Annotated in this window: 57 protein-coding genes and 1 pseudogene (1 of these 58 only partly in view); 40 read left to right on the forward strand and 18 right to left on the reverse strand. The window is 67.6% G+C overall.

Annotated elements, in window-relative coordinates; genetic code table 11:
- Positions 1-260: 260 nt before the first annotated feature.
- Complete coding sequence (locus tag KUG39_RS06460; RefSeq protein WP_216913681.1) at positions 261-1,469, reverse strand: alpha/beta hydrolase family protein; 1,209 nt, start codon at positions 1,467-1,469, stop codon at positions 261-263.
- Between the two features lie 376 nt (positions 1,470-1,845).
- On the opposite strand from KUG39_RS06460, the gene KUG39_RS06465 reads away from it, so the two are divergent.
- On the forward strand, positions 1,846-2,586 hold the full coding sequence (locus KUG39_RS06465) for a hypothetical protein (RefSeq protein ID WP_216918259.1): 741 nt from the start codon (positions 1,846-1,848) through the stop codon (positions 2,584-2,586).
- 844 nt (positions 2,587-3,430) lie between these two features.
- Positions 3,431-4,096 carry a DUF429 domain-containing protein gene (locus KUG39_RS06470; RefSeq protein ID WP_216913685.1) on the forward strand — a complete coding sequence of 222 codons (666 nt, stop codon included), beginning with the start codon at positions 3,431-3,433 and terminating at the stop codon, positions 4,094-4,096.
- Here the strand turns inward: KUG39_RS06470 and KUG39_RS06475 are convergent.
- Positions 4,090-5,559 (reverse strand): MFS transporter, encoded by a 1,470-nt coding sequence (locus tag KUG39_RS06475; protein WP_216913687.1) that lies wholly within the window; start codon positions 5,557-5,559, stop codon positions 4,090-4,092. The two genes, KUG39_RS06470 and KUG39_RS06475, sit on opposite strands and share 7 nt — an antisense overlap.
- 136 nt (positions 5,560-5,695) lie before the next feature.
- On the opposite strand from KUG39_RS06475, the gene KUG39_RS06480 reads away from it, so the two are divergent.
- The 8 genes and pseudogenes from KUG39_RS06480 to KUG39_RS06515 all read left to right on the forward strand — a co-directional run bounded on the left by KUG39_RS06480 (position 5,696) and on the right by KUG39_RS06515 (position 8,643).
- The gene (locus tag KUG39_RS06480; RefSeq protein WP_199297102.1) at positions 5,696-5,923 is read left to right on the forward strand and encodes a type II toxin-antitoxin system Phd/YefM family antitoxin; all 228 of its coding nucleotides are present in this window, start codon (positions 5,696-5,698) and stop codon (positions 5,921-5,923) included.
- Positions 5,920-6,330 carry a type II toxin-antitoxin system VapC family toxin gene (locus tag KUG39_RS06485; protein WP_190611268.1) on the forward strand — a complete coding sequence of 137 codons (411 nt, stop codon included), beginning with the start codon at positions 5,920-5,922 and terminating at the stop codon, positions 6,328-6,330. The genes KUG39_RS06480 and KUG39_RS06485 overlap by 4 nt, the downstream gene beginning before the upstream one ends.
- A gap of 118 nt (positions 6,331-6,448) precedes the next feature.
- Positions 6,449-6,676: pseudogene (locus KUG39_RS06490) on the forward strand (tautomerase family protein); the annotation flags it as partial.
- On the forward strand, positions 6,666-7,094 hold the full coding sequence (locus KUG39_RS06495) for a hypothetical protein (protein ID WP_216913690.1): 429 nt from the start codon (positions 6,666-6,668) through the stop codon (positions 7,092-7,094). The pseudogene KUG39_RS06490 and the gene KUG39_RS06495, both read left to right, overlap by 11 nt.
- A 72-nt stretch (positions 7,095-7,166) precedes the next feature.
- Entirely contained in the window at positions 7,167-7,589 is a 423-nt protein-coding gene (locus KUG39_RS06500) for a nucleotidyltransferase substrate binding protein (protein ID WP_216913692.1), read from the forward strand.
- Positions 7,586-7,942 (forward strand): nucleotidyltransferase domain-containing protein, encoded by a 357-nt coding sequence (locus tag KUG39_RS06505; protein ID WP_216913694.1) that lies wholly within the window; start codon positions 7,586-7,588, stop codon positions 7,940-7,942. The genes KUG39_RS06500 and KUG39_RS06505 overlap by 4 nt, the downstream gene beginning before the upstream one ends.
- A 54-nt stretch (positions 7,943-7,996) precedes the next feature.
- Positions 7,997-8,251, forward strand: a complete 255-nt coding sequence (locus KUG39_RS06510) for a type II toxin-antitoxin system Phd/YefM family antitoxin (RefSeq protein WP_094584476.1) — start codon at positions 7,997-7,999, stop codon at positions 8,249-8,251.
- Positions 8,251-8,643: a type II toxin-antitoxin system VapC family toxin gene (locus tag KUG39_RS06515; protein ID WP_216913696.1), complete on the forward strand. Its 393-nt coding sequence runs from the start codon at positions 8,251-8,253 to the stop codon at positions 8,641-8,643. Before KUG39_RS06510 ends, KUG39_RS06515 begins: the two co-directional genes overlap by 1 nt.
- A 25-nt stretch (positions 8,644-8,668) precedes the next feature.
- Here the strand turns inward: KUG39_RS06515 and KUG39_RS06520 are convergent, their stop codons facing one another.
- A complete protein-coding gene (locus KUG39_RS06520) occupies positions 8,669-9,334 on the reverse strand; it encodes a TetR/AcrR family transcriptional regulator (protein WP_094584441.1) in 666 nt (221 codons plus the stop codon).
- A gap of 64 nt (positions 9,335-9,398) precedes the next feature.
- Between KUG39_RS06520 and KUG39_RS06525 the strand changes: the two genes are divergently transcribed.
- The 5 genes from KUG39_RS06525 to KUG39_RS06545 all read left to right on the forward strand — a co-directional run bounded on the left by KUG39_RS06525 (position 9,399) and on the right by KUG39_RS06545 (position 13,472).
- Positions 9,399-10,454 (forward strand): HlyD family efflux transporter periplasmic adaptor subunit, encoded by a 1,056-nt coding sequence (locus KUG39_RS06525; protein ID WP_216918261.1) that lies wholly within the window; start codon positions 9,399-9,401, stop codon positions 10,452-10,454.
- Positions 10,451-11,599, forward strand: a complete 1,149-nt coding sequence (gene devC / locus KUG39_RS06530) for an ABC transporter permease DevC (protein ID WP_216913700.1) — start codon at positions 10,451-10,453, stop codon at positions 11,597-11,599. The genes KUG39_RS06525 and devC overlap by 4 nt, the downstream gene beginning before the upstream one ends.
- Positions 11,600-11,613: 14 nt before the next feature.
- Positions 11,614-12,285, forward strand: a complete 672-nt coding sequence (locus tag KUG39_RS06535) for an ATP-binding cassette domain-containing protein (RefSeq protein WP_216913702.1) — start codon at positions 11,614-11,616, stop codon at positions 12,283-12,285.
- A gap of 205 nt (positions 12,286-12,490) precedes the next feature.
- Positions 12,491-12,943: a GNAT family N-acetyltransferase gene (locus tag KUG39_RS06540; protein ID WP_216913704.1), complete on the forward strand. Its 453-nt coding sequence runs from the start codon at positions 12,491-12,493 to the stop codon at positions 12,941-12,943.
- Positions 12,936-13,472, forward strand: coding sequence for a hypothetical protein (locus KUG39_RS06545; RefSeq protein WP_216913706.1), 537 nt, complete (start codon positions 12,936-12,938; stop codon positions 13,470-13,472). The genes KUG39_RS06540 and KUG39_RS06545 overlap by 8 nt, the downstream gene beginning before the upstream one ends.
- 20 nt (positions 13,473-13,492) lie before the next feature.
- Here KUG39_RS06545 and KUG39_RS06550 read toward each other — a convergent pair whose 3' ends face one another.
- Positions 13,493-14,062, reverse strand: coding sequence for a hypothetical protein (locus KUG39_RS06550; RefSeq protein ID WP_198960057.1), 570 nt, complete (start codon positions 14,060-14,062; stop codon positions 13,493-13,495).
- Between the two features lie 120 nt (positions 14,063-14,182).
- Between KUG39_RS06550 and KUG39_RS06555 the strand changes: the two genes are divergently transcribed.
- The gene (locus tag KUG39_RS06555; protein WP_216913708.1) at positions 14,183-15,016 is read left to right on the forward strand and encodes a CPBP family intramembrane glutamic endopeptidase; all 834 of its coding nucleotides are present in this window, start codon (positions 14,183-14,185) and stop codon (positions 15,014-15,016) included.
- Here KUG39_RS06555 and KUG39_RS06560 read toward each other — a convergent pair.
- Positions 14,994-17,450 (reverse strand): glycoside hydrolase family 9 protein, encoded by a 2,457-nt coding sequence (locus KUG39_RS06560; RefSeq protein WP_216913710.1) that lies wholly within the window; start codon positions 17,448-17,450, stop codon positions 14,994-14,996. The two genes, KUG39_RS06555 and KUG39_RS06560, sit on opposite strands and share 23 nt — an antisense overlap.
- Before the next feature lie 96 nt (positions 17,451-17,546).
- Positions 17,547-18,239: a helix-turn-helix transcriptional regulator gene (locus KUG39_RS17565; RefSeq protein ID WP_216913712.1), complete on the reverse strand. Its 693-nt coding sequence runs from the start codon at positions 18,237-18,239 to the stop codon at positions 17,547-17,549.
- A 29-nt stretch (positions 18,240-18,268) separates the two neighbouring features.
- Between KUG39_RS17565 and KUG39_RS06570 the strand changes: the two genes are divergently transcribed.
- The 4 genes from KUG39_RS06570 (at position 18,269) to KUG39_RS06585 (ending at position 20,785) form a co-directional block, all read left to right on the forward strand.
- Positions 18,269-18,754 (forward strand): cupin domain-containing protein, encoded by a 486-nt coding sequence (locus tag KUG39_RS06570; RefSeq protein ID WP_216913714.1) that lies wholly within the window; start codon positions 18,269-18,271, stop codon positions 18,752-18,754.
- A 265-nt stretch (positions 18,755-19,019) separates the two neighbouring features.
- Positions 19,020-19,265, forward strand: a complete 246-nt coding sequence (locus KUG39_RS06575; protein WP_286192978.1) for a hypothetical protein — start codon at positions 19,020-19,022, stop codon at positions 19,263-19,265.
- A 278-nt stretch (positions 19,266-19,543) separates the two neighbouring features.
- Positions 19,544-20,023, forward strand: coding sequence for a VOC family protein (locus KUG39_RS06580; protein WP_216913716.1), 480 nt, complete (start codon positions 19,544-19,546; stop codon positions 20,021-20,023).
- 30 nt (positions 20,024-20,053) lie between these two features.
- Positions 20,054-20,785 carry an esterase/lipase family protein gene (locus tag KUG39_RS06585; protein WP_216913718.1) on the forward strand — a complete coding sequence of 244 codons (732 nt, stop codon included), beginning with the start codon at positions 20,054-20,056 and terminating at the stop codon, positions 20,783-20,785.
- On the opposite strand, the gene KUG39_RS06590 is transcribed toward KUG39_RS06585, so the two are convergent.
- Positions 20,733-21,776 (reverse strand): transporter substrate-binding domain-containing protein, encoded by a 1,044-nt coding sequence (locus KUG39_RS06590; protein WP_353617340.1) that lies wholly within the window; start codon positions 21,774-21,776, stop codon positions 20,733-20,735. The genes KUG39_RS06585 and KUG39_RS06590 overlap by 53 nt on opposite strands.
- A 420-nt stretch (positions 21,777-22,196) precedes the next feature.
- Here KUG39_RS06590 and KUG39_RS06595 point away from each other — a divergent pair, with 420 nt between their 5' ends.
- The 4 genes from KUG39_RS06595 to KUG39_RS06610 all read left to right on the forward strand — a co-directional run bounded on the left by KUG39_RS06595 (position 22,197) and on the right by KUG39_RS06610 (position 27,730).
- Positions 22,197-23,921 (forward strand): patatin-like phospholipase family protein, encoded by a 1,725-nt coding sequence (locus KUG39_RS06595; protein ID WP_216913720.1) that lies wholly within the window; start codon positions 22,197-22,199, stop codon positions 23,919-23,921.
- 981 nt (positions 23,922-24,902) lie between these two features.
- Positions 24,903-25,688 carry a peptidoglycan recognition protein family protein gene (locus KUG39_RS06600; protein ID WP_216913722.1) on the forward strand — a complete coding sequence of 262 codons (786 nt, stop codon included), beginning with the start codon at positions 24,903-24,905 and terminating at the stop codon, positions 25,686-25,688.
- Between the two features lie 145 nt (positions 25,689-25,833).
- The gene (locus KUG39_RS06605) at positions 25,834-26,340 is read left to right on the forward strand and encodes a hypothetical protein (protein ID WP_216913724.1); all 507 of its coding nucleotides are present in this window, start codon (positions 25,834-25,836) and stop codon (positions 26,338-26,340) included.
- A gap of 58 nt (positions 26,341-26,398) precedes the next feature.
- On the forward strand, positions 26,399-27,730 hold the full coding sequence (locus KUG39_RS06610; protein WP_216913726.1) for a caspase family protein: 1,332 nt from the start codon (positions 26,399-26,401) through the stop codon (positions 27,728-27,730).
- Positions 27,731-28,222: 492 nt separating this feature from the next.
- On the opposite strand, the gene KUG39_RS06615 is transcribed toward KUG39_RS06610, so the two are convergent.
- Positions 28,223-28,468, reverse strand: a complete 246-nt coding sequence (locus KUG39_RS06615; RefSeq protein WP_216913728.1) for a hypothetical protein — start codon at positions 28,466-28,468, stop codon at positions 28,223-28,225.
- 138 nt (positions 28,469-28,606) lie between these two features.
- Here KUG39_RS06615 and KUG39_RS17270 point away from each other — a divergent pair, with 138 nt between their 5' ends.
- The 3 genes from KUG39_RS17270 (at position 28,607) to KUG39_RS06625 (ending at position 32,907) form a co-directional block, all read left to right on the forward strand.
- Complete coding sequence (locus tag KUG39_RS17270; protein ID WP_286192980.1) at positions 28,607-28,732, forward strand: hypothetical protein; 126 nt, start codon at positions 28,607-28,609, stop codon at positions 28,730-28,732.
- A gap of 498 nt (positions 28,733-29,230) precedes the next feature.
- Positions 29,231-31,006 (forward strand): peptidoglycan-binding protein, encoded by a 1,776-nt coding sequence (locus KUG39_RS06620; protein ID WP_286192981.1) that lies wholly within the window; start codon positions 29,231-29,233, stop codon positions 31,004-31,006.
- Between the two features lie 848 nt (positions 31,007-31,854).
- The gene (locus KUG39_RS06625; protein WP_216913732.1) at positions 31,855-32,907 is read left to right on the forward strand and encodes an alpha/beta hydrolase; all 1,053 of its coding nucleotides are present in this window, start codon (positions 31,855-31,857) and stop codon (positions 32,905-32,907) included.
- A gap of 24 nt (positions 32,908-32,931) precedes the next feature.
- Here KUG39_RS06625 and thyX read toward each other — a convergent pair whose 3' ends face one another.
- Together thyX and KUG39_RS06635 are read right to left on the reverse strand one after the other, a co-directional pair.
- Complete coding sequence (gene thyX, locus KUG39_RS06630) at positions 32,932-33,657, reverse strand: FAD-dependent thymidylate synthase (protein WP_216913734.1); 726 nt, start codon at positions 33,655-33,657, stop codon at positions 32,932-32,934.
- Between the two features lie 33 nt (positions 33,658-33,690).
- The gene (locus tag KUG39_RS06635; protein WP_216913736.1) at positions 33,691-34,278 is read right to left on the reverse strand and encodes a thioredoxin domain-containing protein; all 588 of its coding nucleotides are present in this window, start codon (positions 34,276-34,278) and stop codon (positions 33,691-33,693) included.
- A 119-nt stretch (positions 34,279-34,397) separates the two neighbouring features.
- On the opposite strand from KUG39_RS06635, the gene KUG39_RS06640 reads away from it, so the two are divergent.
- The gene (locus KUG39_RS06640) at positions 34,398-34,808 is read left to right on the forward strand and encodes an NIL domain-containing protein (protein ID WP_216913738.1); all 411 of its coding nucleotides are present in this window, start codon (positions 34,398-34,400) and stop codon (positions 34,806-34,808) included.
- Complete coding sequence (locus KUG39_RS06645; protein WP_216913740.1) at positions 34,805-35,272, forward strand: hypothetical protein; 468 nt, start codon at positions 34,805-34,807, stop codon at positions 35,270-35,272. Before KUG39_RS06640 ends, KUG39_RS06645 begins: the two co-directional genes overlap by 4 nt.
- 1 nt (position 35,273) lies before the next feature.
- Here the strand turns inward: KUG39_RS06645 and KUG39_RS06650 are convergent, their stop codons facing one another.
- Positions 35,274-37,313: a transglycosylase SLT domain-containing protein gene (locus KUG39_RS06650; protein WP_216913743.1), complete on the reverse strand. Its 2,040-nt coding sequence runs from the start codon at positions 37,311-37,313 to the stop codon at positions 35,274-35,276.
- A 53-nt stretch (positions 37,314-37,366) separates the two neighbouring features.
- On the opposite strand from KUG39_RS06650, the gene KUG39_RS06655 reads away from it, so the two are divergent.
- Positions 37,367-37,591, forward strand: a complete 225-nt coding sequence (locus tag KUG39_RS06655) for a hypothetical protein (RefSeq protein WP_094587451.1) — start codon at positions 37,367-37,369, stop codon at positions 37,589-37,591.
- Between the two features lie 48 nt (positions 37,592-37,639).
- Positions 37,640-39,040: a phosphoglucosamine mutase gene (gene glmM / locus KUG39_RS06660; protein ID WP_502988637.1), complete on the forward strand. Its 1,401-nt coding sequence runs from the start codon at positions 37,640-37,642 to the stop codon at positions 39,038-39,040.
- Positions 39,041-39,058: 18 nt separating this feature from the next.
- Here the strand turns inward: glmM and KUG39_RS06665 are convergent, their stop codons facing one another.
- Both KUG39_RS06665 and KUG39_RS06670 read right to left on the reverse strand, forming a co-directional pair.
- Positions 39,059-39,919: a dienelactone hydrolase family protein gene (locus KUG39_RS06665; RefSeq protein WP_216913745.1), complete on the reverse strand. Its 861-nt coding sequence runs from the start codon at positions 39,917-39,919 to the stop codon at positions 39,059-39,061.
- Between the two features lie 54 nt (positions 39,920-39,973).
- A complete protein-coding gene (locus tag KUG39_RS06670) occupies positions 39,974-41,728 on the reverse strand; it encodes a mechanosensitive ion channel family protein (protein WP_216913747.1) in 1,755 nt (584 codons plus the stop codon).
- Positions 41,729-41,911: 183 nt separating this feature from the next.
- Between KUG39_RS06670 and KUG39_RS06675 the strand changes: the two genes are divergently transcribed.
- The 8 genes from KUG39_RS06675 (at position 41,912) to KUG39_RS06710 (ending at position 46,594) form a co-directional block, all read left to right on the forward strand.
- Positions 41,912-42,508, forward strand: a complete 597-nt coding sequence (locus KUG39_RS06675) for a hypothetical protein (RefSeq protein ID WP_216913749.1) — start codon at positions 41,912-41,914, stop codon at positions 42,506-42,508.
- An 84-nt stretch (positions 42,509-42,592) separates the two neighbouring features.
- Positions 42,593-42,979, forward strand: a complete 387-nt coding sequence (locus tag KUG39_RS06680; protein WP_216913751.1) for an NADH-quinone oxidoreductase subunit K — start codon at positions 42,593-42,595, stop codon at positions 42,977-42,979.
- Positions 42,979-44,463 (forward strand): proton-conducting transporter transmembrane domain-containing protein, encoded by a 1,485-nt coding sequence (locus KUG39_RS06685; protein WP_216913753.1) that lies wholly within the window; start codon positions 42,979-42,981, stop codon positions 44,461-44,463. Before KUG39_RS06680 ends, KUG39_RS06685 begins: the two co-directional genes overlap by 1 nt.
- Positions 44,460-44,876, forward strand: coding sequence for a Na+/H+ antiporter subunit E (locus KUG39_RS06690; RefSeq protein WP_286192983.1), 417 nt, complete (start codon positions 44,460-44,462; stop codon positions 44,874-44,876). Before KUG39_RS06685 ends, KUG39_RS06690 begins: the two co-directional genes overlap by 4 nt.
- Positions 44,873-45,121 (forward strand): hypothetical protein, encoded by a 249-nt coding sequence (locus tag KUG39_RS06695; protein WP_015109571.1) that lies wholly within the window; start codon positions 44,873-44,875, stop codon positions 45,119-45,121. The genes KUG39_RS06690 and KUG39_RS06695 overlap by 4 nt, the downstream gene beginning before the upstream one ends.
- The gene (locus KUG39_RS06700) at positions 45,118-45,417 is read left to right on the forward strand and encodes a monovalent cation/H(+) antiporter subunit G (protein ID WP_216913755.1); all 300 of its coding nucleotides are present in this window, start codon (positions 45,118-45,120) and stop codon (positions 45,415-45,417) included. The genes KUG39_RS06695 and KUG39_RS06700 overlap by 4 nt, the downstream gene beginning before the upstream one ends.
- The gene (locus KUG39_RS06705; RefSeq protein WP_216913757.1) at positions 45,414-45,938 is read left to right on the forward strand and encodes a hydrogenase subunit MbhD domain-containing protein; all 525 of its coding nucleotides are present in this window, start codon (positions 45,414-45,416) and stop codon (positions 45,936-45,938) included. The genes KUG39_RS06700 and KUG39_RS06705 overlap by 4 nt, the downstream gene beginning before the upstream one ends.
- Positions 45,935-46,594 carry a Na(+)/H(+) antiporter subunit B gene (locus KUG39_RS06710; RefSeq protein WP_216913759.1) on the forward strand — a complete coding sequence of 220 codons (660 nt, stop codon included), beginning with the start codon at positions 45,935-45,937 and terminating at the stop codon, positions 46,592-46,594. The genes KUG39_RS06705 and KUG39_RS06710 overlap by 4 nt, the downstream gene beginning before the upstream one ends.
- Before the next feature lie 10 nt (positions 46,595-46,604).
- On the opposite strand, the gene KUG39_RS17570 is transcribed toward KUG39_RS06710, so the two are convergent.
- Both KUG39_RS17570 and KUG39_RS06720 read right to left on the reverse strand, forming a co-directional pair.
- The gene (locus KUG39_RS17570) at positions 46,605-49,625 is read right to left on the reverse strand and encodes an AAA family ATPase (protein WP_216918263.1); all 3,021 of its coding nucleotides are present in this window, start codon (positions 49,623-49,625) and stop codon (positions 46,605-46,607) included.
- The gene (locus KUG39_RS06720) at positions 49,622-50,785 is read right to left on the reverse strand and encodes an exonuclease SbcCD subunit D (protein ID WP_216914033.1); all 1,164 of its coding nucleotides are present in this window, start codon (positions 50,783-50,785) and stop codon (positions 49,622-49,624) included. Before KUG39_RS06720 ends, KUG39_RS17570 begins: the two co-directional genes overlap by 4 nt.
- A gap of 47 nt (positions 50,786-50,832) precedes the next feature.
- Between KUG39_RS06720 and KUG39_RS06725 the strand changes: the two genes are divergently transcribed.
- On the forward strand, positions 50,833-51,480 hold the full coding sequence (locus KUG39_RS06725; RefSeq protein WP_216914031.1) for a methyltransferase domain-containing protein: 648 nt from the start codon (positions 50,833-50,835) through the stop codon (positions 51,478-51,480).
- On the opposite strand, the gene KUG39_RS06730 is transcribed toward KUG39_RS06725, so the two are convergent.
- The 3 genes in view from KUG39_RS06730 to pdxH are tightly spaced (at most 57 nt apart) and all read right to left on the reverse strand, a layout consistent with a single transcriptional unit that may run on beyond the window.
- Complete coding sequence (locus KUG39_RS06730) at positions 51,466-52,017, reverse strand: rhodanese-like domain-containing protein (protein WP_216914029.1); 552 nt, start codon at positions 52,015-52,017, stop codon at positions 51,466-51,468. The two genes, KUG39_RS06725 and KUG39_RS06730, sit on opposite strands and share 15 nt — an antisense overlap.
- Before the next feature lie 57 nt (positions 52,018-52,074).
- Positions 52,075-53,196, reverse strand: a complete 1,122-nt coding sequence (locus tag KUG39_RS06735; RefSeq protein ID WP_216914027.1) for an MBL fold metallo-hydrolase — start codon at positions 53,194-53,196, stop codon at positions 52,075-52,077.
- 44 nt (positions 53,197-53,240) lie between these two features.
- On the reverse strand, position 53,241 holds a 1-nt sliver of the coding sequence (gene pdxH / locus KUG39_RS06740; RefSeq protein WP_216914025.1) for a pyridoxamine 5'-phosphate oxidase. The gene runs 647 nt beyond the window's last position; just 1 of its 648 coding nucleotides falls inside the window; the start codon falls outside the window, past its right edge; the stop codon is cut by the window's right edge — 1 of its three bases falls inside, at position 53,241.

Here is a 53,241-nt window from a genome sequence, read left to right on the forward strand (position 1 = left end):
GCCCCATCGCTGTAGAGGAGCGTTGCTCTGCTGTCGAGCTGATTGAATGTTATTGTCAGATATTCAGGCGAGATTCCATAGACAGGCCCCGAGATGTATACGCATCTAGCTAGTAGTGTCTCGGGTGTAAATAAGAACTTGATAAGTGTGCCGCAAAAAGGCTCAAATCAAAGCCAAACATCCTGGAATCCCGAGAGCCATGCGCGGATTAGGCCTGAAAGCAAGACGCATGGCGGATTCGCGGCAATGGGCATGTTCGTTCACCGGGGCGCAGGGCTGGTGAACACTTCCTCCAGCCAGTCGTAAGCCCGCTGATGGAACAGTGAACGCGCCATCTCCTCGCAATGCCCGCCGGCGCCTTCGGCTGTGGTGAAGCGCACGAGGGTCCGGGGACACTGCAGCGCGGCATGCAGCTGCTCCGCGAAGCGCGCGATCGGATCGCCTTCCGCCCAGGCCACCAGCGTGGGGCAGCGGATCTGTTCCGCGCGCCCCCTGAGGCTGTAGTCGCCGGCGATCCGGAAGTAATCGGCGAGGGAATCGAGGCCATGCACCCAGAGGGCCCGCTGGAAGGTCCAGTGCAGGGATGGATTGGAGCGGATCTGGCTCTGCAGGGCGTCGAGATCGGCGGGGGCGATCTCAGGTAGGCGTTCGCGCACGGCAGGCGGGAGCGGCAGGTTCGCCCGCAACGCCTCGAGGAGATCCCACTGGCCGGGGTCGGCGATGCAGGCAGCCAGGCGGTGCTCCCCGCTGGCTGCACGGGGCGCCAGATAGCCGCCGAAACTCCAGCCGATCAGCGCCATCCGCTGCGGGTCCACCTCCGGGCGGGAGAGCGCGTAGTCGACAACCGGGCGCACCACGTTCTCCCAGTCGGGGCGGAACACCAGGCCCTGGTGGATGAGGGGTCGGCCCTGGCCGGGGCCGTCGAAGGTGAGGCAGTGGTAGCCGCGGCGCACGGCGGCCACGGCATGGGCAAAGTGCGCCTCATGCACGGTGGCGTCGTAGCCGTTAGTGGCGATCACCGTGGGGCGCGGCTGGCCCGAGTCATCGGCACGGTGGAAGTAGCCGGGCAGGCTCGTGCCCTCGTAGGGGATTTCCACGGCCTCCACGGTTGGCGTCATGCGGGCGGCTGCTCTGGCGAACGCCTTGGCCTCCCGGTCGAAGGCCTCCACCAGCCGGACGTCCACAGGCGCACCGAAGAGCGGCAGGTAGGACGTGCGGTAGTAGTTGCTGGCCCGCAGGTAGGCCTCGCGGGCGCTCAACGCGTGGCCGGCCGCAGCACAGGATTCGGCGATGTGAAACACACGGTCAGCGGTGGCGGTCCAGGCCCGATACCAGCTGTCCGGATCCGCGGGCGTGATCTGCGCAGCCGTGACGAAGCACTCGCCGAAATCAGCACCCCCATAGAGCGCGTGCGACAGGGCGCGGACGGCAAACCGCTCAAAGAGCGGGTCTGCAAAGAAGAGTCCCATCGAGACGATCTCCGGCGGTCGCGCAAAGACGACCCAACACGGTCTGCATCATCACCGAGGACTTCGGCTTTCTCACGCGCAGGGCGGGCCAGAGGGCTGAGGCGTGTGGTCTGCCATACGAAGCGGGATCCGTTCGGCTTGGCGGCGTCTTCATAGGAATAGCTAGTATGGAAATCCATGGAATGACCACATGGCCTGTATGTCCCACCCCTAGATGAATGAAATAAGTTAGACTTCCTTAACAGTGGAAAATGCCTGACGCACGGCAGTTTTTTCTTTCGCTATGAACCTCCAGTGCCGCCAATGCAATAGCAAATCGGTCGTCTACGACCGAAGTCTTGGCGGCCGGGCTGTTTGCGCAGTCTGTGGAGCGCCTATGAGTGTCTCAAAATGGAATCCGATTCGTCGCCAAACTCATTCTGCAGCAGGTGGTAGGCCAGTAACCAAGCCGGCAAGGCGGCAAAATCATTACAAGCCAGTAATTCCGAGGAGAAGGAAGCAACAGCTTCCTGCCAAGATCTTGATTGCTTGGCTACTTCCCGTTGGCCTGGTCGGATGCTATCTCTATCTGATGGCAAATCCAAGGGCCGTCTCCCACTGGCTCGCTCAGTACAGCCCCTCTACTGCAAACGCTTGGTGGATCAAGACGCCTGCTGACATAGAGCTACTCATCGATCAAGCCCGCAGAGCTGATAGGGAAGCAGTTAATCTGTCGGTTCATGGAACGGTTCGCGAGTTGGTTACACGGCTACAGCGGAAAGGAGTACGTCTTCTGATCAGCGACAAGGTGATGGAGCACGCCGCTGGTGAATGGGATCCTGGTACGGCGGAAATCAGAATCCGGCCTTCCACTGTATCGATGGGTAGCAGAGTTCTGGCTGAAGCTCTGGCTCACGAAACAGCCCATGTGGCTCAGTCTTGTCGGGCTGGTGGCCTTGGAAAGAATAGCGAGCCGATGGGAATCCAGGTCAACGCTGCAGAGGTGTTCAAGCATCAACTTGGTTCACCCTTGTACAAGGGTGAACCGTCCAGTAAGGCGATTGAGTTGGAGGCTTATTCGGTAGGTGCAAATCCTCCTTGGGCTATTCAGTTATTGGATCACTTCTGCAAAGGCTGAACTGCGATGCCCAGATGGCTCTGATGCCCAGCCTCAGTGGCCTGACGTTGACTCAGGAGCTTCGCTCAATAGGTCAGCTTCGGCTAAGCACGAGCGCTGTAGCGTCTGTTAGGCTAACAACTTATCCAGGCGTTCCAGGCGAAGCCAAGCTTCGCTTCCGAGTTGACGTATCAGCATGACATCCGAAGATCGTAATCGCCGCATGAAGTGGGGTCAGAATGTTCCCCGTTGGTGGATATCTGATTTCAACATGACTCATCGAGGTGAGTCCAAAGAGAATGATTCAATCACATCCAAGGTCGACCAGCCCAGCGAAGCCAGAGGTGATGACCTCTTCAAGGGCGACAATGTCCAGCTCTTTCGACAGCGACTGTTAAATCTTCAGAAGAACTGGTCTAACTCTCAGAGGCAGCCATCAACGTTGCTGAAGCCCAAAAGACCAAGCTCTGAGGATTATGTGCAATACCGGCTGAAGCGGAATTCGAGACGTAGAATGCTTGAAGAGCAGACCAGTCGACTCAATCGGGACATACGGCGAGTTCAAGCAGGATTCGCGATAGTGATTTGTTTGATTGGGCTTTTGTTTGGCGGGCTCCTGGGCTTTCTCGTGGGCGGGGGCTTCGGCCTGCTAATCATTTCGCTTCGTATAAGGCTATAGGATGCCTTGATCCATCAACCCTTGTCGTTGTTCAGAACACTGCAAGGCGCCTCTCTGTCTATGGCATAGAGGCGTGGCTGGGACTTTCTGCATTGACCGTCCACTCTTCAGCGTCAAGATAAAGCGGGTGGGAATCGGATTTTTGTCAATGTCGGTGAGTGCAGCCCGCCGTTGATCTTCAACCATGTGACCAGGTTCCAAGCCCCAGCTGCCCCCCACTCCTCCAATGCCCCCGGCCCCACTGTCGTGGGCATCGACGTGGGTGGTCCCCGCAAGGGCTTCCATGCCGTTGCCCTCACCGGCGGCGCCTACGCCGCCCAGATGGCCACCAGCGATGCCGAGGCCCTTGCCCACTGGTGCCGCTCCGTGGTGCAGGCGAGCGTGATCGCCATCGATGCCCCCTGCCGCTGGAGCAGCGATGGCCGCGCCCGATCCTGCGAACGGGAGCTGAGGCAGCAGGGGATCATCTGCTTCGCCTCGCCCACCCGCCAGGCCGCCACCTGCCACTCCACCGGCTACTACGACTGGATGCTGCAGGGGGAGGCGCTGTATCAGGCCCTTGAGGTGTCCCATCCCCTGGTCGCTCGCCTCCCCATCAACGGGCCGTGCTGCTTCGAAACCTTCCCCCACGCCATCACCTGGCACCTGCGCGGTGGCGAGGCCCAGGCCTCCCAGAAGCGCACCCAGCGCCGGGAGCTGCTGCAGCGAGAGGGCATCGACCTGGCAGCGCTCAACAGCATCGACTGGATCGATGCCGCCCTCTGCGCGCTAACAGCCCAGCACGCCGCGGCCGGTGGCCCGTGCATGGCCTACGGCGAACCGGGGACCGGCTGGATCGTGGTGCCTCACTGAGCCGCCGGGGCCTCGGCCCCGCGGCTAACGGAGATCAGCGCCCCCACCAGCCCGAGGGCGGCCGCCAGACGGAAGGCAAACTGCTGGGCGCCAAGAAAGGCCTCCAGCTGGGACCCGCCCAGCCGCGCTCCCACCTCCCCGGCCAGGGCGGCGTCGGCACCGGCGGCGCCGAGGCCGTGGGCGAGCAGGGAGGCCGCCAGCGCCGTCCCGATCGCCTGGCCGAAGTTGCGTGCCGTCGACAGGAAGCCGTTGGCCACGCTGAGGTGCTGCGGCGGCACCGTGTTGAGCGTGGCGCTGTTGTTGGGGGGATGGAACAGGCCGCCGCCCATGCCAAGCAGCACCAGCGGCCCGATGATGCTGGCGTCGGCAGCGTCCGTACCCAGCCACGACAGGCCCACCAGGCCCGCACTCACGCAGAGCATGCCGGCCGTGCTCAGGGTCCGCGCCCCGGCCCGGTCCCCCAGGCTGCTCACCGTCAGGCTCGTGGCGGTGAGCACCAGCGAGAGCGGCACGATCAGCAGGCCCGACATCACCGGCGTGCGGCCCAGCACCAGTTGCGCGTACAACGGCAGCAGGAAGTAGCAGGCCACCGCGGCCACGAAATAGAAGGCGGCGGCCACCGAGCCGAAGGTGAAGGCCCGCGAGCGGAACAGGCTGAGCGTCAGCAGCGGTTTCGGCAGGCGCTGCTCCACCGCCACGAACAGGGCCAGAGCCGCCGCGCCGCCCATCAGGATCGCCAGGCTGGCCGGGCTCAGACCCTCCTGGGAGAGCTGCTCGATCACCAGGAAGGGAGCGCTGGTGGCCACCACCGCCAGCACGGCCCCCGTCCAGTCCATGGCGCTGCGGTCCTGGCTGCGGGGGCGGGCCTTGAGGATCCGGAGGCTGAGGATCAGTCCGGCCAGGCTCACCGCCAGGATCACCAGAAAAAGGGAGCGCCAGCCGAACTGGCCGATCAGCAGGCCGCCGAGCACCAGCCCCGTGACCTGGGCCAGCGCCAGGATCGAGGCATTGACGGCCATGGCCTTGCGTCGCTCCTGCTTCGGGAAGACGGCGGTGATCTCGGCCATCACGTTGGCCAGCACCAGGCCGCCGCCCACGCCCTGGAGAACGCGGAAGCCGATCAGGATCTCCACCGTCGGCGCCAGCGCGCACAGCACCGACGTGACGACCAGGACGCCCATGCCGATGACGACGATGCGCCGGCGTCCCCAGATATCGGCCAGGCGTCCGGCCGGCAGCAGGGTGACCGTCACGGTGAGCAGGTAGGCGACGATCACCCACTTGAGAACCGGCAGCCCGACGCCGAACTGACGCGCCATCGCCGGCAGGGCGAGGGTGACGATGAACCCGTCCATGTAGACAACGAAGTTGCCGCATTCCACGGCGGCCAGGGTCCACCAGCGGTCGGGATTGGCCGGCGGCGCTTCCCCCGGACGCTGGACGGCGGCGTTGGCTTGTTCCATGGCCGGCGTTGCCCTGATCTCCAGATGGTCTGCAGATACTGGCAGCGGTGCTGTTCTACCGACGTGGGTTTCGGCTGTGAGCAGGCAGAAGGACCTCAATCGAAATGTCCATTAAGATGCCCTAATGGACATTTCCGTGACCGAGTTCCGTGCCCAGTGCCTGGAGTTGATCCGGCAGGTGGAGTGTGGTGGCGAGGTGGTGGAGATCACCCGCCACGGCAAGTTGGTGGCACGCCTCATGCCGCCGACCGCGCGCTCCGCTCAGGGACCCCCGCCATGGACGACCCTGCGCGGTTCCGGTGTGCTCCACGCTGAGCCAGAGGAATCCGTGCTGGAGGCCCAGGCCTTCGATGCCCTGCGGTGAAGATTCTGCTTGACACCCATGTCTGGCTGTGGTGGCTGCTGGGTTCCGAGCGCCTCGTGGCCGGGGAACGGCGTTCGCTGGATCGAATGGCTGCCGCCGGCAGCACCCACCTCTCGGCCATGAGCCTCTGGGAGGCGCAGATGCTCTCCACAAAAGGACGGCTGACGCTGGATCGGCCGTTTCAGACCTGGTTGCAGGAGGCCGCTTCCCCTGCGGTAGTTCAGATCATGCCCCTTGACGTGGAGGTGGTCATCGCCCTCCATCAGATGCCGGATGGGTTCCATGGTGATCCTGCCGACAGGCTGATCGTGGCCACGGGCTTGGCCCATGGGTTGGTGCTCGCCACCCATGACCAGGCCATCCGCAACAGCGGAGTGATCCCGATCTGGAGGGGGGCCAGGACGTAGCCCGGTTTTTCCGGCATTGGCCGCTGCCGCAGGCTTGCTGGGCTTTCGCCAGCAGATCGCTCCGGGCCGCTGGCGCCTTGAATAGGCAGCAGGCCAAAGCACCGCCCATTCCAGGAGCAAGACATTGCCCTACGTGAACGTTCAGATCACCAAAGGTGCATCGCGGCAGCAGAAGGCCGAGATCGTCAAGGACATCACCGACTCACTCGTTCGTGTGCTCGGCAAGAAGCCCGAGCACACCCATGTCGTCATCCAGGAGATCGACGACGAGAACTGGGGATTCTCCGGGATGCTCACGGACGACTGGAAGGCAGCGCAGGCGGGGACATCCAGCCATGGGCGATAGACCTGCCACCGATTGGGAGGCCAGGTTCCAGGCCAGCCGGGAGCCCCAGGTGAAGGTGCTGGAGAAAGCGTTCGCGGGCATCCCCGCCGGTGCCCGGATGCTGGTCGTCACCCCTCGGATCGTCGATGCGGAGGTGCGCGAGATCGCGCCTGGGGCCGTGATGGCAGCGGCGACCCTGCGTCAGCGACTGGCCGTGCGGCATGGGGCTGAGTATTCCTGTCCGGTCACGACCGGGATCGCCCTGCGGGTCGTGGCCGAGCGCTCCTACCTCCGCCTGCAGGCCGGTATGGACCCGGTCACGCCGTTCTGGCGCGCGCTTGACCCCGACAGCGATCTGGCGGGCAAGCTGGCCTGTGGCCGGGAGTTCCTGCGGCGGATGAGAGCCGCAGAGGCGGCGCCCCTGCGCACCGGTCGATGAAACCCAGGATCTTTGAAGGTGGCTGCCTCTGTGGTGAGGGTTATGAACGGGCCCATTCCCTACCCTAAGCCCATGGCAGATGCAGATATCCGCTGGCGCCAGCGGTTTGACAACTTCGAACGGGCCTTGCAGGTGCTGGCACGCGGTGTTGCGCTGGCGCAGCAGCGCCCGCTGAGCGAGTTGGAGCAGCAGGGGCTGATTCAGGGATTCGAGTTCACCCATGAACTCGCCTGGAATCTGCTCAAGGACTATCTGCAGTATCAGGGAATTGAGGGCATCATTGGATCACGCGATGCCACGCGCCTGGCCTTTCAAAGTGGTCTTGTCGACGATGGTGAGGGCTGGATGGCGATGATCAAGGCCCGCAACCAGTCTTCGCACACCTACAACCTCGAACAGGCCAAGGCGATCGCCCACGACGTGATCGTCCGCTTTGCGCCGTTGTTCGACGCCCTGCGTGTGCGCTTCGCAGCACTCAGCGAATCCCGGCCATGATCAGCACGGCCCCGCTGGCGTCAGGCCAAGCCATCGGCCTACCGGATTCGGCCGTGGCGGCCATCCAGAGGGTGCTCGCCGGCTACCCCGAGGTGGAGGCTGCAATCCTCTACGGCTCCAGAGCCCTTGGCCGCCACCGCCCCGCCTCCGATATCGATCTCACCCTGACGGGTCACGCCATCAGCAACGCCACCTTGGCCAGCATCGATGCCGATCTCGATGATCTGCTCCTGCCCTGGCTGATCGATCTCTCCGCACTCGCCGCCATCAGCCATCCCGCCCTTCTGGACCACATCCAACGGGCCGGCGTGCTGCTGTACCGACGCTCGGATCCGCCAGCCTTCCCTGCCTGACCGTCCGGGTGGCTACTTCTGGTCTAGTCTGGTCTGGTTGAGGTGCCCGTCGCCATGGTGTCCCGTCCCAGCCGGGTGGTGAACATGCTCGAAGCGAAGACCCACCTCTCACGCCTGGTGGAAGCGATCGAAACCGGCGCCGAGGCCGAGGTGGTGATCGCTCGCAACGGCCGGCCCGTGGCACGGCTCACCAGCCTGCAGCCGCCCGAACGACCCCGCCGGCTCGGCATCGCCCGCGGCCAGTTCGTGGTGCCCGAGTCGATCGATGCGGCCAATCCCCTGATCGCCGATCTGTTCGAGCAGGGCTGATGCGGCTGCTGCTCGACACCCACACCTTTCTCTGGGCCATCACCGATGACCCGAAGCTGGGGCCCCTCAGCCGTGAGCTGATCACCAACCGGGCCAGCGCGGTGGTTCTCAGCCATGTGTCGCTCTGGGAGATCGCCATCAAGCACACCCTGGCCCGCGGCGACATGCCCCTGTCGGCCGGCGAGGCCATCGCCTGGGCGGAGCCATCCGGCTTCGCGTTCCTCCCCATCGACCTTCCCCATCTGCTGGCACTGGAACAGCTGCCCCTGCACCACCGCGATCCGTTCGATCGCCTGCTCGTCGCCCAGGCCATCAGCGGCCCCTTCACCCTGCTCAGTGCCGACGCGGCGTTCGCCGCCTATGGCTGCCCGCTGCAGGACGCCCGCGCCTGAAGCCGCCTCCGCCAGAGCACCCGGATCAGCCCGGAGTCCCCGGCGGCGCGCTCACCAATCGCACCAGCAGCTCGGCGTAGGCCTCCCGGTCCACCGGGGCCACCTCGCGGCCGTGCAGCAGGTCCTGCATCAGGATCAGGTGCACCAGGGCGCCCATGAACAGCCGCGCCCGCAGCTCCGCCTCCGCTGCGCCGGCGATGGCCTCGAACAGCGCCGTCACCCGGCCCACGCCGGTGCGCTCCAGCTGGGCCAGGAAGGTCTTGGCCAGTTCGGGGAACCGCTCCGACTCGGCGATCACCAGGCGCAGGAAGTCCAGGAACTGGGGCTGGCTGTGGCGGCACTCCAGGCAGCGGGCCGCCAGTTCCCGCAGGGCCGCGGCGGGCTCGGCCGGCAGGGCCTGCTGGGCTGAGGCGCCGAACAGTTCGCTGAGGCGCTCGCCCACCATCGCCTCGGTGAGGGCGCGGAACAGGGCCTGCTTGTCGGCGAAGTGGCCGTACACGGTGGCCTTCGAGACGCCCGCCGCCGCGGCGACGCGGTCCATTGAGCTGGCGGCGTAGCCGTGCTGCAGAAATTCGCGCCGGGCGCCGTCGAGAACGGCCTGACGCTTGTGCTGGCTGCGCCGCTCGCGGGCGCTGGGGCCGGAGGTGTTCCTGGGGACGGCAGCGTCACCACCGGCATCGGCTGGGGGCATGGCGCGTCCTGCTCAAAAGAAAACTGAACTGAACCGTATAGTAACTGCAGATGGGAGGGGCGCGATGGTGGGGCGGCGGACGCAGCTGGGGCTGGTGGCGGCGGGCGGGGCCGTGGTGCTGGCCCTGGGCGTCGGCCTGCTGCGCCGCGCCACGCCGCCGCCGCCGCCGGTGGTCGAGCGGCCGATCCGCACCGTCACCGCCCTGGGCCGGCTGGAGCCGGTCAGCGCCCTGCGCACGATCGCGGCGCCGCTCTCGGGCGCCGGCCAGCCCACCCTGCAGGCCCTGCTGGTCGACCGCGGCGATGCGGTGCAGGCCGGCCAGCTGCTGGCCCTGCTCGACAACCAGCCCCAGCTGGAGGCTGCCGTGGCGGCGGCCCGGGCCGAGGTGAACCTGGCCCGTTCCCGGCTGGCGATCGCCCGCGCCGATGCCGGCAGCGGCGAGGACGGCCAGCAGGCCAAGGTGCGCTCCCTGGAGGCCCAGCGGCGCACGGCCGCCACCGAGGCCGCCCGTTACCAGAGCCTGTTCACCAGCGGTGCCGTCTCGGCCGAAGAGCGCGACAACCGCCGCCTCAGCCTCGACACCATCACAGCCTCGCTGCAGGAGGCCCGGGTGCTGCTGGCGCGGCAGCAGGCGCGCAGCAGCGCCGGCACCGGTGGCGTGGATCTGGATGTGGAGGCCTCCCGGCGCGTGCTGGAGCAGGCCCAGGCCAACCTGCAGCGCGCCATCGCCGCCCGCGACGACAACCTGATCCGGGCGCCGATCGCCGGCACCGTGCTGCAGGTGGTCGCCCGGGCTGGCGAGGCCCCCGGGGCGGCGGGAATCCTGCAGCTGGGCCAGACCGGCCGGATGCAGGCGGTGGCGGAGGTGTACGAGAGCGATCTGCCGCGGGTGCGGCGCGGGCAGCCGGTGCGGATCACCAGCCCGGCCCTGACCCAGCCGCTGCAGGGTCGGGTGGAGCAGATCGGCGCGATCGTGCTGCGCCAGAACCTGATCAACACCGATCCGAGCGCCAACACCGACAACCGGGTGGTGGAGGTGCGCGCCCCGCTGACGCCGGAGAGCAGCCGGCGGGCGGCGGGGTTCACCAACCTGCAGGTGCGGGTGGTGATCGGGCCATGAGAACCCCGCTCGGCTGGCTGCAGCTCCGCCACGACCGCGGCCGCTTCCTGGTGGCCCTCGCCGGCATCGCCTTCGCCGATCTGCTGATGTTCATGCAGCTGGGCTTCCAGGCGGCCCTCTACGACAGCAACACCCGCCTGGATCGCGCCTTCCGGGGCGATGTGGTGCTGATCAGCCCGAAGGCGCTGAACCTGCAGAACCTCTCCACCTTCCCGCGCCGCCGGCTGCTGCAGGCCCTGGATGTGCCCGGTGTGGTGGAGGCCCAGGGGCTCTACATCCGCACGGTGAACTGGCGCAATCCCCAGACCCTGCAGAGCGCCACGGTGCAGGTGCTGGGGTTCGATCCGGATGCCGATGTGCTGCGATTGCCGGAGGTGCGGGCCCAGGCCGATCGCCTCAAGCTGCCCGACACGGTGCTGTTCGACCGGGGCGCCCGGGGCCGCTATGGCGAGGTGATCGCCCGGCTCGATCGCGGCGAGCCGGTGACCAGTGAGATCGAGCGGCGCACCATCGCCGTGGGCGGCCTGTTCCGGCTGGGGGCCTCCTTCGGGGCCGATGCCACCCTGATGGCCAGCGACCAGACGTTCCTGCGGATGTTCCCGCGGGCGAAGGCCGGCAGCATCAGCGTCGGGCTGCTCACCCTGGCGCCGGGGGAACCGGTGGCGCCGGTGGTGCAGGAGCTGCGGCGCCACCTGCCGGATGACGTGCAGGTGCTCAGCCACGCCGACTTCGTGCGGTTCGAGGAGAACTACTGGCGGACGGCCAGTCCCGTGGGCTTCATCTTCGGGCTGGGCACGGCCATGGCCTTCGTGGTGGGGGTGGTGATCGTCTACCAGGTGCTCTCCACCGATGTGAATGCCCACCTGCAGGAGTACGCCACCTTCAAGGCGATGGGCTTCCGCCAGCGCTACCTGCTGCTGGTGGTGGTGGAGCAGGCCCTGATCCTGGCGGCCCTGGGCTTCATCCCCGGCGTGCTGATGCCGCTGTGGCTGTACGCGGTGGCGGCGAAGGCCACCAGCCTGCCCATCGCCATGACCCTGGGGCGGGCGACCACGGTGTTCGTGCTGACGCTGGTGATGTGCCTGGCATCCGGGGCGATCGCCACCCGGCGGCTGCAGGCGGCCGATCCGGCCGAGCTCTTCTGATGGGGACCGCCGCCATGGCCAGCGCGATCGTGATCGAGGGGCTCAACCACCACTTCGGCCGGGGCGCGGTGCGGCGTCAGGTGCTGTTCGATGTGGCCCTGGAGGTGGCCGCCGGCGAGATCGTGCTGCTCACCGGCCCCTCCGGCTCCGGCAAGACCACCCTGCTGACCCTGATCGGCGGCCTGCGGGCGGCCCAGGGGGGCCGGCTGCGGGTGCTGGGGCGGGAGCTGGTGGGGGCCTCGCCGCTGCAGCTCACCCTGGCCCGCCGGGAGCACGGCTACATCTTCCAGGCCCACAACCTGCACCGCAGCCTCAGCGCCGCCCAGAACGTGCGTATGGCGCTGGAGATGCGCGGCACCCTCAGCGACGCGGAGATGGACCGGCGCGCCCGGCGGATCCTCGAGAGTGTGGGGCTGGGGGATCACCTGGATGTCAAGCCGGCCCAGCTCTCGGGCGGGCAGAAGCAGCGGGTGGCAGTGGCGCGGGCCCTGGTGGGGGAGCCGCCGCTGCTGCTGGCCGATGAACCCACCGCCGCCCTCGACAGCCACTCCGGCCGCGAGGTGGTGCTGCTGATGCAGCGGCTGGCGCGGGAGCAGGGCTGCACGATCCTGCTGGTGACCCACGACAGCCGCATCCTCGACATCGCCGACCGCACCCTCTCGTTGGAGGATGGCCGGCTCTGCTGATAGGGGCCGGTATGTGAACGCCGAACTGCCGCCGGTTGGACGCGGCGTTTCACCAGGCCTCGCTTCTGGGGCTCTGTCGCGTGGCCCGAGAGGTCAGGGTGTTTCCTTTGCTGGAGTTGGGCAGGACGGTGTCACCCCATGTCTCCGGACAGGTGGAGATGCTGCGCATTCAGCGTGATGATGGCTCAGAGCCACGCGTTGTTGCTTGCCCCCCGTTGTTGTCCGTCGAGCCGGCCTCACCGATCTGGATGTGATCGTTCCGCTGTTCGACGGTTATCGCCAGTTCTATGGCCAGCCGTCCGAACTGGATCGTGTCCGCGCGTTCCTGAAGGAGCGGCTGGCCCAGGGCGACTCGGTGCTGCTGATGGCCGAAGCCGATGGGCTGGCGCTTGGTTTCACCCAGCTCTATCCGTCGTTCTCCTCGGTGTCGATGGCGCCGATCTTCATCCTCAACGACCTGTTCGTGGTGCCCGAGGCCAGGCGCTCGGGGGTGGCCCGCCTCCTTCTTGATGCCGCCGTACGCCACGGCCGCGAGGCTGGCGCCATCCGCCTCTCCCTCTCCACCGCCCTCACCAACACCGCCGCCCAGGCCCTGTATACCTCGGCTGGTTGGGAGAGTGATGCGGTGTTCTGCGTCTATCAGCGAGCCCTTGGCTGATCAGCGCCGCAGCAGATCGCCGGGGAACTGCCGTGGTAGCTGTGCAGAGTCGCTCGCAGAGGTTTTCCGCATGACATCAGGCAACACCATCCTCGCTACGGCTGCCGCGGCCGCCGCGATCGGCCTCTCCTTGCCGCTCGCCGCCCATGCGATCGATCCGGCCTATGCCAAAAAGCTTGAGAAGTCCGGCTGCACCCAGGTCACCGAACTGCAGGGCTGCGACATCAACAAGACCAAAGAGCAGAACGCCAAGGCCGGATTCGGCACGGCGGGCACAACCGTGTCCCCCTATGCCGGCCAGTGGGTCGCCAGGAATGGGGACGGCCGCACCGTCTCCTCCATCCGGATCGACGGCAAGAACAAGGTGCTGGTGAACGGCAAGCCCGTGGCCAGCAAGCTCTCCGATGGCGCCCTGGTGTTCAAGTCCGGCTTCATCACCTACACGATCCAGGGCGACCCGCGGATCACCAACGAGAGCAGCTGGTTCGATACCGACGCCAAGACCACCGGCCCGATCCGTCGTCAGTGATCCGCCCTCCGGGCAGGGCCTCAGAGGCCCTGTTCCCGGAAGAAGCGCTGCATGGCGTCCTCGGCCTGGGTCACCTGGGCCGGGGTGCAGGCGGAGGTCTTGCTGAACTGTTTCCCGGCCTTGTTGAAGTTGACCCGGCAGGCGCCCTCGAACTTCACCTGGCGGATGCCCAGCAGCAGCTGCACGATTTCCGGCGGTTTCGCCGCGGGCGCGGTGGGTGTGGTGCTGCTGGCTTCCTTGCCGTAGGGGGCGGGATCCCAGAAGACGAAGATCGACTGGTTGGCCAGTCGGTACACCTGGCCGCGGTTGGCCTCCAGGATCTCGCGCCTGGCCGGTTCCCCTTGCTGATCGAAGTAGGCGTTGGGGGTGCTCTCGTTGGGCTTGAGCTCGATCCTCTGGCCGCCCTTGAGCTCGATGCTGACGAATCCCTGCCGCTGGGAGAAGGTGCACAGCCCGGAGGAGGTGGCCTTGTCGTCCCCGGCGGGGAAGACATCGCAGCGGGCCTGCACGGTGTCGGCCAGCGCCGGCGCCGCCGCCACCACGGACGCCAGGCCCAGCAGGGAGGCGGCAAGGATCGGGAGTCGGCGCATCGGCAGGGTGGCTACTGCTCTGAACGTACTCATCGCGGCGGTCGGCGTCCGTGCAGGCCGGGTCGGGGTGACAGGGCCCCCTGGTCTCGCTAGCAGTGCCCTGAAAGGCGCCGCGCATTGATGCAGACGATCGCAACGGAGGGCGCAGCGGAGGGCGTCTGGGGCCCGCGCGTCCGTCCGACGATCCGCCTGGGGATCGCGCTCTGGCTCGCCTACAGCGCCCTGGCCGGAGTGCTGCAATTCCGCACCGGCATTCCTTACACGGACTGGTTCAAGACGGCCGGCAATGCCTTCGCCACGGCGGTGGTCCCCCTGAGCCTCGGCGGCCTGTCGCTGCTGGCCTTCAGCCGCTGGTGCCGCTGGGACCATGTCTGGCGGGATCCCGTGCGACTGCGCTGCACCGGCCTGATGAAGCTGTCGATGCTGGCCTGGATGGCGATGATCGCCTTCCGCCTGGTGGGCATCCAGTGGAGCGCGGTGCCGCCGGACCTGCTCCTGGCCATCCTCGCCGCCGGCGTCGGCGTGGGCTTCGCCGAGGAGTTGCTGTTCCGCGGCCTGTTCCTGCGCTGCCTGCGCCAGGGGGGCCGCTCGGAAGCCAGCGCCGCGATCTGGACGGGCATCTGCTTCGGGCTGTTCCACCTCCCCAACATGTTCATGGGCATGGGCTGGATCGGGGCGATCCAGGTGGTGCTGGCGGCCCTGAGCGGCATCCTCCTGTATGTCTTCCGCCGCTACACGGGCCTCATCTGGCCGGCGATGGTGGCCCATGGCCTGTGGGACATCTCGACCTTCCTGGCCGGTGGCTATGCCTACCCGTGGCTCTCGATGGCCTCCGTGGTTGCGCAGGGGGTGTTCGTGGTGCTCGGCCTGCTCGTCTACGTGGGCCTCTTCCGCAGCGACAGGGACACGGTGGTGATTCCTGCTCTTCCTCTCACACCACCGCCAGCGCCGTGAGTGAGCCGCTGTAGCCGGTGATCTCTACGAGGGCGTCGCTGCCGGCCTGGAAACCGGCGGTTCCGTCGTTGAGGGCCAGGAAGGTGCGGCTGCCGCCCGCGGCGGCCAGGGTGAAGGTGGCCCCGCCGTTGGCGGCGAAGGTGGAGGGGGTGAGCATGGCGGCCAGGGCGGTGGGGGTGAGGTCGGCCACGGCCCCCAGTTCGCGCAGGGCGGCGGCCGACACCGCCTGGGGGCCATCGATGCGGTCGCTGCCGATCACCAGATCGGTGATCTGGTCGGGGGCGCCCAGCAGGGAATCGCGCAGGCTGGCGAGGCGGAACGTGTCGGCGCCCCCCAGGCCGGTGAGCACATCGGCGCCGGGGCCGCTGCTGAGGCTATTGGCGGCGGCGTTGCCCGTGAGGAAGCGGGGGTTGGCGGCGCTGAAGGCCAGCCGGCCGGCGCCGCCGAACAGGGCCGCCGCCGTGAGGGCGCCGCTGTGGCCCAGGGCCCGGCCCTGGCTGGCGTTGAAGCCCACGGTCACGCTGCGGCCGGGCTGGATCGCGCTGGCCCAGGCGTCGCCGCTGACGGTGTGGCGGAACAGGCCGCCCGCCAGCGCCGTGCTGCTGATCCGCACCCCCCAGGGCGTGCCGCTGGGACGGTGCGGGCTCTCGAAGCTGAAGTTCCAGCCGTTCAGCGGCGCCGCCCCGGTGTTGCTGAGGGTGAGCTGCACCGTCATCCCGCCGGTCCAGATCGAGCCGCCCACCACCACCGCCAGATCCGGGCTGGAGGTGAGCGGAATGCCGTTGAGGGTCGCCGGCAGCGGGGCGCCGGGAGTGGGAATGGGCGTGGGAATCGGTGGCGGCGGTGTGGGAGTGGGGGTTGGCGTGGGCGTTGGGGTTGGTGTCGGTGTCGGGGTGGGAGTCGGTATTGGAGTTGGAGTCGGCGTCGGGGTTGGTGTCACCGGAGTTCCGCCGCTGCCCGGCCGCACCGTGATGCCCGGCAGGGCGTCGAGCTGGGCGTCGGTGAGCGGCACGCCGCCGCGGCGTTCGACGCTGCGGGCGAAGGCGCCGGTGAGGGCGGCGTTGTAGTCGAGGGCCACCTCGTTGGCGACGTAGTCGTCGCGGCGGTCCTGGTAGGCGAAGTCGTTGGCGCTGGTGGGGCCGCCCACCAGGGCGCCGTAGAGGGTGTGGGTGTTGGGTTGGCCGTTGCGGAACCCGTCCCAGCCCACTCCCGAGGCCGCCCGGTGGTGGGGCTGGCGGGGCGCGTTGGCCCCGAAGCCCACCAGGTAGCTCGACTGGCGCGGATTGGCCCCGAGGATGTAGTCCACCGTTCCCTGCGAAAGACGGCCGTAGGCGCCGCCGGGATCGCGCACGTTGTCGGCGTAGACATCGGCCAGGAACGCCGTGTTGGCCGCATAGCGCAGCGAACCCCACTGGCTGATGTGGCGCAGGCCGCCGGCGCTGATCGTCACGCCGTTGCCGCCGCTCACCCAGTTGTTCAGCCAGCCCTCCACGTCCTGCTGGATGCGGGCCGAGCCGGTGTCCTCCGCCAGGATCACCGCCGTGGCGTAGGAGGCGTCGTCCCAGTTGCCCGTCCAGCCGCGCGAGAGGCCGCCGATGCTGCCGGTGTAGATGGAGAGGGCCTTGTCCCGGTAGGCCGTGCCGTTGCCCCCCGCCGCGCCCACCGCCCGCGACAGCCAGGCGGCGCCGTAGGCCAGCTCGTCGTTGTAGCCGCTCCAGGAGTTGTAGAAGGAGCGCACCTCGGGGATCGCATCGGCGTAGCGGCCCCGGTAGCGGTCGGCGAAGTCGTAGAGGGAGCGGGCGCGGTTGAGCAGCACGTCGGCGTAGGCGGCGTCGCCGTTCTGGCGGAACAGCACCGACGCCGAGGCCAGCGCCGCCGCCGAGCCCGCCGCCACATCGGAGCCGGGTTTGCTCGGCGTCACAGCCAGCGCCGGCCGGGCGGTCGTCTGGCTTTCGGGTGCGCTCCAGAGGGCGTGGTCGGCCCCGGCATCGCCCACCTGGGCCACGAAATAGAGCGTGGTGCCGGCGGCGTCGACGCCGTGGGCCTTGAGCAGGTAGTCGGTGCCCCAGCGCACCGCATCGAGCAGCTCATCGGTCTGCCCCGTGACGGCATAGCCATCGGAGAACTCGATGCCGCCCCAGGCGAGGGTGGCGAGGGTGGAGGCCAGCGGCAGCCCGAACTTCACGTGGTCGCCGGCATCGTGGTAGCCGCCGCTGAGGTTGAGCGTCAGGCCGCTCTGCAGGTTGGCCGCCGTGCGGCCGCCGAAGTACACCCCGTCGGCCCCGTCCCGCAGACCGGAATCGCCGCGCCAGTCGATCCGCTTGCGGGCCTCGTCGAGGTCGCCGGAGCGCTGGGCCTCATAGAAGAGGAAGCTTTTCTGCAGGGCCTCGGCGTAGTTGAACCCCACCCCGGTCAGCGGATCGACGGACGCCATCGCTCAGAACAGATCACCCCCAACGGTTTACGGCGCTCCGCCTCGCGGGGGCGACCCCCTTCGGAGGGTGGTTGGCGGCGCGCCGGAGGGTGATCCTCAGCGGAGCCGGATCAGGCCCTGCCGCAGCGCCATCACCAGCGCCTGCAGCCGGTTCCGGGCGCCCATGTTCTGCAGCAGCCGCTTGGTGTACGACTTGGCGGTGCTCGGGCTGATCATCAGCCGCTCGGCGATCTCCCGGTCGGTGAGGCCGTCGGCCAGGCCCTCGAGGATTTCGTAGTCGCGCGGGCTGAGTTCGCTGATCGGTGCCGGCACCGGGAGGCCGCGCATCGAGGCGCTGCGGAAGTGGTGCCCGCCCAGCGCCGCCAGCACCGCCGCCTGCAGGGCGCCGCTGCGGAAGGTCATGTCGCGCTCCGCCACCAGCCCATCCACCCAGGCCGCCCGCACCAGCGCCGGGTCCTGCACCGGGGCGGTGCCGATCACGATCACCTTCAGCTGGGGATGGCGCTCCTTCACCGTGGCGGTGAGGCTGAGCACGTCGTCGCCCTCGAGGCTGTCGGAGCACACCAGCAGCCCGTGGGGCTGCTCCGCCAGGCGCCGCAGGCAACTCTCAGCGTCGGTGACGGCGCAGCCGATCAGGCCGTAGCCGAACAGCCCCACCGTGTAGCGCAGCAGCAGCGGCTCGTCGCCCATCGCCAACGCCACCCGCGGCGGCACATCGGTGGCGATCAGGGCCCGGCGCATCACCGCCCGCCGGACCTGGACGACGGGCAGATCGGCGGTGAAATCCACGGGGACCGGCGGGTGCTGTGGGGCAGGCTATGGGGATGGAGCAATTCGGGGCGACAGTTCGGAGCCGGCGGCGCGCCCTGGCGCCCCTGCTGCTCGCCGGAGGCCTGCTGCTGGCCGTGCGGCCGGGTCTGGCGGAAGGGGAACCGGCCGGCGTCACGGTGCGGACGCTGGTGCATTCCACGAGGTCGTGGAACGGCACCCCCCTGCCCGCCTACCCCAGCGGCCAGCCGGAAGTCACCGTGCTGCACATCACCATCCCGCCGGGGGTGGCGCTGCCCATGCACCAGCACCCGGTGATCAACGCCGGCATGCTGATCCGCGGCCAGCTGCTGGTGACCAGTGCGGCCGGCGCCAGCGTGCAGCTCCGGGCGGGCCAGGGCTTGATCGAGATGGTGAACCAGCCCCACTACGGCACCAACAACGGCACCGAACCCGCCGAGATCGTGGTGGTCTACGCGGGGGTGAAGGGCCAGCCGATCACCGTGCCGGCGCCGGCGACAGGCCCAGCCCGTTGATGGGGGCCCCTCGCCGAAGGGCCGTTGCCGAGGGGCCGCTGCGCTGAAGGGCTCTGGCGCTTGATCGGCGACCTTGATGTCTCTCTCGGAGCTCGGAGCAGACCTGTACAGGCTGTACAGCTTTGTGCACCGCCCTGTTGAGTCCCTGCCGCCCCCCGGAAGCCCCGCAAATCCAGGAAGTCCCGGAAGTCCCGGAAGGTTGTTCGCCCCAAGCCTTGGTTTTGGTGTTGGATGGGCCCCAGTTCTGCGCAGGGAGCTGGGCCACGTGGCCAGGCATCTCCGTCCCCTCCTGGCTGGCCTCCTGGGCGCCTATGTGCTGGGCTATGGCATTGCCCGGTGGTCCATCTTCCACGCCGTGGAGCATTACGGCGGCCCGGAAGGGAAGGGGCCCCCGCGGCAGGACTTCATCACCCGGCGCGACAGTCCCCCCGGGGACAGCTGGGAGTACTGGCTGTTCCTGCCGGCCATCCGGGTGGAGGAGGCCAGCCTCGCTTTCTTCCACAACCGTTAGCCGTTGGGCCCCCCTCGACCTGCTGGTTGATCTGCACCGGGATGGGGCGCGGCAGGGGCCGGGCGGAGTACCCCGAAATCGACCAGGCCTCGGCCCAGGTGGCCAGCTGGAACGGCACGGCCACAGTGAGGCCGCCCGAGCCATCGTCAGCGCCGAAGGGCACGAGATCCTTCTCGACGAATCCCACAACGCCCACGTCGGCTACGGAATGGATGGGGCCCCCAGGCGCGAAAGCCCGCTGCCCCTAGGCTCCTGAGGGCCTTGATCGGAGCGGGAGGATGGTGCCCCGGAACACGATCTGCCTCTGGTTCGACGGCACCGCCCTGGAGGCGGCCACGTTCTACGCCGAAACCTTCCCGGACAGTGCGGTGGGAGAGATCGTTCGGGCGCCGGCCGATTATCCGTCGGGCCAGGAGGGTGATGTCCTGACCGTGTTGTTCACCGTGGCCGGCCTCCCCTGCCTGGGCCTCAATGGCGGCCCGGCGTTCAAACACAGCGAAGCGTTCTCGTTCCAGATCGCCACCGACGACCAGGCCGAAACCGATCGGCTATGGAACGCGATTGTTGGCAATGGCGGCGAAGAAAGTGCCTGTGGCTGGTGCAAAGACAAATGGGGACTGTCGTGGCAGATCACCCCGCGCGCCCTCACCGCCGCCATCGCCGATCCCGACCGGGCCGCGGCCCGGCGTGCCTTCGAGGCCATGATGCAGATGACCCGGATCGACATCGCGGCGATCGAGGCGGCCCGCCGCGGGTAGGGTCCCCGGCGGCGCCGCCAGTCCTCACCCATGACCCGCCAGCCGATCGTGATCCTCGGGGGTTTCCTGATCAGCCCCGAGGCCTATGCCCCGATGGTGGCGCGGCTGGAGCAGCTCAGCGGCCAGCCGGTGCGGCTGGTGCCGGTGGGCAAGCCCGAGTGGCTGCTCACCGTGTTCGCCTTCGCCTGGGCCGGGATCCTCGATCGGGTGCAGGCCACCGCGGCTGAACTGGCCCGCCAGTCCCCCACCGGCAAGGTGACGCTGATCGGCCACAGCTCCGGCGGCATCATGCTGCGGCTGTTCCTGGATGACGCCCCGTTCCAGGGGCGCCGCTACGACGGCAAGGCTCTGGCCGACACCCTGGTGATGCTGGGCAGCCCCCACACCGCCCTCAAGGCCACGGTGCTGCGCCTGATGGTGGCGGAGCGCCTGCCCGGTTGCCCCTTCGCCGATCGGGTGCGCTACGTCTCGGTGGCCGGCGACCTGGATCTGCAGGCGGCCTCCCCCATGGCCCAGCGCCTGGCTCCCACCGCCTACCGCAACAGCACCGGTGATCCCACAGGCCGGGGCGACGGCCTGGTGCCGGTGGCATCGGCCCTCCTGGAAGGCTCCACCCCCCTGGTGCTGCCGGGGGTGGCCCATGGCGGCGCCTTCGGCCCCTCCTGGTACGGCAGCCCCGACGTGGTGGAGCGCTGGTGGAGCGCCGGCTTCAGCGCGCCCGGGGGTTCCCCCGGGTCGTCGCCTGCTGGCGCAGCTCACTGACCACGCCGCTGCGCTTGAGGGCGCTGATGGCCTGGTCGATGCGGTCGGCGGTGGCCACCGGCAGCGTCGGCGCGTAGGCGAACGCCTGGGATTCGGGCCGGATCCCCTCCAGCGCCAGGCTGGGCAGGAAGCCCTTGGCCTCCTCCTGGAGCAGCAGGTAGCTGAGCTGCAGGTTGTCACCCAGCAGGGCGTCGACCCTGCGCTCGGCCAGCAGTGCGCCCCCCTCGCTGATGCTCTTCAGCGGCACGATCGTGGCCTTGGGGCCTGGGCTGGAGGCGTTGAGCTCCTTCAGCAGCGACTCGCTGACGGTGCCACTGCGCACCCCCACCCGCAGGCCGCGCAGATCGGCCGGAGAGCGGATCGCGCCGCTGGCCGTGTCCTGGATCTCCCCGGCCACATTGACGGTGAGATAGCCCACCAGCAGCGACGCCGAGACGATCCGCACCAGGTAGGCCAGGATCACGATCCCGTTGCCGCGGGTGGTGGTCACGATCGTGTTGCTGCCCGGCCCGGTGGCCAGCACCTGGAACACCTTGCTGCAGTGGCGCAGGGAGTTTCGCCGGCCGTTCGTCGCGGGATGGTGCCGGACCTCCAGGCGCAGGGTGAGCCAGGTGAGCGCCGCGATCGCCAGCAGGTAGCCGCCCAGTAGCTGCAGCAGGGTCGGCGTCAGCAGGGCCGTCAGAAAGGAGCGCCCCAGATCCAGACGGCTCTTCACCACCATCACTGCCAGGCCGTCCTCCTGGAAGGGGAGGCTGAAGCGATAGCGCTTCAGGCGGTCGGGTGAAACGTTGATGCAGCCCACCGCCACATCCACCTTGCCCTCGCGGCTGGCCTCCAGCATCTGCCGCACCGAGGGCCACTGGGAGACGACGTAGGGGATCTCCTCGAGCGTGGCCACCCGGTTCCACAGATCGACGCCCAGCCCCCGCCACACCCCCGCCTCCCGGTAGCTGCAGGGCGGCGAGCCATCCACCAGGCCCACCCGCAGCACCGGTTCGGTCGCTGCCGACCCTGGGAGGCCAACCGCCAGGAGGAGGGCGATGGACAGGGGAAGGGCGAGGGCAAGGGTCAGACCCCATGGGAGGCGTCCAGCCCCTCTCCTGTCTTCGTTCCTACGGGCTGGGGCTGACATCGGCATGGGTGAGACCTCCGCCAGGCGATCTCCGAAACGGACGATCGGCCAGGCACGCGGCCATCGTGGGCCAGCGGAGGGACGGACTGAGCCCCTCCGGAGAGTCGACGGTGGATTCAGGGGAGTCTGCAGAGCGTCTTCGGCCCACCCCATGTCAACGGGATCGGCATGGTGTGAATACGTGATGCAGTTGACAAATCAACGTTATGTTAAGCAATCAGAGGAGAAGAATCAAATCGGAGAAAAATGATTTCCGATTTATCTTTGTGATTATTGGCCATGACCAAAAGGCTCGCGGTTGTGATCAGCGGCGCGGTGTCCTTGGGGAGCTATGAGGCAGGCGTGATGTATGAGTTGCTTGAAGCGATCGCCTTGAGTAATGAACGTCTCAAGAAACTCGCTCCGCAACGATATGAACAGGATCGCGTGGTGATTGATGTGATCACTGGTGCGTCGGCGGGAGCCATGACAGCCGGGATCCTGGCTCAACAGCTGATGTTCCATGGCCAGGAGCTACGTAAGCCCTATGCCAATCCTCTGTACGAGGCGTGGGTTAAGAAGGTCAACATTGATGAACTGCTAAGTGTTGAGCCGGAACTGCATAAGTACTCCTTGTTGTCCACAGGAGTGATTGATGATATAGCCGCAGAATACCTGCGTGAGTGCCCGGGTCCGGAATTGGATCCGCATCCAGCTTTGGATGGAACTCTCAGTGTGGGCATCGCCATGGCCAATCTCAACGGTTTTCCGTTGAACATCAAGGGTCAGTCAGAAACGTTTTCCTATTCTCGCTACAAAGATCAGTTTGTTTGTTTAATTTCTCGCGAAGCCTCCCCCGATGGGAATGAGGTAGTGCGATTGCACGAGCTGGAGCCATTTCAACAAGGAGCCGGAATTTCCTGGAGGCCGATCACCGGCCCAAGTGGCAGCAACAGGCCCAACGACGAAAATGAAGCAAGGGAAGGTTGGAATCAATTGCGGATAATGGCCCTCTCTTCTGGAGCTTTCCCCTTCGCCTTTCGTAGCAGGAGGATCAAAAGGGTCGGTGGCTCGCCTGAGGGCATCATGCATACACGGGATAGCCAGACCAAGAAGGATCGAGGTGATTCTCTTCGCAATGGCGACTATCTCTATACTGATGGGGGCGTATTCGAGAATGAGCCTGTAGGGATGGCGGCTGAGCTCAGCTCACAGATCGATGCTCAAAGAGCAGGGCAACAACGAAAGTATTTGTTCGTGGCACCTGGCAAGCGCACCTTCAATCAGGACCCCCTTCTGAATCGCGACGATGATCTTCTGGCATTGGTGACTGCACTGATGGCTGCCATCTTTGGGCAGTCTCGCTATCAGGACTGGATCACGAAGGGGCTAGAGGGAGAGCTGCTGACCGTGACGACTTCCGATGTCGCGTTGATCGGTGATGGTTTTTCCGCTTTTGGTGGATTTCTGGAGTTTGACTTCCGCGCCTATGATTACAATGTCGGCAGGCGAACTGCAAGAGAGAAACTTGTGGAAGGTCGTTTTCGTGAACTGATCGGAGATTTCGAGCCCATCAGGGCAATGATGAAACCTATTGACTGGGTAGGCATGGACGGAGGCAACGAAGGCCTTACCCAGCAAGCGGCCGCGACAAATGAATTGGGCGAGACGGAACGGTGGTTGGCGAAGTGTGTTCAGTTCAAGTCACTTGCAGAGGGCGGCAAGCCGTCGGGGAGCTCAGGGCAAAACACCCAAGGCTCCTTGCAGCAGTTGCGTCTTCTAATGGTGAATGTGTCCGTTTCTCGGCGTAAGTTGATCAGCAAGCAGATTCGAAGCAGGGTTAACTCGCTGATTGACTATGTAAATGCCGATTATCTTGACGGTGCAGACCGCAGGAGAAAAGGCGGCGGATTGCTATTGTGCATGAGGTACTGGATCGGCAAGCCAATGACAAAGATCCTAGTTTATCTCTTTGTGGTTCGTCCCTTCCTGAAGAGGAATATCCTCAATCCGAAATTGTTCTGATTCTGGGACTATTCCGTACTTTTTCTTTGGGGTGAAGTCTTAAATATTCAGGAAATGCTATGTACTCCCTTGCTTTCTTGTGGAGATACACTTTATTTACTTTCAACGCCTTCGGCCATATTCAAGGATGGTTGTTAAGCGGTCCTATGGGCGAAAATGGGGTAGCTCATTGATCCTAGGTTCATCTCTTAACATAGATACTCTTTGCAGAGTTAGGTCAATCGTAATCCCTTCTTTAGTCGGCTTGGGAGTGTCAGCCTCCCGCATCTCGTAGTCACCTGAGGGGCACTTCACTGACTACCACAAGGCCGTGGAGCTTCACCACAAGACAGTTGCCTAGAAGCTGAGATTCGATCCTTCGCCACCGTAACTTTCAGATCAGGCACGCCTCACCATTCATTCAAGTTGGGCGCACTTCCTCGCAAAAATCTTTGGCCACAGCCCCGCTCCGATCTCATCCCTTAGGTACGCCGCAACACAAGGATCAGCTGGAGTCCCTCTAGAGGGATCGTGGGACTTCAACTCTCGAGGTAAAGCCTGCAGAGAGTGGTGTTCCGCCGACCCAGCGCATGATTAGATGGCTGGCTAACCTGTCGACTTGGGTAGTTTTTGGGGATACGATCTTCGGAGTGACGAGGGAGAGGGATCGGTTTGCTCCTGCTTGGAGTGAATCCGATAGGTGCCGATGAGATTTTCTCCTAGGGTGGAAGAATATCTCATCTTCCTCATTTGGAGCTGCCACTTGTCGGCCACCCTTAAAGTAATGTGAAGGCTTGCGGCAACAGAGTTTTCAACATTGGAGGGACAGGTTATGGTAGTTGTTGGAGTTGAAGTGAAGCTGCTCATGCATCAGCATAATCCTGAAGAAGTAGAGCTTGGCACAGCAGAAGACGACGAAGTCGATGGCTGCTCTTGTGAGTTCTTTGATAAAGACGCAACCCAAGACGAAGACCTGCCTGCGGCAGTTGGAGGTATTGGGTAATGGCATTCCAACTGTCTTGGTTGGTGACGGTTCTTCGCGATGCTGGCCTCAAAGTCGCAGAAGTTGACGGATGGTTGAATCGAGGACGTGGAGACATGTCCAGCTCAGTCAAAGGAGTCATCTGTCACCACACAGTAGGTCCAGCATCAGGCAACATGCCAAGTTTAAGAGTGCTTACCGATGGCCGCTCTGATCTGCGTGGCCCCTTGTCTCAGCTTGGTTTAGGGCGAGATGGCACATATTATGTAATTGCAGCCGGTCGGGCCAACCATGCAGGGCCAGGGAGCTGGAAAGGGGAAAGTGGAAATAGCAACTTTATCGGTATCGAGGCGGAGAACACAGGCTTCCCTTCTGATCCTTGGCCAGCAGTCCAGCTTGACGCATACAAGCGTGGTGTCGCAGCGATCTTAACCAAACTAGGACGAGATTCTGGTTGGTGTTGTGGACACAAAGAGTGGACATCCGGAAAAATTGATCCCCATACAATCGATATGTCACAATTTCGCGAGGATGTTGCGAAATTCATGGCCAATCCTGGTCAAGTCCAGCGTATTCCTGTATCGGATCCGAACGATCGGCCCACTTTAAGTCGATCTAAGTCCGATAATCCTCGTTTTCTGGTCGAAGAAGTGCAGAAGAAATTAGGCTTTGACAAAATGAAAGTTGATGGTATTTTTGGTGCGATTACCGAAGCTGCCGTAAGGCAGTTCCAACGAAACAATCCTCCACTCGTGCCTGACGGGATCGTTGGGCCGGCGACTTGGAAGGTTTTGGACAATACCTAGGAGTGATGTATGCATAGTGTAGCCTCAAAGCGATTTCCGCCGGCCTCACGATCGCTAATATTGGCAGCTTCAGCTCGTATCAACGACAGAAAAGCGTTGAATTGATATTCGCAGATCATTGTGCTACAGACCTTAATTCAACATCGTGACATTCATGCTTCCTACACAATGCCTAGCTGTAAGCAGCTCCTTTCTGCTTGGTTCTATGTTGTATCCACTACCTGCTGTTTTCGCTGCACCTGCAGGCTCTGCAGATGCTCAGCCAAAGAACATTTCGGTAGAGTGGACGGCACCGCCGAGTCAGGCTGAAATTGTAATTGATTCCCTTGGCTTCAAGGGTTCGATATCAGCGGTGCAAAGTGACAACACTGACACTAAAGCCTTTCCAGTTGTCCTAGTCTTGACTGGAATAGTTGCTTTTCAAGAACTCAGCGCCACAATCCGAGAGATTGCTCGTGAGACACGGCCTGGAGCAATCATTACCAAGAAACCAGATGGTACGGTTGCTATTGTGCAGACGAAGGCTATACCTAGTGGGTGTGTAGTCCTTGACCAAGGCACCAAGTTCTCCGACTGCCTTATTACTCCTGGAAATTCTAAAGAGCAAACGGATAAGGTGCTTTCGAAGCTGCTGTTGAACTCTCCAAGGTGACATCATGAGTAATCGACCTTTCGCTATATCTATCTTTGCGTTGATTTCCGTTTTCTGGATGGCGCCTCTGTCTTGGGCCGAGGAAGATCAGCGATCAGTGACTGTCAAGGATTCACATGGGCTGCCTATTGTAACTTACAGGAACAGTAAGGCCTTGGTAGTCTACGTAGATGATTACAAGTCTTGGCCCCCACTCCGGAATACCAAGTCCGAAGCAGATAAAGTGAAATCAGCTCTCGAAGCCCAAGGCTTTGAGGTTAAGGTTGTCCCAAACCCTAGAAGCAGTAAGGAATTAGCTCCTGTGCTGCTTAACTTCATGTCAACTTATGGAACTCGCAACGATGTAGATAGAATGATTGTTTTTTTTACAGGCCATGGGCTATCTCGGAGAAATATAGGATTTCTTATTGGAGCAGACGCGCCTAGCGTAAACTTTAATAGCACAGGTGATGATCCGAGATTTTATGAACATTCCGTGCCAATGGAGGTCTTTAATGGATTTGCGATTAATTCATCGCTAAACAAACATGTCTTAATTGTTCTTGACTCCTGTAGTTCTGGCGCTGTCTTTTCGGCAAAACCTGGCTCTAGTGGGAATCTCGGGCAAGCCCTTCCCGCGGCTATAAGCAACCCCTCTCGCCAGTTTCTAACAGCAGGTTCCGCTGACGAGGAGGTTCCCGGCGTTAGCGTCTTTACACCCTTATTTATTGATGCTATTAGTGGGTCCGCGGACATCAATAATGATGGACTTGTAACAGTTTCTGAAGTTGCAAGCCATGTCACTAGTCTGATGCCTCGCAAGCAGCTGCCGAATCTAAAGCAATCTCCTCAATATGCGAGAGTTTCTCCATTTTTTACACAAGCAGAGCCGCCTGGCGAAATGGTTTTCTCGGTGGCCAGCATTTCTAGTGATAAGGGATTATCAAGCCAAATAGTGGGACCAAAGGAGCCCTCGCCTCCTTCCGCGAATCAATCAACTGAAGATCTTCAGCGCAGATCGCGCTACGAAATCGAATATTTTGAAAGTAGGTCCAATACCAAAGGCCTGGTTGAGGCTATTACCCGAAGGCTCGGCTTTGGGCGCAGCAAGTATATGTCTTCAAGATTGCTTTCTCAGTCAGCTGCACCAGCTGTCAATGCAATGTGGGTTGGCTCTGGAGTCGACATCAATGACGTTAAGCTATTTGCCAATAGCTTAATCCTTGATGGTATTCAGCTCATTTCCATAAGAAGCTTTAAGCCAACATCGCCCAACTCGAAAAGGCCCTTGCTTATTCAGTTAGGTGCTGATCTTGACCTGCCCAAAAAATCGAAGTCATGCCGCCCTTTGACTGTAGATCAAATTCAGAAAGCTCAAGTAATTGATAGAGAGTCGCTCATGTGTCGTTAGCTACCGAGGCTCCCATTGAGTGATTCTGAGCGAGAATCTAAGGCTAGCTTGGCGATTGCCGCAAACTCCGAACTAGGTATTCTCTATCGAATGTATTTCGCGCGAATATTGAATGTGATGATTTAATGAAACAGTCGGTTGTCGGTACAGCTCTAGGTAGATGTGCTTGGGTACGATTGGGAGTTTGTGGGCGCATATTGACTTGTCTGGTGTGTCCCGCCGCCTTGTTCAGCGGAGCAGCTCGGCGAGCCGCTGCAGAGTTCAGCTCCAGACCAGGGTCAAGTGCTTCCTTAGGCGGATGTAGAACGCCGCGTGCCGATGCAGCCAACGATTCCTCCCCTCGGTGTTATTGAAGGCCATGGCATAGGCCCACTACAGGCGAAGGTTCCGAATCAACCGCTCCGGCTTGCCGTTGGGCCTGAGTGTGTAGTGTCTTGTTCGCTTGCTTCAAGGTCACAGGGCGTTGCAGTCTTTGCAGAATGTGCTGGAGGCCTAGCTTGGGCCGATCTCGCTCATTCCTCGGCGGCATTCATAGCCTTTTATATCCGCGTAATGGTTGCCTTGGCCGTTGACCCAGGCGACGCCACGGCTGAGAATGCCGATCAAAGTTTGCTCCTGCTTTTCCGCCAGCACCTCGGCGTACGCAAGCTTGGTGGCATCAACGGCAACAGCGACCTTTTCGAAGCCCCTGCCGTAGGGGCGCTCCCATTGGCGATCGCCGGTGATCCGGTGGCTCACCTATCGGAAGCTGGGTTGAGACTTGACGTCCATGCGGATCAGGTTGCCAGGCCGCTTCCACCCATACCGCTCCTCAGGTGGTTTGGCTCCAGGTTCCGCAATCGTCCTAGAGCGAGCTGGCTCTGGGCCTGGGCCACGATGGATCAGGTACCCCCCCAGCAGCCCGGCGAAGTGCCGGTGGTCGAGCCGCTGGTGCCGGAGATCCACGACCTGCTGCACCTGCTGCTTCAATCCGTCAGTGAGGCTGCACCGCCTGAGCGGTAACTGGCCAGCCAGCGTTAAACGCTGCGGAAGCTGATCCAATCCTTTGAGGCGAGCTTGGTTAGGCAGCGGCCTTGCTTTAGATGCTGGAGCACAAGCCCCTGAAGGCCCCGCAAGCTCAAGCGGGCATTGGGGTGCCTATGCCTGGGAACGTTTGGCTTGGGATGGTGGATAGGACCTCAACCCGTTGTGGTCTCACAGGCCTTGTCCCTGAACATCCTTCTAACCCAGAAAAACTAACCGAGTTTTCGGTGATATCTGACCTGGCAGTCGCTTGCTACAACTGGTCGGACTCCGGTTTCAGCCTCATTCCGGTAAAAGCCTGCGCCTGGTGAGAAGCGCCGCGGGCGCGGAACTTCATGTGACTATGTTAAGTCCCGGCGCGCCTTGGGCTAGATGGCATCGGGGCATTCGATGCAAAGAAAGCTTGCAGTTGCACGCTGTCCCAGCATCTCTCCTGGCCCGCGTTCAGAATCATTATTCATTCCCTGTCAGGCGGCGATGGCTCTTCGACGTGGCGATCGTGGTGACCGAGTGGAATCACTCCAGGTCAGCCTCAAGAAAGCCGGCTTCGATCCAGGCACGGTCGATGGGGCTTTCGGGTCTGGAACGGAAGCTGCGGTGATTGCCTTCCAGAACAGCGCAGGCCTGCTGGCCGATGGCATCGCAGGAGTGGAGACCCTTGGTGCCCTTCAGGAGGAGATCCTCCCGGATGACACCCGGCCGGATGCCACCGCACTGTTCAGCGTGGATCTTGTGGCCAGGATGTTTTCCTCTGCGACACCCCGACGCAACATCAACAGCCATCTGCCCGAGGTGTTGGAGGCGATGCGGAGGGTCAGTCTTGGAGACCGGGACATGCTCTTGATGGCCCTTGCCACCATCCGTGCCGAGACGGAAGGGTTTGAACCGATCGATGAATTCAGGTCCCGGTTCAATACGGCGCCGGGTGGCGTTCCCTTTGGCCTCTATGACAACCGTTCGGATCTGGGAAACCGGGGCCCCACCGACGGGGCCGACTTCAAAGGCCGTGGCTTTGTGCAGCTCACCGGGCGCAGCAATTATCAGCGGATCGGCCAGCAGATCGGGGTGGACCTTATCGCCGATCCCACCAAGGCCAACGATCCGCCGACGGCCGCCCTCATCCTGGCGACGTTCCTGAAGAACAGGGAGCGCCGGGTCCGCGGCGCCCTGCTGATCGGCGATCTGATTGAAGCGCGACGCGCTGTCAATGGCGGGACCCATGGGCTGGCTTCCTTCACCGCCGCTTTCACCACGGGTGATCGCCTTACTGGTGCGCTCGTCCCCCCACCGCTGGCGGCCATGCCCACCACGGCGCCGCCGCTTCCCCGTGCCGAGAGGGGGACAGCCATGGAGGCACCGGCGTCTGCGGCCGAGGCAGGGGAAGCCGGGGTGGCGCCCAGGGCTCGCCCGGTTCCCAGGGACCTCCAGGTCGGCGCTCAAATTCCTGCCTGCAGCACAGGTCTGATCCGGGGACTTTCGCTCCAGGTGCTGGACAGACTCATGCAGGACAAGCCCGGTGTGCTCGCCAAAGTCGACCATCCCCTGATCGACTGCAAGGGGGATCAGAACAATCCCTTCCTGCAGACGAAGGCCCTCGAGGACCTGATCCGCGCAGTGGAAGACCGGGGAACGAAGCTCCTTATCAACAGCTGTCTGCGAACCCCAATGCAGCAATACATGCTCTTCGAGCAGCATCAGCGTGGAATCTGCGGCATCAGGGCAGCGGCGCCCCCTCCCAATAGCAACCACAACAGCGGTCTGGCTATAGATGTGGAAGATGATCAGGGCTGGAAGCCGTTCCTTGAGCCCAAGGGCTGGCGTTGGCTCGGTGGCTTCGACCCTGTCCACTTTGATTATCAGCCTGGCGGAGTGGATCTCGGACCCCTTCAGGTGCGGGCCTTCCAGGAACTCTGGAATGACCACAATCCGGAAGAGTCCATTACCGTCGATGGCCTCTGGGGTCCCGCTACCGCCGCCTGCGTCGACCGCTCGCCCGCCATGGGATTCGGGGTTGCCATCGCGTTGCAGCGGGGCATGATCAACAAAGAGGTGGGTCGCCTCCAGTTGCTGCTGCGCAAGGCACTCAACCTCTCGCCCGATCAGCTGCCTGCCGACTCCCAGTTCGGTCCCAACACCGAAAGAAGAGTCTCGGAGTTTCAGCAGGTGAAGGGCCTCTCAGTGGATGGCGTCGCCGATCCCCAGACCATCGAGGCTCTGGAAGAGGCTACTGGGGAGCAGTTGATTCCTGTATGAGACTCACCCAAAGAAGTGCTGTGCTGAACATGGTGGCGAGTTCATTCCTCTCTACTGATTAGCCAAGGCGGCCGATGAGGTTGATGCCCACGAAACTCTTCCGCGGGAATGACTCCTCGTGGAAGCCTCTTCCGCCCTGTCCAATTCAATCAATTCAAGGATTGCCAATGACAGATCCTTTCTGCCGCAGCCCTTTACCTCCTGCGCGCTTGCTGTGCCTGTTGCTAATCCTGACGTCAATGGTGATGCTTCCTGCTTCCGTCGCCGCTACTGATCTGCCCATGTCCATTCCAGCTGGAGGCCTCTGCCTCCTGAAGGGTGAGGAGGCCGGCAGGATTGCGCCGCTGGCTGGGGCAGCATCGCCTGTGCCAAGGGAGCTGGGGGTGGGAGAATGGCGGATTCTCCCGGAGGTTTGCCCCCGTGAGACGTTCTTCCCCACCTCTGTGCTGGTCACACCTGGGGCTACCTACAGAATCTCGGCCGCTGGCCGCTGGCGAGACCTCTGGATCACTGTTGGTCCGGAGGGATGGTGGTTTCCGCCTTTGCATCCTTTCAATCGCCTTCCCTGGCGGCGCATGTTCGTACTCTCGGGAAGTGTGGGGTCAAGCCTCAAGCACACCTTTGTAATCGGCAGGCTAACGACCTGGACGGCGCCTCAGGACCTCCCTACCGGAAGTGCCGAACAGCTGATGCTGTTCCCGAATGACTGGGAAAGCAAATACGACAACAATCGCGCCCTCTCATCGTCCCGGGGAGGGCCGATGCGTGTCTCCATCGAGCGATTGCGCTGAACCAGGGTTGAGGAGATACAGGGCATTCGCTTCCGTTCCTTTCTTTTGGGTCGTTCCATGATCATCGTCTTCACCAACCGCTCCCTCAGGCGCTCTGCCACCGGATCCGGAGGGGCCGATCTCTTCGGTGACTCGCAAAACACAGAGGGCAGCAGCGAACTCAGAATCGCAGTCGCTCAGAAGGTGGAAGCCACCGGCGCATGGAGGCTCGATCTGCAGGAGGAGCCGCTGGATCGCACCGAGCTGCCCAGTCAGCTACCCAGCCAGCTCCTGTTTCGCTCCGTGTTGGAGAGAATACGTGCGGGATCCATGGGCCCGCGGTGGGTCGTGGCCGTGCATGGGTACGGACAATCCTTCCTCGACAGCCTCGAGGAGGCCTATGGATTGCAGCAGCGCTACCACGGATCAGGGCTGGACCAACAGGTCAATGTGATCCTGTTCAGCTGGCCTTCGAAACCTGGAGGGATCGTCTTGGATCCCGTCAACGCCTATCGCCGGGCCCAGGCGGCGGCCGTGCCTTCAGCGGCGGCGCTGGCCATCGTCATGCAGCGAGTGTGGGACTTTCTGGCTGTGCCCGCGCTGAGCGGCACCCCGATACGCAAGTTCACGCTTGGCCTCTACGCGCACAGCCAGGGCAATCTGCTGCTGGAAATGGTGACGCGCACCAAGGCGCTCGTTGGCTCCCCGATCAGGTTCGACACGATCATCCTGCACCAAGCGGATGTCGATGCCCACGACCATCTGGACTGGGTCGACAGGATGACCTTCGGCAGTGATGTTCTGATCACCCTCAATGCCTTCGACAGTATCCTTCGCCTCTCGGACGCCATCAATCCCGAACGGCTCGGCATCGCCCGGAGCGGCTTCCAGGCGCGCGCCACCTACTTCGACTTCACGGGGGGATCTCGGGTCGGATCCGAGCACAATCTGTTCCTGGATGTCGAGAACCAGTTGGTGCAGCTGTTCTGTCGTAGGGCCCTGACCGGCTACCCCGTGCACGAGATGGGCGGAGCACCCAACGGATTCTGGTGGGATGAGGCGCTCGGCACCTGGCGCCTTGGGGTGCGCCCGTCCCCGACCGTTAGACCGGTTGCAGGCGCGCGCCGGTGATTCCAGGCCAAGGGATGCCGTCGCTCAGGGCGCCAGCCTGGCCTTGTGCAGCCGACTCTTTTCGTACCAGTCGGCGAATTCCGGCACCCACTGCTGCAGGTGGGGCCACATCAGGTCGCAGAGCTCGCGGATCTCCTGCTGGGCATCGAGTTTGGCCCGCAGGTCGAGGAAGTGCAGGAAGGCCCGCAGGGTGAAGCTGACCACGAAGTGCTGGCGGTAGTCGAACGGCAGGATGCCGCGGGCGTGCTCCTCGGCATAGCCGGCATCGAGCAGGTCGCGGTAGCGCTCCGCCGCCGCGCGGCACAGCTCCAGATCAATGGCCCGCTGCTCTTCGTCGTAGAGGTACTTCTTGCCCTGGCGGTCGCTGTAGGGCCCCACCGGCCGCAGGTAGAACACCTCCTCCAGGTCGAGCTCGCCGTTGGCGGCCCGGCGGATGCGGTCGCCCGTGTAGCGCATCGACTGCACGTCGAAACTCACCCCCACCCGGTGGGTGCGGGCCTGCTGCATCACCGAATGGGGGAACCAGCCCACGTTGAGCACGATCTGGGCGTGCTCCAGGGGTCCGTAGTGGCCGCGCTCGCCGGCCAGCAGCCGCTTGACGCAGATCTCACCGGCCTTGCGCTCATCGGGCCAGTCGGCCCGGTCGGCGGCCACGAAGCCCTCGCTGTAGTCCTGGTGCATCCCGGCATAGACGCACTGCTGCGGGTTCGGCGTGGCGGCGATCAGCTCGACCCGGAAGCGGGGATCCATGGGCGGGGTGCGGGGGGAAGGGAGATGGCGGGATCAGCCGTGGCTGCGGGGGCCGGCCTGGGGGCTGGGCAGGGCGGCCGCCGGGGGAGCGGCACCCTCGGTCCCAGCCGCCTCCGGCAGGCTGCTCACCGCCCCCACCCCCGCCAGGAGGGGCAGGGGCGTGCCGTCGACCAGGGCGGTGGTGAGGGCCTCGAGCTCGGGGCCGCTGCGGGCGCCGATCGAGCGCCCCACGGAGCCGCCGGCGGCGTCGAAGAACTCCAGCTGGGGAATGCCGTTGACGTCGTAGCGCTCCAGCTCCGGCTGCCAGCGGGGATTGTCGACATTGAGCAGCACCACATCCATCCGGCCGTGCTGCTGGCGCTCGATCCGCTCCATCGCCGGCGCCATCGAACGGCAGGCCTCGCACCAGTCGGCGTAGAACTCCACCAGGGTGGGCCGGCCATCGGCCAGGGCCGCGTTGAACTCGGGCGACTGGCGGGCAAGGCGCTCCAGGGGCGCTTCCGGGTGCAGGCCGCCCCGCAGCCACACCATCAGCACCACCAGCACGGCCGCCACGGCCGCCAGCACCATGCGCTCGGTGCGGCCGAGGGCGGAGGGGGGGGAACTGCCCGACGGGGCCATGGGCGGCGGCGACACGGAACGGCGCCCACTCTGGCAGCGTCGACCCACCGGCCGGGCGCCTGCGGGCGGGGGCTGGCTCCGGACATCGTTGCTAGCGTCAGCTTTCCCGGCCTGGAGCGGTGAAACGGCGCCTCACTCTCCACTTCCCCTCCGAGGCGGTGCACCAGCCGATCACCTACCGCCTCGCGGTCGATTTCGACATCGCCGCCAAGATCCTGCGGGCCCAGATCGCCCCCAACCAGAGCGGCACCATGGTGGTGGAGCTCTCCGGCGACATCGACGAGCTTGATGCGGCGGAGGACTGGCTGGAGAGCCAGGGGCTGGGGCTCAACCGCGCCCCCGGTGAGATCCGGATCGATCCGGAGCGCTGCGTCGACTGCGGCATCTGTTCCAGCGTCTGCCCCAGCGGCGCCCTCCACTACACCCCGGCCAGCCAGCGGCTCCATTTCGAGGCCTCCCGCTGCCTGGTGTGCGAGCAGTGCATCCCCAGCTGCCCGCTGGAGGCCATCACCCTGGTGCTGCAGCCATGAAGGAGATCTTCCGGCTGATGCTGCTGCCGCTCCAGGCACCGATGCTGCTGGTGCTGATGGGGGTCAGCACCTACCAGGGCATGCACTGGAGCCATGCCCTCGAGACCGGCGGCACCCAGATGCAGGAACTCACCACCCTGATCTGGTCGGCGGAGTGCCTGCAGGCGATGTTGATCGTGTTCGTCTGCACCATGCCCGACCTGGTGATCCGGCAGCTGTCGATCGTGATGGCTGCCAGCCGGGTGGTGAGCCTGGTGGTCACCCTGCTGCTGGTCACCGTCGGCGGCCTCTACCTGCTGCACCTCAACGTGCTGGCCAACGTGCTGATCATGGGCTCGGCGGTGCTGCTGGCCCGGCTCGACCTGCTGCGGGTGCGGGTGGTGCCGCCGCCGCTGGTGCTGGCCGGGGTGCTCACCCTGCTGGTGCTGGGCGGCGCCAACTTCGGCCGCCTGCTGGTGCGCTGAATCAGCAGCCCGGTTCGCTGCCCTGCTGGTAGCTCCAGACGTTGCCCAGCACCTTCTTCACGTACAGACGGGTTTCGGGGTAGGGGATCGCCTCCACCCACAGTTCCGGGTCGCTGCGCAGCTGGGGGTTCACCCAGCCGGCCACGGCGCCTGGCCCGGCGTTGTAGCTGGCCACCGCCAGCAGGGGGTCGCCGTTCCACTGGCGCAGCATCTTGGCCAGGTAGCGGCTGCCGAGGCTGGCGTTGCCGGCCGGGTCCTCCAGCACCGACTCCGGCACCGGCCCACCGGCCAGCTCGGCGGCGGTCTCCGGCATCAGCTGCATCAGGCCCGTGGCCCCCACCGGCGAGCGCACCGCCGGGGTGAAGCGTGACTCCTGCTTGGCCACCCCCAGCAGCAGCTCCATCGGCAGCCCGCCCTGGTTGGCGGCCGCCCGGAAGGCCGCCTCGAAGCGCAGCGGATGCAGGCTGCGCTCCAGTTCCCGCTCCAGGGCGCACTGATTGCCGTCCAGCTTCAGGCTGGCCTGCTCCAGCAGGCCGAAGCCGGTCCAGTCGTCGCCGACCCCCTGGCGCAGCCGCCCCTCCAGCAGCAGCTCGCGGCTGCCCTCCGGGGCGCGGCGCCCGCGGCGGTGGCGCCAGGTCTCCCAGGCCTCGGTGCGCTGGTCCAGCCGCCAGAGCCGATCGAGGGTCGCGTCGCCGCTGGCCAGGGGCCGCCAGCCGCTGCCCCCTCCCGGGTCTTCGGCACCGGCCGGCAGGTGGGGCCCGGCGCTCAACTGCAGATCCCCCTGACCCAGGCGCACCGCGGCACGCCAGCCGTAGTAACCGCCGGGATGGCGCCGCAGCAGCGCCTCCCAGGTGGCCCGGGCGGCGGCGCCGTCGCCGAGCTGCTGCTGCACGAAGCCGATCCAGAAGCTCTGGCGGGCGGCCAGGGGCGGCGGCAGTTGGTCTGTCGGGATGGCCTCCAGCAGGGCCTTGGCTGCCCGCCAGCGGCCGGCCAGCAGCCGCTCCCGCACGAGATCCCACTGCAGCGTGCGGCTGGCGGGGTCGAGGGGCCAGCGGCGCAGCAGCTTGAGGGCGGCGGCGTCGGTGGCGGGATGGGGGCCGTCTCCCTTGGGTTCGGCCTCCTGGATCCGCCGGGCCAGCACCGGGGCGCTGTCGCGCCAGCGGGGCGGCAGCCGGGCCAGGGATGCGGCGGCGGCGGGGCTGCCCTGTTGGGCCAGCAGACGCACGGCCGCCTCGGCCTCTGGCGTGGTGGGGGCGCTGCGGACCAGATCCAGCAGCAGCCGCTCCGCCTGGCCCTGCTGCTGCTCGTTCCCCGCCAGCAGGGCCCGGCCCAGGCTGAGCCGGCCGCTGGCCCCCAGGCCGTTGAGGCTGGAGCCCAGGCAGCCCAGGGCGCCTTCGGCATCGCCCAGCTCGGCCAGGCCTTCCGCCAGCTGACCCCGCTGCCGGGCGCTCAGGTCCGGGCGGTCCTCCTTGCAGACCTGCCGCAGGCGGGCCTCGGCGCCGGGCCAGCGGGCGCCCCAGCGGGCCAGGTGCAGGGCGCCGCGGCGGCGTTCGGCCGCCTCCGGGCCGGCGGCCAGGGCGGCGGCCAGGGCCGCGGGGTGGGCCGGGAAGCGCTGCAGCAGTTGCCGGCGCTTGTCCGGATCGTCGCCGCCGAGGGCGTAGAGGGCATCGGCGCTGGCCGGATCACCGGGGAAGCGCCGCTGCAGCTGGCGCCACAGGGCCAGGGCCGTTTCGGGGCGTCCGAGGGCCGCGGCGGCGAGGGCGTCCTGCTTCAGCACCAGGGCGGCCAGGGGATCGGGACCCCAGCCCTGGCCCCGCAGCCACTGGCGCTGCGCCTGGGGATCCTTGCTGCGGGCCGCCAGCAGCAGGCTGGCCTCCCGGCGCCGCCAGGGATCGGCATCCCAGTGCTGCAGCCACTCCAGCCGGTCGGTGGCGGTGGCGGGGGTGGGCGCCGGCTGGCGCGCCAGCAGGGCCCGGCCCCCCACCAGTGCCAGGCCGGTGCCCAGGCAGGAGAGCGACAGCAGCAGCGGGAGTCGGGCCAATGGCCGGGGGACGGCGTCCGGGGCATTCTGGGCATCCGCCTGCGCCGTCCCCGGTGCGACTGCCCTCCCTCCCCGCCCTGCCACCGCTGTTCGACCGCCTGCCCGGGGCGGGCCAGCGCCGCCGCGCCGTGGTGGTGAGCGCCGTGGCCCTGCTCGCCCTGCTGCTGCGGCCGCTCTGGCCCGTCCGGCTGCTGCCGGGCTGGTGCCTGGGCCTGCTGCTGCTCTGGGCCACCGCCGAACTGCTGCGCTGGCGCTGGTGGCCGCCCCGCTGGCGCTGAGCCCCGCCGGGGACGGCACGTAGCCTGCTCCCCAGTGATGGCAGCGGCATGGGAGAAGCGGCTTCGCATCCGGCGGGGTTCCCCCTCGGGGCCCCCCTGGCCGATGGCATGGCCCGCTTCGGCACCGACGGTATCCGCGGCCGCGTCGGCACCAGCGTCACCCCCGCCCTGGCCCTGCAGGTGGGCTACTGGACCGGCGTGGTGCTCCAGGCCGATGGGCCGGTGGTGATCGGCACCGACTCGCGCCGCAGCGGGCCGATGCTGGTGGCGGCCCTCAGCGCCGGCCTGATGGCCGCCGGCCGCGAGGTGTGGCAGCTGGGGCTGTGCCCCACGCCCGCCGTGCCGGGCACGATCCGCCGCCAGGGGGCCGCCGGCGGCCTGATGGTGTCGGCCAGCCACAACCCCCCCCACGACAACGGCATCAAGGTGTTCGGCGCCAGCGGCGCCAAGCTTGTGGCCGCCCGCCAGCAGGCGATCGAGGCCGGACTCCAGGGCCGCACCGCCCTGCCGCCGCTGCACGGCGGCGGACGGGAGGTGATGCGGCCCGACCTGCTGGCGGCCTACGTCGATTCGCTGCGGGCCAGCACCGGCGGCCAGCGCCTCGACGGCTGCCGCGTCGTGCTCGACCTCTGCTGGGGGTCGGCCACCGCCTGCGGCGAGGAGCTGTTCCGCTCCCTGGGGGCGGAGGTGCTGGTGCTGCACGGCGAGCCGGATGGCGAACGCATCAACCAGGGCTGTGGCAGCACCCACCTGGAGCCCCTGAAGCGGGCGGTGCTGGAGAGCGGCGCCGACATGGGCTTCGCCTTCGACGGCGACGCCGACCGGATGCTGGCGGTGGACGGCCGCGGCCGGGTGGTGGACGGCGACCACACCCTCTATCTGTGGGGTTCGGCCCTGCGCCGCGAGGGCCAGCTGCCCGACGACCGCCTGGTGGCGACGGTGATGTCGAACCTGGGCTTCGAGCGGGCCTGGCAGGCCAGCGGCGGGGTGCTGGAGCGCACCGACGTGGGCGATCAGCACGTGCACGCCGCCATGGAGGCCCTGGGGGCCGGCCTGGGGGGCGAGCAGTCGGGGCACATTCTCTCGGCGCGGCACGGCATGAGCGGCGACGGCCTGCTCACCGCCCTGCAGGTGGCCACCCTGATCCACGGTGGCGGCCTGAAGCTGGCCGAGTGGATGGATGGCAGCTTCCAGCCCTACCCCCAGCGGCTGGTCAACGTCACCGTGCCCGACCGGCAGCGGCGCCAGCAGTGGCAGGAGTGCGAACCGCTGCGGCTGGCGGTGGCCGAGGCGGAGGCGGCCATGGAGGGCCACGGCCGGGTGCTGGTGCGGGCCAGCGGCACCGAACCGCTGCTGCGGGTGATGGTGGAGGCGGCCGAGCAGAGCCAGGTCGACCACTGGAGTGAGAGCCTGGCGGCCGCCGCCGAGGAGCACCTCAACCGGGCCTGAGCCCCCGGCCGCCTGCCTTCACACCACGCCGTTGGCGCGGAACCAGGCCCGCATCTGCGTCCAGCCGGCGGCCGCGGCGGCGGCGCGGTAGGTGGGGCGGTAGTCGGCGTGGAAGCCGTGGGGGACGCCCGGGAACACCTCGATGCGGCTGGGGCTGCCGGCCGCCTTCAGGGCCGCCTGCATCCGCTCCACCGACTCATTCGGAATGCCGTCGTCCTCGCCGGCATAGAGCCCCAGCACCGGGGCTTTGAGCTTGGGAATCACATCGATCGGATAGAGGGGCTGGAGATTGTTGGCGGTGCCCACCAGCCGGCCGTACCAGGCCACCCCGGCCTTCAGCTTCGGGTTGTGGGCGGCATAGAGCCAGGTGATCCGCCCGCCCCAGCAGAAGCCGGTGATGCCGAGCCGTGCCACGTCCCCTTCGCCGCTGGCGGCCACCCAGGCGGCGGTGGCATCCAGATCAGCCATCACCTGGGCATCGGGCACCGTCGCCACCAGCGGCAGGATCGAGGGGATGTCGGGCAGCACGGTCACATCGCCCTGGCGATCGAACAGGCTCGGGGCGATGGCCAGGTAGCCCAGCTGGGCCAGGCGCTTGCAGACGTCCTGGATGTAGGCATGGATGCCGAAGATCTCCTGCACCACCAGCACCACCGGGAAGCCCGAACCCTTGGCGGGGCGGGCCCGGTAGGCCTTGATGGCGCCATCCGCCCCCGGCACCGACACCCAGCCGGCCGTCAGCCCCTGGGCGGAGGTGGTGACGGTGGACGCCGCCACCGGCCGCACCGCCAGGGCGAAGCCGGCGGCCGCGCCTCCCAGCAACAGCTGCCGGCGTCCGAGGCGGAGATCCGTGCCGGGAAGAGAAGAGGACGGGGCCATGGCAGAGGGCCCGATCGGGCTGGTACGTAAAGGCGATCCTAGAAACGGGATCCTTCAGGGCTTGCCCTGTTGCTGCGGCCAGCCCTGCAGCCGCTGCACCAGGCGCCCCAGCAGTTCCCGCCGGGCTGGACCCTGCTGGCCCGCCTCGGTGATCAGCAGGGCCTTCACCTGCAGGTCGTCCTCCGTCATCGCGTCGATGCCCAGCAGGCGGGGTGGCTCCAGCAGCTTCGGGGCCCAGCGCGGATCGGCGCCGAAGGCGGCCAGTTCCTCGGCGATCAGGGCCATGGCGCCCGCCAGATCGGTGAGGCTGCGCGACAGCAGCACGGTCACCTCCGCCCCTGAACGCAGCTTGGTGTGGTTCACCACCTGCTCGCAGTGGCTGTTGGGTACCACCACCACCCGCTGATCGGCGCAGCGCAGTTCCGTGCTCAGCACCCCCACATCCACCACTTCCCCGGAGCGGCCACCGATCTCGACCACATCGCCGATGGCGTAGCGGTCGTCGAGCAGTAGCACCAGCCCGGCGACGAAATCCCGCAGCAACCCCTGGAACACCAGCGCCAGGGCGCCGAGCACGGCCCCACTGGCCAGGACGGCATTGCTGGAGAGGTCCCGCAACACGGGGATTCCGAGCACCGTCCAGATCGCGAACAGCAGCAGGCAGACCAGGTTCACCAACCGGCGCAGCACCCGCAGCAGGCTCAGGTAGCGCTGCCGGCGTCGGGCCCGGTGGTCGGCGTTCACAGCCAGATGGCTGGCCCACTGGGTCAGCAGCAGCCCCACCAGGCCCCGCCCCACCACGGCCACGGCCGCCAGCGCCAGCGCTTTCATCAGCACCACCACGGGCTGCAGCAGCACATCGATGGCGGCCGGGATCTGGCCGGGCCAGGCCAGCAGCAGCACGGCGCCCATCGCCACCCCCAGCAGCAGCACCAATGCCGTCAGCAGCCGGCTGACGGTGTGGGTGAGCTGGAGCAGCAGGCGATCGAAGCGCCCCGACCCCTCGGCGAAGCGCCGTTGCAGGCGGGGCAGGGAGCGCTGGCTGAAGCGCCACAACGCCACCGCCAGGGCCATCAGCAGGGCCAGTCCGGCCAGGGACACCAGGGCGGTCCGCAGGCGCCCGTCGAGCTGCTCCTCGCCGAACACCCCACGGGCGCTGCGCAGGCGCCGTTCCAGCAGACCGCGCCACCGTTCGGCCAGGGCATCGGCCGGCAGCCCGTTGAATGCGGCGTCCTGCTCGGTGACCGTGAGCAGGGGGAAGGGGCTGGCGCGGCCGGGCACCTTGGCCGCCAGCCGCTGCCCTCCATCGGGCTCCCGCAGCACCACCACCCGCAGGGCCTCCGGAGGCCCCTGCAGCCCCAGATGGTTGGGGTCACAGGCGGCCTTGGTCCCCTCGACGCTGAGGTGATCCAGCAGCGCCTCACCGAGCCGTTCCCCCGGCGTGCAGGGATTGCTGGGTTCGTAGAGCTGGCTCAGGTTGCCCTCGATCACCCGGGCCCGCTCGGCGGCCTCCGGCCCGCTGTCGCTGCCGGAACCCACCGCCGATGAGGCCACGGTGATGACGGGCACCCCCAGGATCCGCACCGTGCCGAGGCGGAAGCTGCCGGCGCTGGCCGGGTCCGCCGGGGCGGGGCCGTGGCCGCCCAGGGCGGGGGCCTCTGCGGCGGCTGTCGCTGCGGCCGTGGGGTGGGGCTGGAGCATCGCCAGGCCGATGGACAGCGCCAGGCCCAGGGCCATCAGCAGGGCCAGGGCCCGCCGGACCAGCGGGCCCTGGCGGGGGGAGCGCAACGGTTGCAGGGCTCGGGTCATCGCGGTGGCGTCGGCTGCAATCCCCCCAGACTTTGGCAAGAGCCCGCATCACCGATGCCGATGCCCAGGTGCTGCCGCGCTGATCCCCGGATGGACCGGCAATCCGTCGCCCTGCTGGTGAGTTTGCCGTCATCCCCGCCGGTGAATGAGGGGCAGATTGAAGCCACTCATCGGCCCACGTCCATGGCACGCCTCGCAACCAACGTCAGGCAATGGCTGGCACGGCGCCTGCGGGCGGCGGCCGCCGCACTGTGGCAGGAGCCATCGCCGCCCCCGCTGGCCGTCAGCAGCCCGCCCCTGGCCCCGGCGCCGGTCCGCCCGCCCGCTCCACCGGCTCCACCGGCTCCACCGGTCGATCGGGTCGCCTCCCTCTGCCCCGGGGTGCGGGAGCCCCTGTCGGTGGAGACCGCCGTGCTCAGCCGGGACATGACCGTGCTCAAGCGGGAAGCCGCCGATTCCCTGGCGGCCCTGGGCGCCGCCCATGCCCTGATCAGCTCCGCCCGGCTGGCCCAGGTGCAGGAGCTGCGGCCCCGGGTGATCGAAGGCCAGGCCTCGGGGGAGTCCCTGATGGCCCTCGCCGCCGAGTACCAGGGCTGGCAGGGCGACCAGGTGCGCATCTTCGATGCCCTGGCGCTGGTGATGCGGATGGGGGTGCCCAAGGGTCTGGTGCTCGACCAGCTGGATCCAGGCCTTCAGGAGCAGGCCCGCTCCCACCTCGAGGCCCTGTCGGTGGAGTACCAGCGCCGCCTGCTGGCGGAGCAGTTCCACACCTCCGCCTGAGGGCTGGCGCCGACCGTCGGCGTCCGGAAGCAACGGCTACCATCCCGCTCCGTGTCCCGGCCGTCCTCCGGGATACAAGGTCCGATGGATCCATTTCGGCTGCTTGAGCTCCTGATCCTGGTGGCGGTGCTGGTGGGGTTCGTCGGCCTGCTGCTGCGCCGCAACCTGTTCCTCAAGGTGCTGGCCATGGACGTGATGGGGTCCGCCGTGGTGGCCCTGTTCGTGCTTGTCGCCGCCCGCTCCGGCCTGCTGAGCCCGATCCTGGCGGCGCCCCTCGCCCCCGGGGCGGTTACGGCCCCGGTGCCCATGGCCGACCCGATCCCCCAGGCCGTGATCCTCACGGCGATCGTGATCGGTCTCTCGATCCAGGCCCTGCTGCTGGTGGTGATCACCCGCCTGGCCCGCGTCGACCCCAGCCTCGATCTGGCCAGCTTCGATGCCGGTCGCCTCGATGCCGGGGGGCGGCGCTGATGGCGCCCCTCTCCGGCCAGACCCTCCTGATCGGCTGGCTGCTGCTGCCGTACTCGGCGGCGTTTCTGGCTGCCCTGCTGCCCCCCCTGGCCCGCTGGCTGGCCCTGGTCTGCTGCCTGGCCACCGGCGCTGTGGCGGTGGCGATCCAGTCCGGCGCCCTGCCAGCGAGCCTCAGCCTGCTCGGCCCCTACGGCGTCGAGCTGCAGCCCGATGGCCTGGCGGCGCCGTTCCTGCTCCTCAATGCCCTGGTCTGCGGCGCGGTGGTGCTCGACGGCTGGCGCCGGACCCTGCCCGGCCCCTTCCTGCTGCTGCTGATGGTGCTCCACGGCGGCCTGGCCTCCGCCTTCGTGGCGGTCGATCTGGTGAGCCTCTACGTGACCCTGGAGGTGGTGGGGATCAGCGCCTTCCTGCTGATCCTGGCCAGCCGCTCGGAGCGCTCCCTCTGGCTGGCCCTGCGTTACCTGCTGATCGGCAACACGGTGATGACCCTCTACCTGGTCGGTGCCGCCGTCGTCTATCTGACCCAGGGCAGTTTCCAGCTCGAGGCCGTCGCCGGAGCCGGTGCCGCCGCCCTGGCCCTGCTGCTGGTCGGGCTGCTCACCAAGGCCGGGTTGTTCCTCTCGGGTCTGTGGCTGCCCCGCACCCATGCTGAGGCGCCGGCGGAGGTCTCCGCCCTTCTCTCCGGCGTGGTGGTGGCCGCCGGGGTTGTTCCCCTGCTGCGGCTGAGCGGCGTGGTGCCCGCCCTGGCGGCGGTGCTGCCCCTGATCGGGGTGGCCAGCGCCGGCCTGGGTCTGCTGTTCGCCCTGGTGGAGGCGGATGCCAAGCGGCTGCTGGCCTGGAGCACCCTCTCCCAGATGGGCCTGGTGGTGCTGGTGCCCGCTGCCGGAGGGCTCTATGCCCTGGGCCACGGGCTGGCCAAGGCCGCCCTGTTCCTGGTGGCCCGCCGCTTCCCCGGCCGCGACCTGGCCGGCTGGGCCGGCCGGCCCCTGGCTGCCGGCGTGTGGGTCCCGCTGTGGATCGGCTCCCTCTCGATCGTGGGGGTGCCGCCGCTGCTGGGCTTCTTCGCCAAGTCGGGGCTGGATCGCGCCCTGCCGGAGCCCACGGGCCTGCTGCTCAGCCTGCTCACCGTGGGCACCGCGGCGGTCTACGCGCGTCTCTGGGGCGCACCTCTGCAGGCCGCTGCCCCGGCACCGCCGCCGGCGGCCATGACCCCGCCGGAGCCGGCCTGGTCGCCGGGGGTGATCCTGCTGATGCTGGCGCTGGTGCTGCTCGGTGCCGCCGAGGCCACCCGCACCTGGAGCCCGGCGCTGCTGCCGGCGGCCGCCAAGGCGGCCCTGGTGCTGGCGGCCGGGCTGGGGCTGCACCGGCTGCTGCAGCCCCTGCGGCGCCGCCCCTGGTTCCGGCTGCCTGACCTGGAGGGCTTCCCCGATCTGGTGGGTGGCATGGGTGTGGTGGGGGCCGGTCTGCTGGTGTGGATCCGATGAGACGCCTGCTGCCCCTGCTGCTCACCACCGGCTTCCGCCTGGCGGTCTGGTGCCTGCTGACCGCCGACCTGAGCCGCATCAACCTGCTGATCGGGCTGGTGGTGGCCCTGCTGCTGCCCCGCGCCCACTCCAGGCCCCTGCCACTGCGTGCCCTGCTGCGGGCCCTGGGGCGCAGCCTGCTGGCCGTGCCCCAGGCCTACCTGGAGGCCCTGCGGCTGATCGTCGGCCGCGAGCCGGTGGAGGGGGAGTTCAGCGAGGCCACCACCGACGGCACCATCCCCCTGCTCGTGTTCCTGGACGTGTTCCGCATCACCCTCACCCCCTTCACGATCGTCCTCGGCCTGGAGGACGGCGGACGCCGCTACCGGATCCACGCCCTGACGCCCCGCCGCACCGGAGGGCCAACGCCATGACGGTGCTGCTCTGGGGGATGGTGCTGGCCCTGCTGATCCCGATCGCAGTGGCCTGCCGGCCCAGCGACGTCTGGCACCGCCTGGCGGCGTTCTCCAGCGTCGCCAGCAAGGTGGCCCTGATCATCCTGGTGGTATCGGCGGTGCGGGGCGACCGGATGCTGGGCCTGGCCGGTGTGATCGTCCTGTGCGCCGGCAACGCCGGGCTGCTGCTGCTGGCCAACCTGCTGCGGGGGACGGAGCGATGACCCTCGCCGTCCTGGCCGATCACGCCAGCCTGCTGCTGCTCGGGGCCGGACTGGTGTTCTGGTTCTGGGGCACCTGGCCCCTGCTGGAGAGCCGCAGCTACCTGAGCAAGCTGCATGCCCTCTCGGTGGCCGACACCCTCGGCTCGGCGCTGATGCTGCTCGGCCTGCTGCTGCGGATCCCCGGCCAGTGGCCCCTGCTGGTGCTGGCCCTGGTGGCGCTGATCCTCTGGAACACGATCTTCGGCTACGTGCTGGCCAACTGCTCGCTGGCCTCCCGCCGGGAGCCGGAGCCATGAGCGGCACCGTGTCCCTGGTGGGGGAGCTGGATCTGCTCCTGCCGATCACCGCTCTGGTGCCGCTCACCGCCGTGCTGCTGGTGAGCCAGTCGAATCCTTACCAGACCCTGGTGCTGCGGGGCATCCTGGGGTCGGTCTCCACCCTGCTCTACGCCCTGCTGGGCGCTCCGGACGTGGCGATCACCGAGGCGCTGGTGGGCACCCTGCTCTCCACCACTCTCTACGCGGTGGCGCTGCGGTCCTCGATGGCGCTGCGGTTGTCCTATCCGGCCGACGATCCCCCCAGCGACGCCAGTCAGGCGCTGCTGCGCGACTGGCTGGAGCCCCTGTCGCTGCGGCTGCGACTGGTGCCGCCGGAGCCGGAGGAAGCCGGCGAGGCCGACGCGAGCCACGGCCAGCTCGGTCCGGGCCTGCGGCTGGAGCTCACCAACCCCCGGCTGGCGAAGCGGCTGCAGGCCCTCGAGGGTTTCCGCCGCTGGCAGAGCAGCGGCGGTGAACTGCTGCTGCGGGAGGAGCCATGACCTGGCTCTACCTGCTGGCCGCCACCGCCCTCTGCCTGGCTCCGCTGGGGGCGGCCCTGCCGCCGGCGCCCCCCATCGGCCCGGTGATCGCCTCCCTGGCCGCCATGACCGACGTGCCCAATCTGGTGTCGGGGGTGATCCTGCACACCCGCCTCTACGACACCATCGCCGAGGTGGTGGTGTTCACCCTGGCCTCGATCGGGGTGCGCTTCCTGCTGGCGGGGGAGCCCACCAAGACGAGCATCCGGGCCATCGAGGACGCGCCCTCGGTGGTGCTCTGCCAGCTGGGCGCCACCATGGCGGCCCTGATCGGGGTGGAGCTGGCCCTGCGCGGCCACCTGTCTCCGGGCGGCGGCTTCGCGGCGGGCGTGGCCGGTGGCTCGGCCATCGGCCTGGTGCTGATCAGCGGCTCGGCCCGGCTCTCCGACCGCCTCTACCGCCGCTGGCGCGCCGACCTCTGGGAGAAGGCCGCCGTGATCGCCTTCGTGGTCCTCTCCGCCTTCGCCCTCGCTGGGGTCCCCCTGCCGGCCGGAACCTTCGGCACCCTGGCCTCGGGGAGCTGGATCCCGCTCCTGAACGTGCTGGTGGCCGTCAAGGTGACCCTGGGCTCCTGGGCGATGGTGCAGCTGTTCGTGCGCCATCGGGGGTTGCTCTAGGGAGGTCGCGTCAGGCCGTGACCCCCACCCGCAGGCTCGAGCCGCGCTCGCCGGCGATCACCTCGATGCCGCCGCGGATGCGCTCCCGCAGGGCGCCGACGTGGCTGATCAGGCCGATCATGCGGCCCCCCTCCCGCAGCCGGTCGAGTTCGTCCATGGCCAGCTGCAGGTTGTCGGGGTCGAGGCTGCCGAAGCCCTCGTCGATGAACAGGGCCTCCAGGGGCACGCCGCCGGCGTGGGCCTGCACCGTGTCGGCCACCCCCAGGGCCAGGGCCAGGGAGGCCTGGAAGGTTTCGCCGCCCGAGAGGCTGCTCACCTCCCGTTCCTCGCCGGTGTAAGCATCCAGCACCCGCAGGCCGAGGCCGGCCTTGCGGCCGCCGTGGCCGCCCTCGTCGGTGAGCCGCAGCTGGTAGCGGCCCGAGGTCATCAGGGTGAGCCGCTGGTTGGCGTAGCCGCAGATGTCGGCGAGGTAGGCCGAGAGCACCCAGCGCTGCAGGGAGATGTAGGGGGCCGCCTTGCCCTGGCAGCGGTTGGCCACGGCGCTGAGCCGCTCGGCCCGCTCCTGCTTCTGGGCCAGAGCGGTGGCGCCGGCCCGGTGTTCCGCCGTGAGGCGGGTGATCTCCCGCTGGGCGGCCCGGGCTTCGCTGTGGCGCTCCACGGCCCGGGTGCGGGCCGCATCGGCGCGGGTCACGGCCTCGCCGGCGGCGGTGGTGTCGGGCCGGGCTTCGGGCAGATCGGCCAGATCGGGGGCGGCAAGGAGGTTGCGCTGCTCGATCACCGCCGCCTCGTAGGCCGCGATCCGCTCCACCAGCTTCAGGCGCCAGCTCTCCTCCTGCAGGGCCGCCGCGGCGTCCGCCGCCGTGGCGAACGGTGAGGCGGCCAGCTCCTGACCCAGCCGCCGGGCCGCCTGCTCCAGCTCGCTGCTGGCGCGGGTGTGGGCGCCGGCCCCGGCCACCAGGGCCTTGAGGGCGGCCTCCAGGGGCCCGAAGGCCCGCAGCACCGCACCCGGCTCCAGCCCCTCCCCCAGCTCCCGCGCCACCTGCTCCGCCAGGGTCCGCTGCCGCTGTCTGGCCTCGGCGGCGGCCCGTTGCTCCAGGGCGATGGCCGTGGCGGCCGCCTCGATGGCCTTGGCCAGCTGCTGGCGCTGCTGCTCCCGATCCGCCGTTCGCTGCTCCAGCGCCGGCAGACCGTCGGCCAGGGTCTGGGCTGCCAGCTGGGCCGCAGCGGCGCTGCCTGCGGCCTGGCGGGCGGCGAGCGGATCGGCGCCGTCGCCCGCCTTCTCCAGCACAGCGGCGAGGGCGGCCTGGGCGTTGGCCAGGGCCACCGCCGCCGCCTGCGCCGCCTGGGTGGCCGCGGCCAGGCTCCGTTCCGCGGCGGCGATCGCCCCGTCGTCCACGGCATCGGCCGAGGGCCGGGCCGGCGCCGGATGGTCGGCGGAGCCGCAGACAGGGCAGGGGGCTCCGGCGGCCAGCTCCCCGGCCAGCCGGGCGGCCATGCCCTCGATCTGGCGCCGCCGCAGTTCGTTGAGGTCGGCGGCCGCCGTGTTGACCTGGCGATCGGCGCCATTCCTGGCGGCCTCGGCCGCGTGCTGTCGCTCCCGGGCAGGGGCGATGGCTTCGGAGGCCACGGCACGGCCTTCGGCCTCCCGGGCGGCCCGCTGCAGGCCCTCGAGCTGGTCGCGGGCGCTGCGGGACTGGCTGAGCAGGGCCAGTTCCCGCTCCTGCTCCGCCGCCAGCTGCTCCTGCTGGCCGACGGCCGTCGCCCGCCCGGCCTCGGCGTCGCCGGCCCGCTGGCTGGCGGCGGCCGCGGCCCTCCCGGCCTGGGCGGCCTCCTCGGCCTTCTTCGCCAGCTCCCGGACCTCGGCCCCCCGGGCGGCCAGGTCGGCGCCGGCCGAGGCGAGGGTTTCGGCATTGGGCAGGGCCGTCAGATCCAGCCCCAGCACCGACGGCGGCAGCGCCTGGGCGACGTCCCTGGCCTGGCGTGCGGCGCGCAGTTGCTCCTGAAGCCCCTGCTCCACCAGGGCGAGGGACTGGCGGGCCCCCTGCTCGGCCCCCAGGCTGGAGCGCAGGCGTTCGGCCCGCTCCGCCAGGGCGAGCTTCTGGCGGTACGCCTCCACCGTCTCCTTTTTGGCCTCCAGCTCGCCCAGCAGGGTGGTGGCGGCGGCGCGCCGGTCGAAGCGGTCCGCCTGCGCCGCCAGGGCCGCCTGGGCCGCCTGGGCCGCCGTCAGGCTGGCAGAGGCCTCCTCCAGGGTGGCTTCGGTGCCCCGCACCACCCCTCCGATCCGCTCCACCAGCGTCTCGAGGCCGGCCTGGTCGGCGGGTGGCTCAGGCGGTTCGGCCCCCTCCGGCGGCTCGGGGGCGTGGGGGGCCCAGGCGTCGGCCGCCCGGCGCCGCAGCACCTCCTGCTCCCGGGCCTGCTCCAGCGCCAGGTTTTTCGCCTCCCGGGCCCGGTCCTCCAGCCACCAGCCGGCCCGTTCGTAGATCACCGTGTCGAAGAGGGTCTTGAGCAGGGCTTCGCGCTCCTCGGCCTTGGCCCGCAGCACCTCGGCGAAGCGCCCCTGGGGCAGCAGGATCACCTGGCGGAACTGGGCGGCGCTGAGCCCTACCAGGCCTTCCACCTCCCGGGTCACTTCGGTGGTCTTCGCCGCCACGGCCTGCTCCGGTGCCCCGGCGTCCAGCCGGAACAGGACCGCCTGGAGTGGCTTCTCGGTGGTGCCCTGGCCCCGGGCCTTCGGGGCGGTGTGGGCAGGGGTGCGCTCGACCCGATAGCGGGCGGTGCCGCAGGAGAACTCCAGGCTCACCCGGGGCACGGCGCCGGGGGCGGCGTGGTCGGAGCGCAGCCCCTTGACGCTGCGGTCGCCCGACACCTCGCCATAGAGGGCGAAGCAGAGGGCATCGAGCAGGAAGGTCTTGCCGGCGCCGGTGGTGCCGTGGATCAGGAACAGCCCCTCGGCGGCGAGGGCGTCGAAGTCGATCGCCACCGGATCGGCGTAGGGCCCGAAGGCCTCGATCGTGAGCCGGTGCGGCTTCACCGCTCCCCTCCCCGTTCCGCCGCCGCCAGGGCCGCCCGCAGCAGCTCAGCCTCCGGCTCGCCGGGCGGCTGGCCCTGCTGGTCGGTGAAGAAGGCGGTGGCCAGCTCCAGCGGCGAACGGGCCTGGCGCACCTGGCGGTGGCGCTCGGCCTCGCCGGCGCGGGCCACCTCGGGGGGCTCGTGGCGCAGCTCGGCGATGTGGGGAAAGCGTGCCCGCAGCCGGGCCATGGCCTGCAGGGGCAGGGTGTCGTCGGTGAGGATCGCCCGCACCCGCGCTTCGCTGGCGGCGGCGTGGGCAGGGTCTGAGCAGAGCTCGTCGATTGGCCCCCGCAGGGTGCACAGGCGCCGGCCCACCCCGAGGGGCACCACCTCCACGCTGGGCGTGCCGTCGGCGGCCAGCTCCACGATCCGCACCGACTTGACGTGCCGCTCCTCGGAGAAGGAATAGGCCAGCGGAGTGCCCGAATAGGCGACCCGGGGGCCGTCCAGCTGCTGGGAGGCGTGCAGGTGGCCCAGGGCCACGTAATCGAAGCCCTCGAAGGCCGCCACGCTTACCCGGTCGACGTTGCCGATGGTGAGCTCCCGCTCTGATTCCGACGTCTCGCCGCCCGCCACGAAGGTGTGGGCCACCAGCACCGAACGGTGGGGCGGCCGTTCGCGGCGGTCGGCGTGGATCCGCTCGATGGCCAGGCGGGTCACCTCCTCGTGGCGCAGGCGCACCGGTGCCCCGGCCAGGGCCGGCCCGACCACCGCCGGCTCCAGGTAGGGCAGGGGATAGATGGCCACTGGCGTGCCGCCGTCCCGGGGTGTCACCAGCACCGGCTCGCTGGCCCGGCCCACGTCGCCCCGCACCGTCACCCCGAAGGCCGAGAGCAGTGAGTCGTACACCGACACCCGCACATGGGAATCGTGGTTGCCGGCGATGGCCACCACGGCGGTGCCATCCCGGCTCAGCTGGGCCAGGGCCCGGTTGAACAGGTCCACCGCCTCAGCCGGCGGGATGGCCCGGTCGTAGAGGTCGCCGGCGATCAGCACCGCATCGACGGCATGCTCCCGCGCCAGTTGGGCGATCCGCTCGATCGCCTCCTCCTGCTCCTCCAGCAGCGAGGCGCCGTGAAAACTGCGGCCCAGGTGCCAGTCGGAGGTGTGCAGCAGGCGCATCAGGTCAGGCTAGGGAGACACCTGGCGCGGGGGGCCATGCTGGAGCGATGAACCCCTCCACGCCGGCCTCCACCGCTGAGCCAGGCCACTGGGACCAGCGCTACCGGCAGGGCACGGACGGCTGGGAACTGGGCCGGCCGGCTCCGCCGCTGGAGCGGTTCCTGCGCAGCCATCCGCTGGCCCCCCGGCCCCCCGGCCGGGTGCTGGTGCCGGGCTGCGGCCGCGGCCACGAGGCCGCCCTGCTCGAGCAGCTCGGCTTCAGCGCCATCGGCCTGGATTTCAGCAGCGAGGCCCTTGCGGAAGCCCGCGGCCTCCATGGCCCGGAGCGCCCCGGCCTGCGCTGGCTGCAGGCCGACCTGTTCGACCAGCAGGCCCTGGCGGCGGCGGGTCTGGCGCCCGGAAGCCTGACGGGGATCGTGGAGCACACCTGCTTCTGCGCCATCGATCCGGGCCGCCGCGACGACTACATCGCCACCGTCTGCCGGCTGCTGGCGCCGGGTGGCTGGCTGCTGGGACTGTTCTGGTGCCACGGCAACCCGGGCGGTCCGCCCTGGGGCAGCGACCCCGAGGTGGTGGCCGCCCAGCTGGGCCGGGCGGGCCTGGTGGCCGAGCTCTGGGAGCCGGCCACCGGTTCGGTGGACCAGCGCCAGGACGAATGGATCGGCCTGTGGCGCCGCAGCTCAGCCCCGGGCTGAGCCGAGCGACACCTGGTTCCAGGGCATCACGGCCAGCAGGCGGGCCATGCCGCAGAAGCCGGAGAGGCCCGCAAAGGTGAGCCCGGCGCCCACGAAGCCGCTCAGCCAGATCCAGCCGGGGGCCACGGCCTGGGACAGGATCACCCCCAGCAGCACCAGGCTGCCGGCGACGATCTGCACCTGGCGCATCAGCGGCAGCGGCGCCCCCTTGAGCTTGCGCACCGGGAAGCCGGCCTGCTGCCAGGCGGGCACGCCACCGAGCAGGTCGGCGACGGGGTGGGGATGGCCCTGCTGGAGCAGCTGGGCGAGGCCTTTGCCACTGCGGTTGCCGCTCTGGCAGACCAGCACCAGTGGACCGCGGGGCAGGTCGGCCTGGGCCAGGCGGGAGAGGGGCACGTTGAGGCTGCCGGCGATGTGGCCGGTGGCGAACTCCATCGGCTCGCGCACATCGATCACGGTGACCTCACCGGAGGCCAGCCGTTCGGCGAGGTCGTGGGCGCCCAGGCGGCTGGGGGTGGTCACAGGTGTGCTGGTCATGGTTGTGGGGGTCATGGAGGGAGGGAGGAATGGGATGGAATTCACATGGCAAGCGCTTCAGGCTTGGACGACCCCCTCCAGGGGGAAGCCCTCGGCGGCCCAGCGGCTCAGGCCGCCGTGGAGGTTGGCGACCTGCTGGCGGCCGGCCTTGAGCAGCTGCTGGGTGGCCAGCGCCGAGCGGCTGCCCGAATGGCAGACCACCACCAGCGGGCGACCTGAGGGGATCTCGCCGGAGCGGCTCTCCAGCTCCGGCAGGGGGATCAGCAGGCTGCCGGCCACGCGCCCGTCGGGCCCGTCGAACTCCTCGGCGGAGCGCACATCCAGCACCGTGACATCGCCGCGGTGGGCGGCCACCCAGGCCGGGCTGAGTTCGGGCAGCCCGGCATAGCTGCGGGCCATCGGCGCCCAGGCGGGCGCGGCGCTGGCGTCGCGGGGCTTGCCGGAGCGCATGTTGCCCGGCAGGGCCTGGGCGATCCGGTGGGGATGGGGCAGGCGCATGTTTTCCATGTGGCCCACGAAGTCCCGCTCGGTGGCGTTGCCGCCGAGGCGGGCGTTGAAGGCCTTCTCCTCGGTGACGGAGGTGACGCTGCGGCCGGTGTAGTCGTGCCCGGGGTAGAGCAGGCAGTGGTCGGGGAGGGTGAGGATCTGCCCGGTGATCGAGGCCCAGAGGGTGTGGGCGTTGCCCTGCTGAAAGTCGCAGCGGCCGCAGCCGCGCACCAGCAGGGCGTCGCCGGTGAAGGCCATCGTGTGGTCGTCGAGGACGAAGGTGAGGCAGCCGTCGGTGTGGCCGGGGGTGGCGCGCACCTCCACATGGCGGCCGCCGAAGAGGACGCGATCGCCGTGCTTCAGGGGGCGGGTGACGTTCTCGGCGCCGACGCTGGCCGCCAGGCCGATGGCGCAGCCGGTGGCCTCGTGCATCAGCCAGCTGCCGGTCACGTGGTCGGCATGGGCGTGGGTGTCGATCGCGGCCACCAGCTCGAGGCCCAGTTCCCGGATCAGCGCCAGGTCGCGGTCGTGCCGCTCGAAGACCGAATCGATCAGCAGGGCCCTGCGGCTGGCCACCTCCGCCAGCAGATAGGTGAAGGTGCCGGTGTCGGCATCGAACAGCTGGCGGAACAGCAGCGGCTCACCCCCGGCGGCAGCGAGGAGGGACAGGGAGGGCGCGGGCGCGACAGCCATGGGTGCTCGGGCATCAAGTGCTATGAGCATAGCCGCATAATCCCT

The organism is Synechococcus sp. CCAP 1479/10, assembly GCF_019038515.1.
GTDB lineage: Bacteria > Cyanobacteriota > Cyanobacteriia > PCC-6307 > Cyanobiaceae > Cyanobium.

Bases quoted from the DNA above. Each gene is read 5' to 3' on its own strand.
- KUG39_RS06460 (WP_216913681.1), bottom strand. From the start codon at position 1,469: ATGGGACTCTTCTTTGCAGACCCGCTCTTTGAGCGGTTTGCCGTCCGC.
- KUG39_RS06465 (WP_216918259.1), top strand. From the start codon at position 1,846: ATGAGTGTCTCAAAATGGAATCCGATTCGTCGCCAAACTCATTCTGCA.
- KUG39_RS06475 (WP_216913687.1), bottom strand. From the start codon at position 5,559: ATGGAACAAGCCAACGCCGCCGTCCAGCGTCCGGGGGAAGCGCCGCCG.
- KUG39_RS06495 (WP_216913690.1), top strand. From the start codon at position 6,666: ATGGGCGATAGACCTGCCACCGATTGGGAGGCCAGGTTCCAGGCCAGC.
- KUG39_RS06500 (WP_216913692.1), top strand. From the start codon at position 7,167: ATGGCAGATGCAGATATCCGCTGGCGCCAGCGGTTTGACAACTTCGAA.
- KUG39_RS06505 (WP_216913694.1), top strand. From the start codon at position 7,586: ATGATCAGCACGGCCCCGCTGGCGTCAGGCCAAGCCATCGGCCTACCG.
- KUG39_RS06510 (WP_094584476.1), top strand. From the start codon at position 7,997: ATGGTGTCCCGTCCCAGCCGGGTGGTGAACATGCTCGAAGCGAAGACC.
- KUG39_RS06515 (WP_216913696.1), top strand. From the start codon at position 8,251: ATGCGGCTGCTGCTCGACACCCACACCTTTCTCTGGGCCATCACCGAT.
- KUG39_RS06520 (WP_094584441.1), bottom strand. From the start codon at position 9,334: ATGCCCCCAGCCGATGCCGGTGGTGACGCTGCCGTCCCCAGGAACACC.
- KUG39_RS06525 (WP_216918261.1), top strand. From the start codon at position 9,399: ATGGTGGGGCGGCGGACGCAGCTGGGGCTGGTGGCGGCGGGCGGGGCC.
- devC (WP_216913700.1), top strand. From the start codon at position 10,451: ATGAGAACCCCGCTCGGCTGGCTGCAGCTCCGCCACGACCGCGGCCGC.
- KUG39_RS06535 (WP_216913702.1), top strand. From the start codon at position 11,614: ATGGCCAGCGCGATCGTGATCGAGGGGCTCAACCACCACTTCGGCCGG.
- KUG39_RS06550 (WP_198960057.1), bottom strand. From the start codon at position 14,062: ATGCGCCGACTCCCGATCCTTGCCGCCTCCCTGCTGGGCCTGGCGTCC.
- KUG39_RS06555 (WP_216913708.1), top strand. From the start codon at position 14,183: ATGCAGACGATCGCAACGGAGGGCGCAGCGGAGGGCGTCTGGGGCCCG.
- KUG39_RS06560 (WP_216913710.1), bottom strand. From the start codon at position 17,450: ATGGCGTCCGTCGATCCGCTGACCGGGGTGGGGTTCAACTACGCCGAG.
- KUG39_RS06570 (WP_216913714.1), top strand. From the start codon at position 18,269: ATGGGGATGGAGCAATTCGGGGCGACAGTTCGGAGCCGGCGGCGCGCC.
- KUG39_RS06580 (WP_216913716.1), top strand. From the start codon at position 19,544: ATGGTGCCCCGGAACACGATCTGCCTCTGGTTCGACGGCACCGCCCTG.
- KUG39_RS06585 (WP_216913718.1), top strand. From the start codon at position 20,054: ATGACCCGCCAGCCGATCGTGATCCTCGGGGGTTTCCTGATCAGCCCC.
- KUG39_RS06595 (WP_216913720.1), top strand. From the start codon at position 22,197: ATGACCAAAAGGCTCGCGGTTGTGATCAGCGGCGCGGTGTCCTTGGGG.
- KUG39_RS06600 (WP_216913722.1), top strand. From the start codon at position 24,903: ATGGCATTCCAACTGTCTTGGTTGGTGACGGTTCTTCGCGATGCTGGC.
- KUG39_RS06610 (WP_216913726.1), top strand. From the start codon at position 26,399: ATGGCGCCTCTGTCTTGGGCCGAGGAAGATCAGCGATCAGTGACTGTC.
- KUG39_RS17270 (WP_286192980.1), top strand. From the start codon at position 28,607: ATGGATCAGGTACCCCCCCAGCAGCCCGGCGAAGTGCCGGTGGTCGAG.
- KUG39_RS06620 (WP_286192981.1), top strand. From the start codon at position 29,231: ATGGCTCTTCGACGTGGCGATCGTGGTGACCGAGTGGAATCACTCCAG.
- KUG39_RS06625 (WP_216913732.1), top strand. From the start codon at position 31,855: ATGATCATCGTCTTCACCAACCGCTCCCTCAGGCGCTCTGCCACCGGA.
- thyX (WP_216913734.1), bottom strand. From the start codon at position 33,657: ATGGATCCCCGCTTCCGGGTCGAGCTGATCGCCGCCACGCCGAACCCG.
- KUG39_RS06635 (WP_216913736.1), bottom strand. From the start codon at position 34,278: ATGGCCCCGTCGGGCAGTTCCCCCCCCTCCGCCCTCGGCCGCACCGAG.
- KUG39_RS06645 (WP_216913740.1), top strand. From the start codon at position 34,805: ATGAAGGAGATCTTCCGGCTGATGCTGCTGCCGCTCCAGGCACCGATG.
- glmM (WP_502988637.1), top strand. From the start codon at position 37,640: ATGGGAGAAGCGGCTTCGCATCCGGCGGGGTTCCCCCTCGGGGCCCCC.
- KUG39_RS06665 (WP_216913745.1), bottom strand. From the start codon at position 39,919: ATGGCCCCGTCCTCTTCTCTTCCCGGCACGGATCTCCGCCTCGGACGC.
- KUG39_RS06670 (WP_216913747.1), bottom strand. From the start codon at position 41,728: ATGACCCGAGCCCTGCAACCGTTGCGCTCCCCCCGCCAGGGCCCGCTG.
- KUG39_RS06675 (WP_216913749.1), top strand. From the start codon at position 41,912: ATGGCACGCCTCGCAACCAACGTCAGGCAATGGCTGGCACGGCGCCTG.
- KUG39_RS06680 (WP_216913751.1), top strand. From the start codon at position 42,593: ATGGATCCATTTCGGCTGCTTGAGCTCCTGATCCTGGTGGCGGTGCTG.
- KUG39_RS06685 (WP_216913753.1), top strand. From the start codon at position 42,979: ATGGCGCCCCTCTCCGGCCAGACCCTCCTGATCGGCTGGCTGCTGCTG.
- KUG39_RS06690 (WP_286192983.1), top strand. From the start codon at position 44,460: ATGAGACGCCTGCTGCCCCTGCTGCTCACCACCGGCTTCCGCCTGGCG.
- KUG39_RS06695 (WP_015109571.1), top strand. From the start codon at position 44,873: ATGACGGTGCTGCTCTGGGGGATGGTGCTGGCCCTGCTGATCCCGATC.
- KUG39_RS06700 (WP_216913755.1), top strand. From the start codon at position 45,118: ATGACCCTCGCCGTCCTGGCCGATCACGCCAGCCTGCTGCTGCTCGGG.
- KUG39_RS06705 (WP_216913757.1), top strand. From the start codon at position 45,414: ATGAGCGGCACCGTGTCCCTGGTGGGGGAGCTGGATCTGCTCCTGCCG.
- KUG39_RS06710 (WP_216913759.1), top strand. From the start codon at position 45,935: ATGACCTGGCTCTACCTGCTGGCCGCCACCGCCCTCTGCCTGGCTCCG.
- KUG39_RS06720 (WP_216914033.1), bottom strand. From the start codon at position 50,785: ATGCGCCTGCTGCACACCTCCGACTGGCACCTGGGCCGCAGTTTTCAC.
- KUG39_RS06725 (WP_216914031.1), top strand. From the start codon at position 50,833: ATGAACCCCTCCACGCCGGCCTCCACCGCTGAGCCAGGCCACTGGGAC.
- KUG39_RS06730 (WP_216914029.1), bottom strand. From the start codon at position 52,017: ATGACCAGCACACCTGTGACCACCCCCAGCCGCCTGGGCGCCCACGAC.
- KUG39_RS06735 (WP_216914027.1), bottom strand. From the start codon at position 53,196: ATGGCTGTCGCGCCCGCGCCCTCCCTGTCCCTCCTCGCTGCCGCCGGG.